Annotated in this window: 62 protein-coding genes, 2 tRNA genes and 1 pseudogene (1 of these 65 cut by a window edge); 35 read left to right on the forward strand and 30 right to left on the reverse strand. The window is 51.0% G+C overall.

Annotation, left to right across the window (positions count from 1 at the left end):
- Positions 1-39: 39 nt before the first annotated feature.
- From glmM to ABCO64_RS08045, 3 genes are all read right to left on the reverse strand, one after another.
- Positions 40-1,416 carry a phosphoglucosamine mutase gene (glmM, locus tag ABCO64_RS08035; RefSeq protein WP_253461065.1) on the reverse strand — a complete coding sequence of 459 codons (1,377 nt, stop codon included), beginning with the start codon at positions 1,414-1,416 and terminating at the stop codon, positions 40-42.
- Positions 1,397-2,029 (reverse strand): DUF5806 family protein, encoded by a 633-nt coding sequence (locus ABCO64_RS08040; protein ID WP_253461062.1) that lies wholly within the window; start codon positions 2,027-2,029, stop codon positions 1,397-1,399. The genes glmM and ABCO64_RS08040 overlap by 20 nt, the downstream gene beginning before the upstream one ends.
- Before the next feature lie 1,238 nt (positions 2,030-3,267).
- Entirely contained in the window at positions 3,268-3,399 is a 132-nt protein-coding gene (locus ABCO64_RS08045; protein WP_343089319.1) for a hypothetical protein, read from the reverse strand.
- Positions 3,400-3,840: 441 nt separating this feature from the next.
- Between ABCO64_RS08045 and ABCO64_RS08050 the strand changes: the two are divergent.
- Both ABCO64_RS08050 and xerA read left to right on the forward strand, forming a co-directional pair.
- Positions 3,841-4,002 (forward strand): annotated as a pseudogene (locus ABCO64_RS08050) (transposase); the annotation flags it as partial.
- A 629-nt stretch (positions 4,003-4,631) separates the two neighbouring features.
- Positions 4,632-5,519, forward strand: a complete 888-nt coding sequence (gene xerA / locus ABCO64_RS08055) for a site-specific tyrosine recombinase/integron integrase (protein ID WP_253459771.1) — start codon at positions 4,632-4,634, stop codon at positions 5,517-5,519.
- 414 nt (positions 5,520-5,933) lie between these two features.
- On the opposite strand, the gene ABCO64_RS08060 is transcribed toward xerA, so the two are convergent.
- From ABCO64_RS08060 to ABCO64_RS08085, 6 genes are all read right to left on the reverse strand, one after another.
- Positions 5,934-6,116, reverse strand: a complete 183-nt coding sequence (locus tag ABCO64_RS08060; RefSeq protein WP_253459769.1) for a tautomerase family protein — start codon at positions 6,114-6,116, stop codon at positions 5,934-5,936.
- A 133-nt stretch (positions 6,117-6,249) separates the two neighbouring features.
- Complete coding sequence (locus ABCO64_RS08065) at positions 6,250-7,368, reverse strand: DUF373 family protein (RefSeq protein WP_253459767.1); 1,119 nt, start codon at positions 7,366-7,368, stop codon at positions 6,250-6,252.
- 221 nt (positions 7,369-7,589) lie between these two features.
- Positions 7,590-8,450, reverse strand: coding sequence for a coiled-coil protein (locus ABCO64_RS08070; protein WP_253459765.1), 861 nt, complete (start codon positions 8,448-8,450; stop codon positions 7,590-7,592).
- Positions 8,451-8,452: 2 nt separating this feature from the next.
- A complete protein-coding gene (locus ABCO64_RS08075) occupies positions 8,453-8,599 on the reverse strand; it encodes a hypothetical protein (protein WP_253459763.1) in 147 nt (48 codons plus the stop codon).
- 193 nt (positions 8,600-8,792) lie between these two features.
- A complete protein-coding gene (gene ftsZ, locus ABCO64_RS08080; protein ID WP_253459760.1) occupies positions 8,793-9,941 on the reverse strand; it encodes a cell division protein FtsZ in 1,149 nt (382 codons plus the stop codon).
- Between the two features lie 14 nt (positions 9,942-9,955).
- Complete coding sequence (locus tag ABCO64_RS08085) at positions 9,956-10,135, reverse strand: ribbon-helix-helix domain-containing protein (RefSeq protein ID WP_253459758.1); 180 nt, start codon at positions 10,133-10,135, stop codon at positions 9,956-9,958.
- Between the two features lie 253 nt (positions 10,136-10,388).
- Between ABCO64_RS08085 and ABCO64_RS08090 the strand changes: the two genes are divergently transcribed.
- From ABCO64_RS08090 to ABCO64_RS08100, 3 genes are all read left to right on the forward strand, one after another.
- Positions 10,389-11,396 (forward strand): pyridoxal phosphate-dependent aminotransferase, encoded by a 1,008-nt coding sequence (locus tag ABCO64_RS08090; RefSeq protein ID WP_253459755.1) that lies wholly within the window; start codon positions 10,389-10,391, stop codon positions 11,394-11,396.
- Positions 11,384-12,010 carry an NTP transferase domain-containing protein gene (locus ABCO64_RS08095; RefSeq protein ID WP_253459751.1) on the forward strand — a complete coding sequence of 209 codons (627 nt, stop codon included), beginning with the start codon at positions 11,384-11,386 and terminating at the stop codon, positions 12,008-12,010. Before ABCO64_RS08090 ends, ABCO64_RS08095 begins: the two co-directional genes overlap by 13 nt.
- Positions 12,011-12,071: 61 nt before the next feature.
- Positions 12,072-13,298: an ornithine cyclodeaminase, nickel-pincer nucleotide-dependent gene (locus ABCO64_RS08100; protein ID WP_253459748.1), complete on the forward strand. Its 1,227-nt coding sequence runs from the start codon at positions 12,072-12,074 to the stop codon at positions 13,296-13,298.
- A gap of 10 nt (positions 13,299-13,308) precedes the next feature.
- On the opposite strand, the gene ABCO64_RS08105 is transcribed toward ABCO64_RS08100, so the two are convergent.
- Positions 13,309-14,304: an archaeosine biosynthesis radical SAM protein RaSEA gene (locus ABCO64_RS08105; RefSeq protein WP_343089320.1), complete on the reverse strand. Its 996-nt coding sequence runs from the start codon at positions 14,302-14,304 to the stop codon at positions 13,309-13,311.
- Between the two features lie 20 nt (positions 14,305-14,324).
- On the opposite strand from ABCO64_RS08105, the gene ABCO64_RS08110 reads away from it, so the two are divergent.
- Together ABCO64_RS08110 and ABCO64_RS08115 are read left to right on the forward strand one after the other, a co-directional pair.
- Positions 14,325-15,428, forward strand: a complete 1,104-nt coding sequence (locus tag ABCO64_RS08110; protein WP_253459745.1) for a hypothetical protein — start codon at positions 14,325-14,327, stop codon at positions 15,426-15,428.
- Positions 15,429-15,461: 33 nt separating this feature from the next.
- Positions 15,462-15,544 (forward strand) — tRNA-Ser (locus tag ABCO64_RS08115).
- Between the two features lie 78 nt (positions 15,545-15,622).
- Here the strand turns inward: ABCO64_RS08115 and ABCO64_RS08120 are convergent.
- The gene (locus ABCO64_RS08120; RefSeq protein WP_253459742.1) at positions 15,623-16,483 is read right to left on the reverse strand and encodes an ATP-binding response regulator; all 861 of its coding nucleotides are present in this window, start codon (positions 16,481-16,483) and stop codon (positions 15,623-15,625) included.
- Between the two features lie 255 nt (positions 16,484-16,738).
- Here ABCO64_RS08120 and ABCO64_RS08125 point away from each other — a divergent pair, with 255 nt between their 5' ends.
- The 8 genes from ABCO64_RS08125 (at position 16,739) to ABCO64_RS08160 (ending at position 21,808) form a co-directional block, all read left to right on the forward strand.
- Positions 16,739-16,963: a HypC/HybG/HupF family hydrogenase formation chaperone gene (locus ABCO64_RS08125; protein WP_253459739.1), complete on the forward strand. Its 225-nt coding sequence runs from the start codon at positions 16,739-16,741 to the stop codon at positions 16,961-16,963.
- The gene (locus tag ABCO64_RS08130; RefSeq protein WP_253459735.1) at positions 16,963-17,301 is read left to right on the forward strand and encodes a hydrogenase maturation nickel metallochaperone HypA/HybF; all 339 of its coding nucleotides are present in this window, start codon (positions 16,963-16,965) and stop codon (positions 17,299-17,301) included. Before ABCO64_RS08125 ends, ABCO64_RS08130 begins: the two co-directional genes overlap by 1 nt.
- Positions 17,301-18,296, forward strand: a complete 996-nt coding sequence (hypE, locus tag ABCO64_RS08135; protein ID WP_292617034.1) for a hydrogenase expression/formation protein HypE — start codon at positions 17,301-17,303, stop codon at positions 18,294-18,296. Before ABCO64_RS08130 ends, hypE begins: the two co-directional genes overlap by 1 nt.
- On the forward strand, positions 18,290-19,552 hold the full coding sequence (locus ABCO64_RS08140; RefSeq protein WP_253459729.1) for an amidohydrolase family protein: 1,263 nt from the start codon (positions 18,290-18,292) through the stop codon (positions 19,550-19,552). Before hypE ends, ABCO64_RS08140 begins: the two co-directional genes overlap by 7 nt.
- Positions 19,553-19,594: 42 nt before the next feature.
- Complete coding sequence (locus tag ABCO64_RS08145) at positions 19,595-19,753, forward strand: hypothetical protein (protein WP_253459726.1); 159 nt, start codon at positions 19,595-19,597, stop codon at positions 19,751-19,753.
- The gene (locus ABCO64_RS08150) at positions 19,740-20,072 is read left to right on the forward strand and encodes a DUF167 domain-containing protein (RefSeq protein ID WP_253459724.1); all 333 of its coding nucleotides are present in this window, start codon (positions 19,740-19,742) and stop codon (positions 20,070-20,072) included. Before ABCO64_RS08145 ends, ABCO64_RS08150 begins: the two co-directional genes overlap by 14 nt.
- Positions 20,073-20,192: 120 nt before the next feature.
- Entirely contained in the window at positions 20,193-21,446 is a 1,254-nt protein-coding gene (gene dnaG / locus ABCO64_RS08155; RefSeq protein ID WP_253459721.1) for a DNA primase DnaG, read from the forward strand.
- Between the two features lie 77 nt (positions 21,447-21,523).
- A complete protein-coding gene (locus ABCO64_RS08160; protein ID WP_253459718.1) occupies positions 21,524-21,808 on the forward strand; it encodes a UPF0058 family protein in 285 nt (94 codons plus the stop codon).
- An 87-nt stretch (positions 21,809-21,895) separates the two neighbouring features.
- Here ABCO64_RS08160 and ABCO64_RS08165 read toward each other — a convergent pair whose 3' ends face one another.
- Both ABCO64_RS08165 and tes read right to left on the reverse strand, forming a co-directional pair.
- The gene (locus tag ABCO64_RS08165; protein ID WP_253459715.1) at positions 21,896-22,678 is read right to left on the reverse strand and encodes an ATP-grasp domain-containing protein; all 783 of its coding nucleotides are present in this window, start codon (positions 22,676-22,678) and stop codon (positions 21,896-21,898) included.
- Between the two features lie 18 nt (positions 22,679-22,696).
- The gene (gene tes / locus ABCO64_RS08170; protein WP_253459712.1) at positions 22,697-24,175 is read right to left on the reverse strand and encodes a tetraether lipid synthase Tes; all 1,479 of its coding nucleotides are present in this window, start codon (positions 24,173-24,175) and stop codon (positions 22,697-22,699) included.
- 136 nt (positions 24,176-24,311) lie between these two features.
- Here tes and ABCO64_RS08175 point away from each other — a divergent pair, with 136 nt between their 5' ends.
- The 4 genes from ABCO64_RS08175 to argF are packed head-to-tail and all read left to right on the forward strand — an operon-like array spanning position 24,312 to position 27,555.
- Positions 24,312-24,812: a CDP-2,3-bis-(O-geranylgeranyl)-sn-glycerol synthase gene (locus ABCO64_RS08175; protein WP_253459777.1), complete on the forward strand. Its 501-nt coding sequence runs from the start codon at positions 24,312-24,314 to the stop codon at positions 24,810-24,812.
- Positions 24,806-25,318, forward strand: coding sequence for an orotate phosphoribosyltransferase (gene pyrE / locus ABCO64_RS08180; RefSeq protein ID WP_253459709.1), 513 nt, complete (start codon positions 24,806-24,808; stop codon positions 25,316-25,318). Before ABCO64_RS08175 ends, pyrE begins: the two co-directional genes overlap by 7 nt.
- 27 nt (positions 25,319-25,345) lie before the next feature.
- On the forward strand, positions 25,346-26,638 hold the full coding sequence (purD, locus tag ABCO64_RS08185; protein WP_253459706.1) for a phosphoribosylamine--glycine ligase: 1,293 nt from the start codon (positions 25,346-25,348) through the stop codon (positions 26,636-26,638).
- Positions 26,635-27,555, forward strand: coding sequence for an ornithine carbamoyltransferase (argF, locus tag ABCO64_RS08190; RefSeq protein WP_253459703.1), 921 nt, complete (start codon positions 26,635-26,637; stop codon positions 27,553-27,555). Before purD ends, argF begins: the two co-directional genes overlap by 4 nt.
- A gap of 362 nt (positions 27,556-27,917) precedes the next feature.
- Here the strand turns inward: argF and ABCO64_RS08195 are convergent, their stop codons facing one another.
- The 3 genes from ABCO64_RS08195 to ABCO64_RS08205 all read right to left on the reverse strand — a co-directional run bounded on the left by ABCO64_RS08195 (position 27,918) and on the right by ABCO64_RS08205 (position 30,501).
- On the reverse strand, positions 27,918-28,151 hold the full coding sequence (locus ABCO64_RS08195; protein ID WP_253459700.1) for a hypothetical protein: 234 nt from the start codon (positions 28,149-28,151) through the stop codon (positions 27,918-27,920).
- A gap of 3 nt (positions 28,152-28,154) precedes the next feature.
- Positions 28,155-29,654 carry a methanogenesis marker 14 protein gene (locus ABCO64_RS08200; protein ID WP_253459698.1) on the reverse strand — a complete coding sequence of 500 codons (1,500 nt, stop codon included), beginning with the start codon at positions 29,652-29,654 and terminating at the stop codon, positions 28,155-28,157.
- A gap of 100 nt (positions 29,655-29,754) precedes the next feature.
- Positions 29,755-30,501: a heparan-alpha-glucosaminide N-acetyltransferase gene (locus ABCO64_RS08205; RefSeq protein WP_253459694.1), complete on the reverse strand. Its 747-nt coding sequence runs from the start codon at positions 30,499-30,501 to the stop codon at positions 29,755-29,757.
- Positions 30,502-30,610: 109 nt separating this feature from the next.
- Between ABCO64_RS08205 and ABCO64_RS08210 the strand changes: the two genes are divergently transcribed.
- The 7 genes from ABCO64_RS08210 to ABCO64_RS08240 all read left to right on the forward strand — a co-directional run bounded on the left by ABCO64_RS08210 (position 30,611) and on the right by ABCO64_RS08240 (position 35,753).
- Positions 30,611-31,828 (forward strand): YcaO-related McrA-glycine thioamidation protein, encoded by a 1,218-nt coding sequence (locus ABCO64_RS08210; protein WP_253459662.1) that lies wholly within the window; start codon positions 30,611-30,613, stop codon positions 31,826-31,828.
- Entirely contained in the window at positions 31,785-32,444 is a 660-nt protein-coding gene (locus tag ABCO64_RS08215) for a TfuA-related McrA-glycine thioamidation protein (RefSeq protein WP_253459659.1), read from the forward strand. Before ABCO64_RS08210 ends, ABCO64_RS08215 begins: the two co-directional genes overlap by 44 nt.
- Positions 32,445-32,526: 82 nt before the next feature.
- Positions 32,527-33,417 (forward strand): class 1 fructose-bisphosphatase, encoded by an 891-nt coding sequence (locus tag ABCO64_RS08220; protein ID WP_292617061.1) that lies wholly within the window; start codon positions 32,527-32,529, stop codon positions 33,415-33,417.
- A 12-nt stretch (positions 33,418-33,429) separates the two neighbouring features.
- Complete coding sequence (locus ABCO64_RS08225; RefSeq protein WP_253459655.1) at positions 33,430-34,377, forward strand: fructose 1,6-bisphosphatase; 948 nt, start codon at positions 33,430-33,432, stop codon at positions 34,375-34,377.
- A 65-nt stretch (positions 34,378-34,442) separates the two neighbouring features.
- Entirely contained in the window at positions 34,443-34,679 is a 237-nt protein-coding gene (locus tag ABCO64_RS08230) for an LSM domain-containing protein (RefSeq protein ID WP_253459653.1), read from the forward strand.
- A 6-nt stretch (positions 34,680-34,685) separates the two neighbouring features.
- Positions 34,686-35,033, forward strand: a complete 348-nt coding sequence (locus ABCO64_RS08235) for a winged helix DNA-binding protein (protein WP_253459651.1) — start codon at positions 34,686-34,688, stop codon at positions 35,031-35,033.
- A 204-nt stretch (positions 35,034-35,237) separates the two neighbouring features.
- Positions 35,238-35,753 (forward strand): archaellin/type IV pilin N-terminal domain-containing protein, encoded by a 516-nt coding sequence (locus ABCO64_RS08240; RefSeq protein WP_253459649.1) that lies wholly within the window; start codon positions 35,238-35,240, stop codon positions 35,751-35,753.
- Here the strand turns inward: ABCO64_RS08240 and ABCO64_RS08245 are convergent.
- Positions 35,725-36,294, reverse strand: a complete 570-nt coding sequence (locus ABCO64_RS08245) for an endonuclease dU (protein WP_253459648.1) — start codon at positions 36,292-36,294, stop codon at positions 35,725-35,727. The two genes, ABCO64_RS08240 and ABCO64_RS08245, sit on opposite strands and share 29 nt — an antisense overlap.
- 39 nt (positions 36,295-36,333) lie before the next feature.
- Between ABCO64_RS08245 and aglJ the strand changes: the two genes are divergently transcribed.
- Positions 36,334-37,272 (forward strand): S-layer glycoprotein N-glycosyltransferase AglJ, encoded by a 939-nt coding sequence (gene aglJ / locus ABCO64_RS08250; protein WP_253459646.1) that lies wholly within the window; start codon positions 36,334-36,336, stop codon positions 37,270-37,272.
- Positions 37,273-37,275: 3 nt separating this feature from the next.
- Here the strand turns inward: aglJ and ABCO64_RS08255 are convergent, their stop codons facing one another.
- The 3 genes from ABCO64_RS08255 to trxA are packed head-to-tail and all read right to left on the reverse strand — an operon-like array spanning position 37,276 to position 38,743.
- On the reverse strand, positions 37,276-37,818 hold the full coding sequence (locus ABCO64_RS08255) for an aldolase (protein ID WP_253459643.1): 543 nt from the start codon (positions 37,816-37,818) through the stop codon (positions 37,276-37,278).
- On the reverse strand, positions 37,791-38,474 hold the full coding sequence (locus tag ABCO64_RS08260) for an endonuclease III domain-containing protein (protein ID WP_253459640.1): 684 nt from the start codon (positions 38,472-38,474) through the stop codon (positions 37,791-37,793). The genes ABCO64_RS08255 and ABCO64_RS08260 overlap by 28 nt, the downstream gene beginning before the upstream one ends.
- Entirely contained in the window at positions 38,474-38,743 is a 270-nt protein-coding gene (gene trxA, locus ABCO64_RS08265; RefSeq protein ID WP_253459636.1) for a thioredoxin, read from the reverse strand. The genes ABCO64_RS08260 and trxA overlap by 1 nt, the downstream gene beginning before the upstream one ends.
- Positions 38,744-38,858: 115 nt before the next feature.
- On the opposite strand from trxA, the gene ABCO64_RS08270 reads away from it, so the two are divergent.
- From ABCO64_RS08270 to ABCO64_RS08280, 3 genes are all read left to right on the forward strand, one after another.
- Positions 38,859-39,353 carry a ferritin-like domain-containing protein gene (locus ABCO64_RS08270; protein WP_253459633.1) on the forward strand — a complete coding sequence of 165 codons (495 nt, stop codon included), beginning with the start codon at positions 38,859-38,861 and terminating at the stop codon, positions 39,351-39,353.
- A gap of 69 nt (positions 39,354-39,422) precedes the next feature.
- Complete coding sequence (locus ABCO64_RS08275; RefSeq protein ID WP_253459630.1) at positions 39,423-39,776, forward strand: hypothetical protein; 354 nt, start codon at positions 39,423-39,425, stop codon at positions 39,774-39,776.
- Positions 39,777-39,932: 156 nt separating this feature from the next.
- Positions 39,933-41,093 (forward strand): tubulin/FtsZ family protein, encoded by a 1,161-nt coding sequence (locus ABCO64_RS08280; RefSeq protein WP_253459627.1) that lies wholly within the window; start codon positions 39,933-39,935, stop codon positions 41,091-41,093.
- A gap of 49 nt (positions 41,094-41,142) precedes the next feature.
- Here ABCO64_RS08280 and ilvD read toward each other — a convergent pair whose 3' ends face one another.
- Positions 41,143-42,786, reverse strand: coding sequence for a dihydroxy-acid dehydratase (gene ilvD / locus ABCO64_RS08285; protein WP_253459624.1), 1,644 nt, complete (start codon positions 42,784-42,786; stop codon positions 41,143-41,145).
- Positions 42,787-42,863: 77 nt separating this feature from the next.
- Here ilvD and ABCO64_RS08290 point away from each other — a divergent pair, with 77 nt between their 5' ends.
- Positions 42,864-44,474 (forward strand): CHASE4 domain-containing protein, encoded by a 1,611-nt coding sequence (locus ABCO64_RS08290; protein ID WP_253459620.1) that lies wholly within the window; start codon positions 42,864-42,866, stop codon positions 44,472-44,474.
- Between the two features lie 134 nt (positions 44,475-44,608).
- On the opposite strand, the gene ABCO64_RS08295 is transcribed toward ABCO64_RS08290, so the two are convergent.
- The 8 genes from ABCO64_RS08295 to ABCO64_RS08330 form a co-directional block, all read right to left on the reverse strand.
- Positions 44,609-45,340 (reverse strand): hypothetical protein, encoded by a 732-nt coding sequence (locus tag ABCO64_RS08295; protein ID WP_253459617.1) that lies wholly within the window; start codon positions 45,338-45,340, stop codon positions 44,609-44,611.
- A complete protein-coding gene (locus ABCO64_RS08300) occupies positions 45,337-45,753 on the reverse strand; it encodes a hypothetical protein (RefSeq protein WP_253459614.1) in 417 nt (138 codons plus the stop codon). The genes ABCO64_RS08295 and ABCO64_RS08300 overlap by 4 nt, the downstream gene beginning before the upstream one ends.
- Before the next feature lie 367 nt (positions 45,754-46,120).
- A complete protein-coding gene (gene cobA, locus ABCO64_RS08305; RefSeq protein WP_253459611.1) occupies positions 46,121-46,876 on the reverse strand; it encodes a uroporphyrinogen-III C-methyltransferase in 756 nt (251 codons plus the stop codon).
- The gene (hemC, locus tag ABCO64_RS08310; RefSeq protein WP_256472516.1) at positions 46,873-47,766 is read right to left on the reverse strand and encodes a hydroxymethylbilane synthase; all 894 of its coding nucleotides are present in this window, start codon (positions 47,764-47,766) and stop codon (positions 46,873-46,875) included. Before hemC ends, cobA begins: the two co-directional genes overlap by 4 nt.
- Positions 47,754-48,998, reverse strand: a complete 1,245-nt coding sequence (hemL, locus tag ABCO64_RS08315) for a glutamate-1-semialdehyde 2,1-aminomutase (RefSeq protein WP_253459606.1) — start codon at positions 48,996-48,998, stop codon at positions 47,754-47,756. The genes hemC and hemL overlap by 13 nt, the downstream gene beginning before the upstream one ends.
- The gene (gene hemB / locus ABCO64_RS08320; RefSeq protein ID WP_253459603.1) at positions 48,988-49,968 is read right to left on the reverse strand and encodes a porphobilinogen synthase; all 981 of its coding nucleotides are present in this window, start codon (positions 49,966-49,968) and stop codon (positions 48,988-48,990) included. The genes hemL and hemB overlap by 11 nt, the downstream gene beginning before the upstream one ends.
- A complete protein-coding gene (gene hemA, locus ABCO64_RS08325) occupies positions 49,947-51,221 on the reverse strand; it encodes a glutamyl-tRNA reductase (RefSeq protein WP_253459600.1) in 1,275 nt (424 codons plus the stop codon). The genes hemB and hemA overlap by 22 nt, the downstream gene beginning before the upstream one ends.
- Positions 51,214-51,840 carry a precorrin-2 dehydrogenase/sirohydrochlorin ferrochelatase family protein gene (locus ABCO64_RS08330; RefSeq protein WP_253459598.1) on the reverse strand — a complete coding sequence of 209 codons (627 nt, stop codon included), beginning with the start codon at positions 51,838-51,840 and terminating at the stop codon, positions 51,214-51,216. Before ABCO64_RS08330 ends, hemA begins: the two co-directional genes overlap by 8 nt.
- A gap of 305 nt (positions 51,841-52,145) precedes the next feature.
- On the opposite strand from ABCO64_RS08330, the gene ABCO64_RS08335 reads away from it, so the two are divergent.
- The 4 genes from ABCO64_RS08335 (at position 52,146) to ABCO64_RS08350 (ending at position 54,754) form a co-directional block, all read left to right on the forward strand.
- A tRNA-Gly gene (locus tag ABCO64_RS08335) sits at positions 52,146-52,217 on the forward strand.
- 226 nt (positions 52,218-52,443) lie between these two features.
- The gene (locus tag ABCO64_RS08340; RefSeq protein ID WP_253459595.1) at positions 52,444-53,490 is read left to right on the forward strand and encodes a DUF21 domain-containing protein; all 1,047 of its coding nucleotides are present in this window, start codon (positions 52,444-52,446) and stop codon (positions 53,488-53,490) included.
- A 420-nt stretch (positions 53,491-53,910) separates the two neighbouring features.
- Entirely contained in the window at positions 53,911-54,066 is a 156-nt protein-coding gene (locus ABCO64_RS08345) for a hypothetical protein (protein ID WP_253459592.1), read from the forward strand.
- A gap of 202 nt (positions 54,067-54,268) precedes the next feature.
- Entirely contained in the window at positions 54,269-54,754 is a 486-nt protein-coding gene (locus ABCO64_RS08350; RefSeq protein WP_253459589.1) for a hydrogenase 3 maturation endopeptidase HyCI, read from the forward strand.
- A gap of 33 nt (positions 54,755-54,787) precedes the next feature.
- Here the strand turns inward: ABCO64_RS08350 and ABCO64_RS08355 are convergent, their stop codons facing one another.
- On the reverse strand, positions 54,788-54,979 hold the 3' portion of the coding sequence (locus ABCO64_RS08355) for a 4Fe-4S dicluster domain-containing protein (RefSeq protein WP_253459585.1). It continues 219 nt past the right edge of the window; only the last 192 of its 411 coding nucleotides appear in the window; the start codon falls outside the window, past its right edge; it ends in the stop codon at positions 54,788-54,790.

Genomic DNA, 54,979 nt, shown 5'->3' on the forward strand with positions numbered 1-54,979 from the left:
ATTGGGTTTTCAACTCTCAAGTGATCGTTGTTGGTTGGGTTAATCGAAAAGCTCTTGTAATTGTTGGAGCAGCAGCTGTCGTATCTCCTCTGCACGGGATGAATCCTTCGACTCGCAATACATCCTGATAAACGGCTCAGTCCCCGATGGGCGGATGAGCGCCCATGCATCATTCCACCGGATATGTATTCCATCAATCTCGTTTATTGTCTGGTGGGAGCAGATCGATCTCGCTTTTTCCAGCAGGGCATCTGCGTTTTCTGAATGGATCTTGTCTTTCAGCATGGTGTATGAGGGGATGAGTGTAGCAAGACTGGAGAGTTTCTGTCCCGATTCTGCCATATACGCTGCCATTGCAGCTGCTGTCATCCCCCCGTCACGGCAGAACTGGTGTTTTGGAAAGATAAGGCCGCCGTTTCCTTCCCCTCCAAATGCAACATCATGGCCCTCCTCAAGAAGTTTCAGCATGGTTCTTGCGACATAGATGCTCCCAACCCGGGTATACATCGTTCTGCATCCATGCTTTTCTCCCACCTCCCGGATCAGATCAGACGTGCTGATGGGAGTGACAATTATTCCGGGGTTTCTGCTGCATACGGACTCTGCGAGAAGTGCAAAGGCTGTATTTTCATTCAAAAACAAACCGTTTTCATCGACAAAGACCGCACGGTCGGCGTCGCCGTCATGAGCAACCCCAACATCAGCACCTGTTGCCAGCACTGTTTCGGAGAGGAGAGCGAGGCCTTCAGGGTCCGGCTCAGGCAGCCTTCCCGGGAAATTACCGTCGAACCGGCCGTTGATGGTATGCACAGTGCACCCCATCCGCCTGAGGATTGCGGGTGTCGTCGCAGCAGCAGGTCCTGATCCAGGATCGACAACGACTGTTAATCCCCGACAGCAGTTCTCAGGGAAACGGGAGATGATTGCATGTATGTACTCTTCAAGCCGATGGCTCTCGTTACTCAGTGAACCGACGTTTCTCCAGTCTTGTATGGGTACCTCGCCTGAGAAGAGAGATGCTTCCAGCTGGATGGTCCGGTCATCATCCATCTCGGTACCATCTGCCTCAATGACTTTGACCCCGTTGTACTCGGGCGGGTTATGCGAGGCGGTGATCATCGCCCCTCCATCATAATACTCCCTGACAAGGTACTGGAGCGCAGGTGTTGGAAGAATGCCGAGATCGACAACATCACATCCAGTTGCCAGAAGGCCGGCCTTCATGGCTGAGGCAAGGGCTTCCCCTGAGGTTCTGGTATCTCTCCCAAGGGCTATCTTCCCCTTTAGCATTGTTCCAAGTGAGAGGCCGATCTTCATCACCAGTTCCGGGTTCATATCCTCTCCTATAATGCCACGGACGCCGTTTGTCCCGAAGAGTACCTTTTCTGCCTTTCTCTCATTCGTCAGTTGTGTCATCTTCTCTCTCCTCTTCTGTGTTGTCTGTGTCAGTTGGTTCAGCCTGTATGCCGGCCTGGTTGTCTGGCTCCCGGGCAGACTGGCCGGAGCGTTCCCTGAGCAGGACATTGGCCGAGTCGCCGAGTTTCTTCATGATCTCTGTGATGCGGTCTTCGATCTCGATCTCCTCATCTATCTCGATGGAGGTTGCCTCCACCTCAAGGAGAAACCTTGCAATCTCACTTGATTCAAACAGGATGTCGTCAAGTTCATCGAGGGTAAAAAACCCGCACATTGCACCATAAAAGAATGTTGCCCCGGATTTCCTGACTTTTCGCTTAAATGAGGTGCGGGCCTGGTTGACTGCCTGTGGTGAATAGGGCTCCTGCATGAAAGGAACGAGTTTTGGGAGGTTCTCCCCGATGAATGTCATCTCCGCACCGGCTGTTGTTTTAAAGTCCGAGCAGAGGCGGGCTATTGCCCATTCACGTGCAGTCACATAGGTGTGCTTCCTGAGAAACTGGTTTACTTTCCGGTACGTTGCGCCGTCAACTTTCCTGAATTTCCGGTATTTGGAGATCTCTTCACTCCTGTCATCCTGGTTATCGGCCCATGCATCACTCGGATCATTCATTTCAGGTACCTCGTATTCTCTTCAACGGGCTTGAAGGTTATGAGTCGTTATTGGAAGGGTTCTTGTTTGGGTGCGTTTGGGTGATTTTTGGGTGTTTGAGGATTCAGTACCCGGGGTCAGGATCCGGGGTACTGAGGACCTGGTTTTCACCACTTTAACATATAGCATCATATGGTTTATAGATGCCGATCTTTCATGACTTCTGAAAACGATTAAATGAATTTTATGATTTTTCTATACCTGAAACTCTCTTTTCCGGGATCTTTGGAGGTGCTATGTGGGGTGAGTGAGTGAGTGAGTGAGTGAGTATGCTGCTCCGGAGGGGGCCGGCCGCTCTTTTTCCATGAAGGGGAAAGGGAAGAAGAGGAAGAGAAAGGGGAAGATGAGAAGGATGAAGAGGAGGGAGAGGGGATGAAAGAGGGAGAGGGCCCAATGGTACATCGGAGCGGGGCTACTCCGTATTTGCGTGCCAGAAAACCCTCCTACCGGCCCTACCTCGCCCGCAGGTGCTTCGCAAGGGGGGTTCGAGCTTGGATGATGGCGTGCAGATAATCACGATCACCTCCTTTTGAAGCATCTATGCCATGCGGGAACGGGGCTGGTGGGGCAATGACTGATCATCATTGCCGTTAGTGGCCTGGTCATCTGCTGAGCTTCTGCTGAGGTATTGCTGTTGAATGGGGGTTGTGCCGGGTGTGGCAGCAGGTAGGGGGACCTGGTGCAGAGTGGCTGGTTGCCAGTACTCTCATTTTGATCCCTGGGTCGGCAACCCGGGTAGGGGGGTGGCTGGTTTGTCCAGTTTGCGAGCATGAAGATAAGGAACTATGGAAGGGGAAGAGAGAGTGAGGAAGGGAGTTAGGGCGTGATGGAGTAAGAGAGTGAGAGAGTGAGAGAGAATGAAAGGTAGCGAACCTTCCCGCCTCCTCTCCTCCGTCTTTACCTCGGCCGGGATTATTTGGCAGGGTCTTGAATCAATCGTGGATGATCAACCCGATGACTGTGGATGAGCAATCTGATCACAAGCCTGGGTGGCGGGCCTGGAAATTTCCCATCAATTTATTGGCGATTTAAAGGATTTTTTTCAAGCTTTATGATGTATTGCATGAGAATGTCAAAAAAGATCGATTATATGGCGAATATGAAGTTTCTTTATATAGGAGTTGCAACCGGAGTCTGCAAACCCGTCAGGTGATGGTTGGCTGAGCCGGTTACTTGGAGTTCAGGAGGTTGCTGGTGGTTCAGGGGAATTGCTGGTGAGCTTTTGTGATATGTGGGGGCAGGGGGGTAGCGGTTGCCTGCCTGGGTGAGGGGGCAGCAGGTATTCCTGTTGGCAGATCGTGATCGCTCGTATCCATGATCTCTTGTTTCATGATCTCTAGCATGCCTCGGTCGCAGAATGTGACTGTCTATTGGATGCTGAGATGGGATCCATGTATGATCTATTCATGATCTACTCATGATCCACGTATGATCCGACAATTCTCAAAAAAAGCACATTTGACCTTATTTCATCTATTGGGTGTCAATATGTGCTTAAAATGAGTCCGCTGAAAACTGCTATTTTTTGCGCAGAATGGTTATTCTGCGAAATTGCCCGCAACAGATCCCATTCGCTACCTCATCAGCCAAATCAGTTGCCTGGTGAACCGGGGGCGACTCATGCACAACCCGTCCTTGACTCCTCCATCTCCTCCATCTCCATCTCCATTCCTCTTCCTCTACCTGCCATGTATGATCAAACCAGGCCTTATGGTGTATCATTGATGTATTATTGATTTCTGATTGATATCCATTGATGTAGGTCAGAGAAAGGTCTTATGAATTATTTTGACTTTGGCTATACAAATGCGGCAAGTGAAGGATTCAATAACAAGATTGTCAATGTGATCAAACGGGCTGCATTTGGCTTCAGGGACCTGGATTACTTCATTTTGAAAATACGACGGAGCTGTAAGTTCAAAAAGTTTGTTTAAGAACAGAACAGAGCAAGGCATCTCCTGGCCATAGAGAGATGGTAAGATATGCCTTGATAGAGCAGAGCCGGTCACCGAACATCCTCCGGGGGGGCACTGCCATCCCCCCTTCGGAGTTCGGCGAAGGCGACCTATCGGTCACCAAGCGGGGCTGACCGCCCCGCTAGTAAGGATAGATGGCGCTTCGCGCCCCAACTCCTGTTACTGGGTCTCTCTCCCCTCTCAACTACAGTTTCTCATTCACTGTCGCTAGCGTAGAAAGGGATCTACAGTGAGGATGACACCAGAATATCCAGTTGATATTTGCTCAGGGATCAGGGAAGTTGGCGATCAGAAATTTGGAGAAGAGTCAAAAAATATTTCTTACTGGTCGCATATATTCGGATTATTCTGTTCGGAATTATACGAAATATGTGCTCTATAAACCATATGATGCTATATGTAAACTGGCTGAAGAATCATGACTTATTGACCTTATCTGGTCAACCTAATCGGGAGCGCCTGCTGGTACTCTTCCTCCTCCTCCTCCTCCGCTTCCTCTTCCTCCTGCCCCCCTGCTCCCTGCCTGATGTGTGTGGGGCACATTCTGCGCAATCTTCTTAAACCTGCATTCCTATCATACTACTATAATGCCCGCCCGCAAACGATCCTTCTCCCTCTGGATTCCGAGATACCTGAATCATCTGAAGATGAGGAACTACTCGGTGAAGACAATCGATACCTATGGCCGGGTACTCCTCGATTTCTCAACCTATTGTGCAGAGGTGCAGGGACTGGGCGATCCTGCTGTTGATACGGATGGGTATGATATCACTCAGTTCCTGGCAGAATCATCTGGTACACGAAGTCTCTCGGCAACCACCATGAACCGGTATATCTCAACACTCAACTCGTTCTACCGGTTTCTGGTTGGCCAGCAGGTTCTTCCAGCAAATCCGGTCCTCGGGGTGGACAGGCCAAAGATAAAGGGCCGGGAGCTATTGTACCTGAAACATGCCGATGTCGTCTCTCTCCTGGATGCAATCGAAAATACACGGGATCGTCTGATCATCCGGACAATCTATGCAACCGGTGTCCGTGTCTCGGAACTCTGCGGGATTTCGGTGAAAGATATAGATTTCCAGGAACAGACAATTCGGATTCAGGGCAAAGGTGACAAGATACGCACGGTCTTCATTGATGAGGAGACGCTTTCTGAGATCAGATCCTATCTTGGATCCAGAAAAAACGGCCCTCTTTTTACCGGCCATAATGGATCTCCACTCTCGCCACGCACCATTCAGCATATATTCAGGAAATACGCACCCTCAGGGATAACGCCACATAAAATCAGGCATAGTTATGCGAGCGAACTCTACAGGCGTTCACGAAACCTCAGGGTGGTGCAGGAGAATCTCGGCCACTCCTCGATAAAGACAACCGAGGTCTATCTGCATACAGATCTTGAGGAGCGCCGCCGTGTGTACCAGGATCACTTCCCGCTTTCAGGGAATCACGAGTCTGGGAATGCCAGGTGAGTCTTAAAAAAAAGGGCTCTGGTATTTGCGTGTCAGAAGCCCCCACCGCCCGCTTTCCCGTCCGCAAATGCTTCGCAAGGGAGTTTGAGCCGGATTGCCGCAGATGCTGGCGCGGGAGGGGCGGGAATGCTTCCGTCTGGCTTTCAGAGGAGATACGCCCCGATTCCTTTGGAATCGCCTTTCAGGTTGCTCTGATGAGCACGGATAGATCTGCTCTGCCAGCCTGCCTCTTTCGCCGGACCCCGCCCCCCTATACCCGCGCCGCACCTGCTTCACTCATTCCTGATTATTTTGGTTGCTACATCGGGATCTCTACTCGGGATCTTCTCCCAGGTTCCGAAAAATTCAGGAAAAACACGGGTGATCAGAATTCTGGAGAAGAGTAAAAAAAAAGATCCTCGTATCAAGCGTTTTTTATCGTGATCTGAGCTGGCCGCCTTTTGCGATACTCTCAAGCGGAAGCTCCTGGAAGAGCACGATGACTGCTGCCGGATCAACACCAAAGCTCTCGGCAATGGATTGTGTACATTCTGATGCAACTCTCTGTTTCTGTTCAACCGTCTTTCCTTCTGCCATTTGTATGGTTATAACAGGCATATCTATACAAGAGGCGTTCGTTCATAAAACCGTTTTCTGCCCGGGGCTGAAAACCCGGGTTTTCCTGGATAATCCAATATCCGGATAGAAAAGGGCTGCCACCAGGCCGGAACAGGAAGGGTTTTGTGGTAATTTACCATTTTTTGCTTGATTTTCCTTCTGAAACCCACTTGAATGTGGCTGATTGAATAAAGATGCCAAATAAGGCGAGGAGTAGGCCGATAATTGTAAAGATAATAATCGTGTGCACTCCTCCATCTGCTGCGATTGGAAAATCAGGGATGTTACTGATGGAGAGCAGGTAGCTGCTGGCTCCATACACAATTGTTCCAATCGCGCCAATAAAGAATGGCACTATCACGATTTTACCCAGGTGCTCGGGCTCATGCAGGATGCTGTCGATGATCTTGCCAGCCATGGCAACCAGTCCACCCCCGACGAACCACCAGACGGATCCGTAGATAAAGGCTGCGACAAAAAGGAGGATGCCAGCATCTTCTGGGTAATAGACGAGCAGGCTTGTCAGCCCCAGGATCACGCCAACAATTGTGATCAGCGCTGCTGAGATATAAGCGACAAAACTGAAACTTCCTTTCTCAAAAGAATGTTGCAGGCCCGAGAAGAGATAGCCGAAAAACTCGTCTATGCCAAAGCCCTTGAAGAGGAGATAAATGCCGACTGCGCCAACGACGATGAATGTTGCAAGATCCGGCCTGCCCCAGAGATATGCCGCAGAATAGAGGAGCATGGCAAGGCCAACAGGAACCAGCACCACACGGGCGATCTTGGGATCATCAAGGAGTTTTTTGATGATGTAGTATGTCCCTTCAAGATTTGGCATCTGGGCGACGATCACACGCCTGACACTCTCGACTGGGATTTTGGACTGGATAATCGGGAGGATATAATCATCCTCTGCACCATCTGAAACGAGAATGCATGAAGCTGCATCTGTCTGACCAATAATCTGCGAGAGGGCTTCCGCAATCCGGCGGTCGCCTTCTAGCATATTCATGTGATTGCCGCCAATAACTGCAACCACCACATCCTCGCCTTTTGCTGCAAGCTCGTCATATGTTTTGACAGCCTGGAATATGGCATTCACATCGGAATCTTCAGGATCAGCAAGGCCCAGTTTTGTTGCAGCCTGCAGGACTGCCTCTCTTCCGATAACCGGGCTCTCGACTCCCGCTTTATATCCAATATCGTCATCGCGATCGACACTGAGGATGAGTGTTCTCCTCTTCTGCATCACAGATCACATGTACGTATTAGGATAATAATGTTGTTTTGTCAAACCGGGTTTGATTCACGAAAAAAACCTCTGTTTCATAATCACTCTGCAGCAATGGAGTGAGAATAAAAAACGGGTGGCCTGATAATCCAGATGAATCACGGTGCAGCCTGCAGCTGCTTCACGTCAAATATATACGTCCAATTGGCGTAATTGTGGCAAAAAGGCCTTAAAAAAAATTAAATGAGTTTGGATCTCTGAAGAAGGAGGAGGTCGTCAGTTGTGAGTTTCTCGCCGCTCTTGAAGGAGTTAAAGATCTTCTCAGCTTCCATTCTGACCGTCTTATTCTCTTTGACCGCTTTGACCTTCTTGGTCTTCGTCCTCATGCCGCTGATGACCTTATCGTAGTCACGGAGCTCTTTCTGGCATTCGATGAAGGCCTTGTGCTCTGCATCCGCTGCTTCCTGGGCCTCAACAAATGCACGGTGTTTTGCATCTGCCTCTTCCCGTGACTTATCGGCTTTGCGGTAGCAGTCCACCATCAGGTCATGGTGGGTCTGGGCAAGCTCTGCACTCTCTGTCACTTTCAGATGAAGATCGGATGCCTCTTTCCGGAGATCGCGGGCATCCTGGAGTTTGGCGCGGATCTCTTTGTTCTGTTCGAGCTCGGCTTCCTGCTCCCGGACCTGGCCCTTCATCTGTTTGATCTTCTCAACGAGTTCCCGCTCCTTATCGGAACTCATCGCCTCGGTCTGCTGTTTGAACTCAAGAAATTCAATCTGACGCTGGATATCCTTGACCTGGCCCTTTTTGATGTTGCCATGCTCTTTTTTATACTCTTCGAGCTCCTCAAAGAGCTGGTTGGCCTTCTCATTCAGGACGTTCCTTTTATCCTTCAGATCAGAGACATCCTTGTTGTTTGAATCCCGAAGCTCTTTGTGGTTCTGAGCTTCTTCGACAAACTGGCGCGTCTGATTGTTCAACTCATTCCGCTCGCGTGCGCATTTGCTTGCAAGTGCATTGAGTTCATTTCTGCGGTTCTTGTGCTGTTCAGATTCAGCAAGTATGGTCTTCCTCTTGTCAACGAGATCGTTCAACATGCTCAACAATCCTCAAATATCGATACAATTGCCTCTGGACGGAGGAATGGATCACGAACACCCATTATTGCCGGATCGCCTGCTAGAGCAGATCTCAGCAGGGAAAAAACAGGCAGCAACTCACCTGAGTGCTGATACGCGTAAACCATTCTGTTCAACCTCCGATGCGAAAAGCCGTGAAACACGTCTATCTGGTAGCGGATGGTGATGCCGGAACCAGAGGCAATGATACGACTTTCTATAAGTAAAGGTTAAGACTGCTATTAAAACTATCGTATCTCAGGAAATGGATGCGATTTACGTGGCAAAGAACCTGAAAAGGAAAGAAAAAATGGTTTTGTATTACATCACCCAGTCAAGGAGGCTTCCTGACCGCGAGTCAGCGACACCACGTCCGGCACTCCGGGCAGGAGTGGCTGCTTCCGGCTGCCTGAGGCTGGTTGACTGAACCGAGAAGCTTGGATGTCCTCCTAATATCTGCGGGCTCTGGACGCCTGTCATGATCGCCATCACACGCACTTTCCCTTCATAGTCGTTCCTGACGCGCGCGCCCCAGATGACGTCTGCATGTGGATCGAGTTCATAGGTAAGCTGGCTGGCAATTTCTTCTGCATCATGCAGCGTCAGATCGTTTCCTCCGGTGATGTGGATGAGACATCCGGTTGCTCCGCGGTAGTCGATATCAAGAAGCGGGTGGTCGAGACATTCGCGGACGACACTCTCTGCCTTGTTCTGCTGCTTACTCTCTCCAACGAGCATCACGGCAAGTCCTCCCTTGCTCATTGTTGCCCGGACATCGGCATAGTCGATATTGATGAGGGAGGGTTCTGTGATCGTCTCGCTGATTCCTTTCACGGTTTCAGAGATAAGCTGGTCCATGACAGAGAATGCCTGGCCAAGCGGCAGGTTCGGGACAAAGTTTTTCAGCCTGTTGTTGTCGAGAACGATGACCGAATCTGCAGCATTCCGGATGGATTCAAGGCCTTCCTCTGCCTTGAGCATACGCGCCTTTTCAACCTGGAACGGATAGCTTACCATTGCAACAACGATAGCTCCCTGCTCTTTTGCAATCTGTGATACAACAGGTGCAGATCCGGTTCCGGTTCCGCCGCCCATGCCTGCGGTCACGAAGACAAGATCTGCAGATTCAAGCAGGCCTTCAAGTGTTGGCCTGGCCATCTCGGCAGCACGTCTGCCCACATCCGGGAAACCGCCTGCGCCAAGGCCTTTTGTCAATGACTTTCCAATCAGGACGCGTTTGTCAGACTGGACCATGTCAAGGTGCTGCTTGTCAGTGTTGATTGCAATCGTTTCAGCACCTGCAACCTGCATGTGGTGAAGGCGGTTTACCGTGTTGTTCCCCGCGCCACCACACCCGATGATGACAATACGTGGATTGCCCAGCACTTCGTCGTCATCAATAATCGATGACTTCATCCGTTCTTTATCAAGTTCTGCATGTTTTAGAGCTTCATTAATAATTGTCTGCATTGTACAACCCCTCTTTACAATTGTAATGACGTGACCTGATCGCTCTCCCGCATTACCCGATCTCCATGCTTTGAGAGGAGTTCCCGTACTGCATAGCGTACTGCTTCGGAAACTGTTGGGAACTCTCCTGCCGCAACCAGTTTATCCAGCATCTCGATCTGTTGTCTGGGCAATCGAATAGTGATCCTGTCCATTTTTCACTCCTGTCAGACACTTGTCACATTTTTATATGCCATCTGTCTGACACCAAGCGCACAATCGTCTGATCTTAGTAATCAGATGTTTGTAGATGCACTCCTATACTATATATAGGTTTCGAAATACTCTGTCTGACCTCAAAAGAGACGTATTCAGAACGCTTTTATCCCAAACAATACAAAATAAATTGAGTATGCGCTATCCAGTTTTCTCTGTCAGCCACACCTCTTCTGCCGGGTGGTATCCCGCATGACACTTCGTCACCCCCCAGGGAGACAGACTCATGGCGGATTTATCAGAAGGCTCCGTTCCAGGGGAGAACATACAGAAATAACCGACTTCAGCGCAAGCTTAAATCCCTTCCCCCCACAATGTGACTGGAATCCTCTGTCATGTGATATCAGTGATTATCCGGATGATACCTACACACTACTCAAAGAGACGATCGGCAGGGCGTATTCCCGGGATCCATCCGAGATCGCAGTCGGCAATGGGTCAGTTGAGCTGATCAGGGTGTATGCCCAGGTCATGCTTGGCCCGGGAAAAACGGCATTCATAGAGCAGCCGACATTTGGTGAGTATATCCAGTCAGTCATCCTCGCGGGAGGATCTGTTACTGACAACCCCTCTGGTGAGGCATCTGTCAGATACCTCTGCAATCCAAACAACCCAACAGGACTTTTGAAGAAGAAAGAAGAGATCATGGCAGTCCTCTCTGAATGCAACAGTACAGGCTCTGCTCTCTTCCTGGATGAAGCATTCATCGATCTCTCTGATCCTGACCAGAGCCTGGCAAAAACCCGGGACCCGGATCTCTTTGTCCTCCAGTCGCTGACAAAATCATTTGCTGTACCCGGAATCCGGTTTGGCTTTGGTTTTGGGGATCCGCTTTTAATTGATGCCATCGAGAAGACCCGCCCACCATGGACTGTCAACCGGTATGCCGAGACGTTTGCCATTGAAGCTCTCTCTCACCTTCCGGAACTTGGGGAATCAAGAAGAAAAATTGCAGCTGAGCGGGAGTACCTTGCCGACTCTCTCCAATCACTTGGGTATTCCCCCCATCCCTCCCACACAAACTATATTCTTGTTGATACCGGAAAAGACGCAGGCGATCTCACAGAGAGGCTGTTGTCAATGGGTGTTCTTGTGCGCGACTGTACATCATTTGGACTTGTGGAGACCATCCGTGTTGCTGTCAGAACGCGGGAGGAGAACCGGATTCTTATTGAGGCACTGGCTGCATGCGCGTATTGATTATGGCAGGCGGGGAAGGATCCCGCCTGAATATGGGAGAGAAGCCGCTCGTCCGAATCGCGGATAAACCAATGATAAGCTGGGTTATCGATGCCTATATCGGGGCTGGGTGTGACCCGGTCGTTATAACCTCACGGAAGACCCCGTATACACAAAACTGGTGCAGGGCAAACAGTATCCCGTTTGTCTCCACCCATGGCAGGGGCTATCTTGAGGATCTCTCTCTGGCTGTTCTGACCCTGGAAGAGACAGGCCCGTTCTTCACTTCCGTTTCTGACATACCATGCCTTCGTGCCGATACGATATGCGCGATCCGGGATGCCTATCAACAATCAGGGAAGGAAGCCTGCTCTACGTGGATTCCAGTAGTGCTCTGTCAGAGATTTGGGACAGAACCGCGCTACCAGGATGATATTGATGGTATACCAGCCAGCCCTGCCGGGATCAATATACTGCATGGCTCCTGTATGGGCAGTGAACAGGATGAATTGAAGCTTCTCCTCCAGGAACAGGGGCTTGTCTTTAATGTGAATACCCAGTCCGAACTGGCACTCATCGAAGAACACTTCCATTCGGTTATGAACGAGCATCCATCTGCATCACCGTTTTCATAAAAAACTATAATCGGATTGGATAGTCAGAATACATATATCGAACTCTGCTGAATAGTTAGGTATGGACCATTTGCGGGAGATGGAGCTCGAGGGCCATATCATTGACTCCGGCATCATGACACGGGTATTTGACCGTGTTATGGATATGGGCGGGGATTTTGAGATTATTACCTTTGAAGTTGGGAAAAGAAAAGCTGATACCAGTTATGCCCGTCTGGAGATCTCAGCAGCAACCGAGGAGAAACTTGACCAGATCGCCAGTGAACTGCACCGCTATGGTGCACGGCTGATTGAGGCAGACACCATACGGCTTGTGGCAGCAGAAGCCGATCGTGTGGTTCCAAAGGGGTTTTACTCAACGACCAATCATCCGACCTCTCTCTGGTATAATGATGAATGGATCCCTGTTGAGAATATCGAGATGGACTGCATTCTTGTTGTAGATCCAGCAACACAGCGGGCATTCTGCACGCCCCTCTCAAAACTGCGGAGAGGCGACTGTGTTGTTATCGGGGAGAAAGGTGTCAGGGTCGTCTACCCGGAGCGCCCGCGCGAAACCGGTATGTTTGAGTTCATGCATGGCCAGGTTTCATCAGAGCGCCCCAGTGAAACCATTGTCAAAAAGATCGCAGATGAGCTTCTCAAGGTGAAGGAGAAGGGCCTGAAGGTTGCACTTGTCGGAGGCCCTGCCATTGTTCATACGGGAGCAGGCGAGGCTCTTGCAGCCCTGATCCGTGAAGGATATATTGACGTACTCTTCAGTGGCAACGCCCTTGCCACCCATGATATCGAATATAACCTCTTTGGCACGTCACTTGGCATGGATCTCAAGACAGGGGATCTCATCACGGGAGGCCATAAACACCATATTTATGCGATAAGTGAAGTGATGCGTGCCGGATCGATACCAGAAGCGGTTGAGCATGGCATCATCACTGGCGGCATCATGTATGAATGTGTCCGGTCAGGGATTCCGTATGTGCTTGCCGGCTCAATCCGGGACGACGGGCCCCTGCCTGATGTGATCACCGATGTGGTACAGGCGCAGGACGCGATGAGGGAGCATATCGGTGAATGCGGAATGGTGCTCATGATCGGCACCCTTCTCCATTCCGTTGCTGTCGGCAACAGCCTCCCGTCCTATGTGAAGACGATCTGTGTCGATATCAATCCCGCATCAGTGACAAAACTGATGGATCGGGGTACAACCCAGGCGATTGGTGTGGTTTCAGATGCTGGATCCTTTATTCCTGCCCTCCACAGGGCACTGAACCAGAGTCGGGAATAGGCGGGACGGGCTACCGGGTGAGTGGCATACACCAGGGCTTTTCATGCAGAAGGACATATTCCCACTCCTCCCTGCACCTGCATTCTTTTTCAAAGACCTGCTGCAGAAGACGCCGGTCAAAGCTAAGGGAATAGTCGTCAAGTGCTTTTTTGATATCATAATCACAGGTTCCGCAATTATGCGGCCCGCGTATAAAACCGCCACCGACGGGATCGCAGCTGACCCGTTCATCAGACTGGAGGAGAACCATAAGTGCGCTCCAGAGGTACGGGGGGCGGTATGCCCCTCTCTTCCAGTAATACTCAAGTTCAGTTCTCTTCTGAACAGTACAGAGATTCATTGAAATGAGGTCGCTATAGGGCGCGCAATCTGCAATAGATCTCTTCATGTCGTTGACTGCCTCCTGTTCGGTGAGGAAGAGCGGTTTCATCATCAGGTAGGACTTGACGCCAACACCATGGTCATGTGCAACAGTGGATGCCCTGATAAAGTCTGCAAAAGAGAAGCCTTTCTCAATAGACTTCTCACGTATCCGGTCATCTGACGTCTCCAGCCCCATTGCGACATAGAGCGGCATCTGGTGATCTCCTGTATCAATGAGATCAGAGAACCTGCTGATCTCATCGCTGGTGACATACTCCGGACGGGTTTCGGCGATAACAATCTTTCCTTTCATCAGGCTTCCAAGACGGTCCCGAACTGCTGAGGGCACCTCAACGCTGTCAAAGAAACTGCCGGATGTGAAGATTTTTACAATATCGTACTCTTCAGATCGATACTCCTCCTCAACCCATTGTACCTGGGCAAGCATCTTCCGTGTGAGCTCATCCTTGTCTATGGCATGGTATCGTTCAAACCGGTACCCGCACATCCTGCACCGGTTATAGCGGCAACCGCCTGATTTCAGGATGATAGTCAGGCTTTTTCCAATGTCGCTTCCAATTCTGTCCTTCCCCATCCATGCGGCGAGGGGTTTTTCAACTGCCCGGGATACCATTAAAACCATATACTGATGATATCTCGATCATGAAAAAGGTCGCACTGATAGTACTACTGCTCTTCTTCTTCTCTGTGGCCACAGCAGAAGCGTACTCGTTCCAGTTCCTGGGAGCACCACGGGATACGGGGAGCCTGACAGGGAATGTTGGTGATCCGCTTCTGATCGAGGCGAGATCGCCAAACATCCCTTCTGGTATCACCATGACTCTGCGGGTCACCGGTCCTTCACGCTATCATTATACCGCACAGATGGTTGTTCAGGATGAAGGGTATTTCAGTCACCAGTTTGAGACGCTCGGCCTGCAAGAGGGAAGATACCGGTTTGAGGTACATAGTTCGCCGGATTATCCACTCGGTGGTATGAGAAACTGGTTTGAGCTCAGCCTCGTGGACAGATCCCTCTTTCTCAGGATGCTCTCTCCTCTGCAGCAGGAGTATGATGGCTGGCTCTCGGTTAACGGGATGATTGATGAACACGGGGCTGCCGGTGTTGAACTGACAGTTACTGGCCCGTCAGGCAACTACTTCGGCCCGCGCTATATCGCAACCGATCCCATGGGCCGCTTCTACCAGTCGGTGCAGATTGACCGGGCCGGCACATATACTGCCACCATCGCTGATAGAAGAGGGACTATAGGGATCGTCACATTTAACGTATTCCATGAAGAGAAAACACCAGTCCCAACTCCCATATCGCCGCCATCAGAGGCGGTCAAGTCCGCATCCGCGTATGCGTCGCGTGATAGCCCTGCGCATTTTGTTGTCCAGACGGGAACGGGTCCTGTTACCCTCAGCACCTCGGTGGGTATAGACTGGGTGCTTGAGTATATCGATGAATCAGGTACATTGCATGTTGTTCATGAGGCTGGATCAGACAAAGCCGAGCGGGTGACATTCACCGGGAGTGGTGGACGGGTCTATGTGCGGGCATATCCGGATGGTACAGACGAGGGAAGATTCCATCTCTATGGGCAGAACGTCGTCTCATTAACCTCCAGCACCGCCCCGGCAGATCGGTTCCCGGAACTCCGGCCGCCTGAACATACTCCTGCTGAAGAATCTCCCGCGCCCGTGCTCCTCCCTCTTCTTGCACTGGCTGTATTGATCGGATTTCGGGCATCCCGCCCATAATCTCTTATTTGTCCAGAACCAATACATAGAAGGGCCGGGGTAGTCTAGTCCGGAAAGGCGGTGGCCTTGAAAGCCACTGGTGTCTCACCTCGGGAGTTCAAATCTCCCCCCCGGCGCTCTGAATTCTTTTCAAAACAGATATTCTGGATCCTTTTGGTCATGGAATAAAAAAGTGAAGTAGTTCTGTTGTTTGCTTACCGGTTCGCCTTCGTCTCTTCTTCTGCCTTGAGCAGGTCAATTAAGGGCGTCTCCCGTCTCCCCGGGACAACCCGGCGGATAAACTCCTCGATCCTCACCCGTTCGCTGATATCGCGGATGGCAAGCACCGCCCCATAGATTGTATCCTCATCGTCATGGATTCGGGCGGCAGTGTACTCCACATATCGTCTTGTTCCATCTTTTGCCACAAGAACAAGCTTATCTTCAGATGTTATCGTATCCTCGGTCAAAAGTGCATTCTCTATAGGATCGGCAGCTTCAGTGCTGGTATCCTCTGACTCTATTGCAAGAATCCGTGAAGCCGGCTGCATGATCGCCTCTTCTGCGGCAACCCCGGTCAGCTCTTCTGCAACCGGGTTCATGAATTTCACCCGCCCCGCAGTGTCGGTTGCGATGATTCCCTCTCCAATGCTATTGATCATCGTCTGGATCCAGCGATCACTTTCACGGATTTTCTTCTCCATTGCGGCTTTATGAAGCGCGATCTCAATGACACTGATCACATTCGGCTCTTCAAACGGCTTCAGGATATATCCATATGGCTCGGTCAGTTTTGCCCGATCAATGGTGCTCCTGTCAGCATATGCGGTCAGATAGACGATCGGAATCCCCATCTCTTCCTTAATGATGCCTGAAGCGGTGATGCCGTCCATCTCACCTTTCAGCACGATATCCATAATAATGATATCGGGTTTGTGCTGCCGTATCTTTTCAATTGCCTCTTCAGCGTAGCTCGAGATGCCCAGGACGCTATAGCCTCGTGACTGCAGGCGTCTCTGTAAGTCCATGGCAACGATCGATTCATCCTCTACAATCCATACCCGGGGTTCTGCCATCTGCCTGTTCCTCCACGTAAATGATAGTAGTGATCTGCAGGTTATATATAATATACCGGGTTCTTGCGGAAGCGTAGCCGGGAAACTCCGGATATGGTCTCTCTCAAAAACCAGAGAGCAGCTTCTGCATCTTCTCTCAGAAATTGGGCTATCGTCTCCCACTTTGGAGGGGTGTCCGGATGAAGCCAGGCACCCAGGCACCATTCGTACTCTTTATCAGATCAGGATGCCTAAAAAGATCCTGAGGAATGATTCATGTGTATCGCAGTACCTGCAGAGGTAATTGAGATCAGAGACGGCAACATCGGTCTTGTCGACTTTGGTGATCTCCAGCATGAAGTCAGGCTCGATCTCGTTGATGTAAAAGTCGGGGAATTCGTCCTTGTCCATGTTGGATTTGCCATACAGCGACTTTCCCGTGAAGAAGGGCTTGAGACCCGCGAGCTGTTCCGGCAGGTCTATGAGGCCATGGGATCCTGATGCATGAATATAGCATAGCATACGATATTTACGCAACAGCCCGAAGAACTGCCCTTGATCATAATGCAACAGCAGTACATACAATCAATGTGACATTTGGGGAACTGGCCATGGTCAATCCCGAGCAGGTCTCATTTCTCTTTTCTGCCATAGCAGAAGATGATGAGATCATGAGCGGTGCGACGCTTGTCTGTGAGACAGAGCCCCCCAGCACAACCTGTTCATGCGGGTATGCCGGAACTGAGATTTATGTCTGCCCGGATTGTGGAAAGCTCCCGTCGCTTGTCTCTGGAAAAGAGATAGTCGTAAAGAACATAGAGATAGATTCTGGTGAATAATGAACGTTAATCTGATGCATGGTGCCGGTGGAGAGGTGATGGGCGAACTCCTCCGCACCCTCACTGCTTTTTCCCATACCAATGCTGGCGGAATCGGGCTAGAGAGCCTGGATGACGGGGCGGCTATCCCGTTTGATGATCGGTATATTGTGTTTACGACTGATTCTCATGTTGTACGGCCGCTCTTTTTTCCTGGAGGGGATATCGGGAGGATATCTGTTTGCGGAACAGTCAATGATCTCTCGGTGATGGGTGCACGCACCATTGCCCTTTCATCTGCCATGGTGATTGAAGAGGGTTTCCCAATTGCGGATCTCGAGAGGATCGTCTGTTCAATGGATGAGGCACTTGGCGAGGCGAAGACAAGCATCGTGACTGGAGATACCAAGGTTGTTGAACGGGGTTCACTTGACGGGATCATCATCAATACTTCAGGCATCGGGATCTGTGACCGGCCCATCCGCGATTCCGGACTGCAGGAAGGGGATGCAATCATCGTCTCGGGAACACTTGGTGATCATGGGATCTCACTCCTCTCATTCCGGGAGGGCTTCGATCTCGGGGAGACACTGAGATCTGATTGTGCACCAATCTGGCCAATTGTCGATCTCGCACTGAATGCAGGCGATGTCCATGCGATGAAAGATCCGACACGTGGCGGATTTGCCGCTGCAATCAATGAGATGGCAAAAAAAAGTGGGCTTGGTATCATTCTTGAAGAAGAGCAGGTGCCGGTTGCAACAAGTATCAGATCCGCAGGCGAGATCCTTGGGATCGATCCCCTGATGGTTGCAAACGAGGGGAAAGTCGTGATGGGAGTTTCAGCAGATGATGCAGATGCCATCCTCTCAGCCATCCGGACTCATCCTCTTGGTCGAAACGCAGCCATCATCGGGGAGGTTGTCTCAGGTTCCCGTGTGGTGATGCAGACCTCAATCGGCGGCGAGCGGTTTATCGAACCGCCGCTTGGAGATCCGGTGCCAAGGGTATGTTAGATCTCGTCCTCAAAAACACCACGCTCCCGGATGGAAGGGTGGCAGATCTTTCGTTTTCTGAGGGGAAGCTCACGCATATCGGATCTGCTGGAGCAGCTTCAGAGGAGATTGACTGCCGCGGTCTCCTCTGTATCCCTGCAGCCTGTGACATGCATGTTCATATGCGCGGAGGCAGCCAGTCTGCCAAGGAGACCTGGCGAACAGGTACCATGGCAGCACTGGCAGGCGGTGTCACGATGGTTGTGGATCAACCAAATACGATCCCGCCGCTTCTGACAGAGACTCTCTATCACGACCGGATTCTTGAGGCAAAAGCCGGGTCACTCTGCTCGTTTGGTATAAATGGCGGGGTCTCGCCGGGTGCTGATCTGCATGCTCTCTTCAGGGCAGGCGCACTCGCATTTGGGGAGATTTTTGCCGCACCATCAAGTTATGGAGAGGCACTGACCGATCACCAGCTGCGCGATGCCCTCTTTGCGATCAATTCACTTGGCGGGCTCGCAACCATTCACGCAGAAGAGGTTTTGGAAGGGATTCCAGAGACACTTGGCGCCCATCACCGGATCCGATCCCCGGATGGCGAGGTGCGATCACTGGACGCTATTTCGGACTGCCTTCCCCCGGGTATGAAACCGCATATCTGCCATCTCAGCTCTCCTGACTCGCTTGCATCTGCTCCGGGCTCAAAAGAAGTTACCCCGCACCATCTCTTCCTCTCAATTGAGCGTTTTTCACCTGATGATACACATGCCCGTGTCAACCCGCCGCTCCGTCCCGAATCAATCAGGCGCAGGCTCTATGCCGCATGGGATCAGATCGATGTCATCGCATCAGATCATGCCCCCCATACCATCTCTGATAAGGCAGTTCCTTTTGCCGATGCCCCATCCGGCCTCCCCGGTGTTGAGACGATGCTCCCGCTCCTGATGAATGAGGTGGCAGAAAAAAGGCTTTCGCTTGCATCTGTTATTGAGAAGACTGCGATCAGTCCCTGCAGGATACTTGGGATACAACCTGCCGGGTTTACTAGGGATACTCGTGCTGACTTTGCTCTCTATGCAATGAAACCAGAAACAATTGAGGGTGAGCTGCTCCACTCACGCTGCGGATGGACACCATATGAGGGGATGCCTGGTGTTTTTCCAACCCTTGTCATCCAGGAAGGAGCGGTATCGTATTCCGGCGGTGAATTTACCGGCACATCCGGCAGATGGGTTCCGGGAAGGGGTTATCATGGTCTACAACATATAGACTAACGTGCCAATACATGCGCTTTCATAGGTCCCCGGGTGATCCATATGACGTATGTCATTGAGATGAGCCACGGGACAACCCGTCAGCGCGACAGGCACCGCCCGGTGAAGGGTTTGATATGGGAGGGACGGCAAAAGCCACCTGTGACCGGTATCAGTTATCACCGGGCGACATTCTGTTTCCCAATACATGCCTTCCTTTAAAGATGCAATCAGCCAAACCGCAGATGGGATTGAGATCGCAGTTGAGGTGATCCCCGGATCCCGGATGCAGAAATTCCCAACAGGCTATAATGCATGGCGGAACACGATAGGCATCTCTGTTACCGCACCCCCTGCCGGTGGGCGTGCCAATGCCATGGTCATATCCCTTGTAGCCGATGTGCTGGGCATCCCCCGATCAATGGTCAGAATTGTATCCGGCCATCAGGCACGGCGAAAAACAATTGGGATCACCGGAACCGATCTGGATGATGTTTTACCACTCCTCGGGTTTGCACCTGATAATTCCGATATAACCTGATAATCTGCTTTTTTCAGGCAATTGTATTCATGGGTTTATTTAAATAATCGAAACTCTCTATATAGGTTTACCTATGATCAGGCGTAGTATGCATTGCATGATCGATGGGGGTGCGTTTCCATGTATTCACCAGATACAACGAAGTATCTTATTCATATTCATCTCGAGACCGAGGGGGTGGTCGAAAAACCCGATGTAGTCGGTGCCATTTTTGGCCAGACAGAAGGGTTGCTCGGCGAAGATCTTGATCTCCGTGATCTCCAGAGGACTGGAAGGGTTGGACGAATTGATGTCCAGATCATAAGCAGGCGCGGCGAAACAACCGGTGAGATCTTCATATCATCTTCACTGGACCGTGCAGAGACTGCTATTCTGGCAGCTTCTCTTGAGACGATCGACCGGGTTGGTCCCTGTGTTGCCCATGTCAATGTGGAGTGTATAGAGGATATCCGGGTTGCCAAACGGAAGAAGATCATTGAGCGGGCAAAGGAACTCCTTCTTGATGTCTTTGAGGAGGATAGTATCGATTCATCCAATCTTCTTGATGAAGTGCGTGAATCGATCCGGATAGAGAAGGTCAGGACAATTGGGGAAGAGCGGATACCGGCAGGTCCAAATGTCGAAGAATCAGATGCGATCATCATCGTTGAAGGGAGGGCTGATGTGCTCAACCTGCTTCGGTATGGGATCAAAAACAGCGTTGCTGTTGAGGGGACCAATGTCCCCGGAATCATCATCGGCCTCTGTGAAAAGAAGACTACCACGGTCTTTCTTGACGGTGATCGCGGGGGGGAGCTTATCCTGCGTGAAATCCTTCAGATAGCTGATGTGGATTTTGTTGCGTATCCTCCACGGGGAAAGAGTGTGGAGGATCTCAGCAGAAAAGAGATCGTCAAAGCGCTCAGGAACAAAGTTCCGGTCGAGTATGTGCGCGATCAATTTGAGAAAGAGCTCCAGAAAACCGGTCAGTCGCCTGTTCCTGAACCAGCTCCCGCTTCAATTCTTCCTGAACCATATGAGAACGGGGAGGGTGATGATGGAATGAAAGCAGACTCTTTTGATATCCCTCCTGTTGAGTCAATTGGCGACAATGGTGCTGATACCGCGCTTGGAAAGCACCTGAAGGCTCTCCGTGGTAGCGGGCAGGGACGGTTTCTTTCACCTGATCTCCAGACAATACGCGACTTTCCTCCCGAGGAGTTTATAAGCCTCCTTGATGAGCTTGGATCTGAGAGTGCCGGTGTCATCATCGATATGGGTGTGGATCAGAAGATTCTTGATCACTGCTCAGATAAGGGGCTTGAATTTATTGCTGCACGTGATTTTTCAAAGATCGTAAAACGGCCAACAGATCTGCGCATGGTGAATATGTAGTCGTTAATAAACCTTTCTTTTTTAATCCATATCCTTTTATTCCCTGAACTCACCATCGTACTTGCCGGTGATGGTATATGCATAAAGATGAGTTGATCGCACTTCATCAGAGGTTGGCAGACATTAAGGATTATTTTGAGGATCGGGGATCAGAGATCACATTTCCCCAGTATCATGCGTTGAAGATCAACCCCTCTCAGGTCCATAAAAGCAAACTTGAACATAAATATGCGATTTTTATTCTTGCAACCGAACTTGCAAACGCGATGAAGGATGTAGAGTTTGCTTCTTCAGGGAGAATATCGTCAAGAATGAAGGAGCTTGCTGAGAAGACCCTGAAAGAGATTGAATGCACACAATGAGCTTTTTTTAAACAACAGAACGTTTTCCCCCGTTTCTTGCAGGCAGGGTTTCCCGGGCAGTCAATTGCCTCTTCACCTGCTCATTTTCTACGAAGATTCACTGATGAGATAGTCTGCAAGCAGATCAGGGATTGGTGCTGACATGCAGTGCCAGTTTGGTGTGCCGTTTACTTCAAGCACCGTGTATCCGTCATCTGTTTTGAGCAGATCAACACCACAATAGTCTATTCCAATCGCCCGTGCTGCATCCTCTGCTATCCGTCGCATGGCAGGATCGATCTCAACAGGCGTGCCGATCCCACCCTGGTGAATGTTATGGGTCAGGTGGGGAGACTGGCGATAGATCGCTCCGACTGCCTTGTTCCCGATGACAAAGATACGGAAATCACGGTCGTTTCTGATATATTCCTGGACATAGTATGGCGGCCCGGCCAGATCCTGTACATCTGAAAAGAGAAAGATTCCTTCGCCGTCAAATCCATAGACTGGTTTATACACAGCTTTCTGGTGTTTTTTGAGGAAGAGATCGACCTCACTCCGGGAGCCGGTAAACAGGGTCTCTGGTGTTGGTACGCCATGATGCACAAGGAGTGCAGAGGTCAGTGTCTTGCTGGCACAGGTTACTATCGCCTCGGGTGTATTAACCAGCCTGTTTTTGAGGGACAATGCCTTGAGCAGCTCAAACTCAATTCCATCCTGACGTATCCCGCAGACCCAGATCAGATCATTTTCAAGTTTCATATCAAAGGGATTCAGCGTGGAGAGCTCCAGGACTGAATATTCTGCACCCTTCTGCTCAAGCGCTCTCATCACCATCAGCGTGGAATTGTCATCAGGCGTATCAGTGGGTTTTGGAATGATCCGGATCATACTGTATTGACCTCTTTTTCAGTCTGCTGCCTGCTCACTATCTGTTGTGAGCGCATGCTTCTTCCAGACCTCTTCACGCCAGATGTTTCCACTGTTGTATGCGCAGAAGGGTATAATGCGCCCATCCGGAGTGGCATAGTGGATGCAGCATCTCCGCACCCGGTCAAGATCATAGTTATAATTATCCATGAAGTGCATTGTTCCAACAAACAGTGCATTCCAGTGGAATTCGCGGAGCGCATCAAAATTCTGGTGGATGAGTGCGTTTGCGATCAGTCCGTGGAAATCGATTTTATATGCATTATTCTGTTTCAGGGTATTCCTGAGATTGTTGACTCCTTCAAGCAGAGTCCTGTATTTATTGAGTGTTCCACCCTTCCTGAGCCCGGTTGCAACAGAATCTATCGATCTGAAGAACTGTTCCACATCAACGAGTCGGTTTACCGGGACAAGTCCTTTCTCTGTGACAAAAATGTAGGTTGCAGCGCCGCAGTGCGGGTGGGCGGTAAACTGTATCTGGGGTTTCCCGGTATATGACTCAACAAGATCAATGATTGGTCCGACACAGGGGATCGGGTAGAAATCATCTGATTTCAGGATGCCTGCAGTCTGATCCTCGATACCATGCAGGAGATCGGGTATGGTGATTCGTTCTGCATCGATTTCATCATGGCTGGCTGCTCCCGTAAAAGCTACCGGCTGGAAGTTCACTCCCCTGATAACATCGATATTGTCAGCTGCAAACCTGATGATTGCACCTGCTTCATGATCGTTTTTCCCGCGGATTATGGTTGGTACAAGTACCATTCCGACACGGTCCCTGCGGCAGTTCTCTATGGCTTTTTTGTTTATTTCAAGGAGTGGATTTGTCTCTTTTGTCACTCCGTCAAAATGCAGGTAGATTGTCGATACCCCGGCAATTTTGAGTTTTCCTGCGAGCGTTTCATCCTGAGCAAGCCTGATGCCGTTTGTTGCAACCTGCACCAGTTTGAAACCCACTTCCTTTGCCCGCCTGACAATTGCTGGCAGATCCTCTCTCATTGTTGGTTCGCCGCCTGAGAGCTGGATTGCCGGTGGGGGGATGGGCTTTTCTGAGCGGAGGGTTGTAAACATCTCTTCAATCTGTGCAAAGGTTGGTTCGTATACAAACCCGCAGGCTCTGGCATTTGCAAAACAGAACTCACAGTTGAGGTTGCACCTGTTTGTCACATCCAGGTTTGCAAGGAGGGTTCCGGATGTATGCTGATCGCAGAGTCCGCAGTCTGACGGGCACCCCCTCCTCTCTTCCGGTGTCATTGAGTTGTCAACGCCTTTTCCGATGGCATTATAAGCATCGAACCGTCTGAACATCGCTGCATCTGACCAGTAGAGGGCTTTAAACTGACCATGATCCGGACATGTACGACTGATATAGATCCGGTTCTCTTCCTCGGTGAGATCGGCATCAGTTACGGAATTGCAGATGGGGCAGATGCTCTTTGTTTTACGCAGTATCATCTCAGGTTCACCGATCAATAACTTTCATTGTTGTATGTGATACACTATTTTTAAACCTTACACCATACCTATTGGAGAGATGGATGGTATAGGTTTCGACTTTTTATTCATAACGCTCCTCTCGGCCCTCTGGATTATGCTTCCTGCATATCTCCCAAACCCGGTCGCAGCAGCAACCGGTGGAGGCAGGCCGATAGACGGCGGCAGGGTCTTAAAAGATGGGGAAAGGATATTTGGAGATGGAAAAACCATCCGGGGGCTTGTCATTGGGATTGGCTCTGGTCTTCTGATAGGCCTTCTCCAGATCCTGGCATATTCGTGGCTGAACCTGACAATCCTGCCGGAACATACCCTGCTCTCAGTCACACTTCTGGCATCCGGCGCGCTACTGGGCGATCTCGGGAAGAGCTTTATAAAACGGCGCCGTGGCATCGGGAGGGGCGAGGCATGGCCGCTTGCCGACCAGTACGATCTCGTTCTGGGTGCATTCATCGCGCTTCTGCTTGTATACCCGGTCTGGTTCATAAGCACGATGACATTTCCGATCATCCTGGCAATTCTTGTGATCACCCCGCTTCTGCACCGCGGAGTAAACATTATTGGGTATATACTTGGCATTAAGGAGGTACCATGGTAGATGATATAGCGCAGATGCTGATCCGGCATCGTGCAATTGAATTTGGTGACTTTACCCTGGCATCAGGCCAGAAAAGCACCTATTATGTGGATATTAAGCATTCAGTGACAGAGCCTGCGCTTCTCTCTGCACTTGGCAGGGCTGTTGCGGAGAGGTTCGAATTCGATGTTATTGCCGGTGTTGCAGTCGGTGGCGTTCCCCTGGCAGTTTCAGTATCGCTTGCTTCCAATAAACCCTATGCAATCATCCGGGCCACCGACCGGGATCATGGAAAGGCTGCGCGGGTCATAGGCGATGTCAAAGGCAAACGGGTTCTTCTCATCGAGGATGTGACCACGTCGGGGGGGTCTGCAATCTATGGTGTGGAAGAGCTGAGAAAGGCTGGAGCTGTCATTGATCGTGTTGTTACAATCGTTGATCGGGAGCAGGGTGCCGAATCGCTTCTTGCCCGGCATGGGGTTGCCCTTCTTCCACTCACGCGGGTCAGCGAACTCATGAATACGTGAGAGTATATACGAGAGGGTGGTACATACATGACCATGCATTGTCTGGTTGTAGGTGGGGGCGGACGGGAACATGCACTGGCGAGGGCATTATCCTGTAATCCGGAAACCGTCCTCTTTGCTGCGATGTCCGGTAAGAATCCCGGAATCACAGCGCTTTGCCAGGATTATATCCTTACAGACGAGACTGACTGCGAACAAATCGTCTCATTTGCAAAGAAGCACGAAATCGACTATGCCGTGATCGGCCCTGAAGCTCCGCTGCAGGCAGGCGTTGTTGACGCCCTTCTGGAGCAGGATATCGGCTGTCTCGGCCCGACGGTGGCAGCCGCACGGATAGAGACTGACAAAGCCTTCTGCAGGAGGCTGATGAAGGAGTACCAGGTGGATGGCCTCCCCGATTATCGGATATTTGATGATCCTGCCGATGCGGCCGGGTTCATCTCATCGCATGAGGAGGATCTCGTCATCAAGCCGGCTGGACTGACCGGCGGCAAAGGTGTCAGGGTGATGGGCGAGCATCTGGATCAGGAAGCCGCAATAGCATATGTACATGAACTACAGGGTGGAATCGTCATCGAAGAGCGTCTAATCGGTGAAGAGTTCACGCTTATGTGTTTTGTTGATGGGCGATCACTCATCCCGATGCCTGTTGTCCAGGACCATAAACGGGCCTATGTGGGTGATTTGGGTCCAAACACCGGTGGCATGGGATCATATAGTCTTGAGAATCACACTCTTCCATTTGTTAGAGAGACTGATTATGCAGATGCGCTCAGGATTATGCATGATGTTGTTTCAGCACTCGATTCAGGTGGTGCGGTCTTCAAAGGAGTGCTGTATGGGCAGTTCATGAATACCGTCCGCGGCCCGAAAGTGATCGAGTTCAATGCCCGCTTCGGCGATCCTGAAGCAATGAATGTCCTCTCCATTCTCAGCTCAGACTTCTCAGAGATTGCAATTCGTATTGCAGAAGGTACACTGAGGCGGCAGGATGTTGTGTTTGAAAAGAAGGCAACGGTCTGCAAGTATATCGTGCCAGCCGGCTATCCGGATTCACCGCAGGCAGGGGATCGAATTACACTGCCGGATACGCATGATGCGCTCCTCTACTATGCCAATGTCGAGGAGAGGGATGGAGCTTTGTATACGCGCTCATCCCGGGCCCTTGCCTTTGTTGGTATTGGTGACAGCCTTGCTGATGCTGAACAATCCGCTGAAACCGCTGCATCGACTGTCCGGGGAAATGTCAGGTACAGGCAGGATATCGGGACTGAGTCACTTCTCAGTCGCCGGATAGCTCATATGAAGGAACTACGATGAACGTCCTCTCCATCCTTGATCTCACTGCCGGTGAGATCGATATGATCCTGCAAACAGCAATCCAGGTAAAAGAAGAGCGCAGGCAGGGTGTAGCACACCGGCACCTGGCGGGTAAAACCCTTGGCATGATCTTTGAGAAATCCTCGACACGGACGCGTATCTCATTTGATGTCGGGATGTATGAACTCGGAGGATATGCTCTCTATCTCAATCCCCGGGATATGCAGCTTGACAGGGGTGAGGCGATAGCAGATACTGCGCGCGTTCTCTCCCGGTACCTTTCAGCGGTGATGATACGGGCACACAACCATTCGTCAATAGAAGCTTTTTCCCGCGCCTCAACGATTCCGGTGATTAACGGACTATCAGATACCGAGCATCCATGCCAGATCCTGGCTGACCTGATGACCCTGAAGGAACGGTTTGGATCCCTCTCCGGACGTCGCATCGCCTGGATAGGGGATGGTAATAATGTCTGCAACTCCTTAATCCTCTCCACAATCCCAACAGGTATGCACGTCTCTCTGGCAGTTCCTCCCGGATATGAACCTGATGCAGCCTGTGTTGCCCGGGCACAAGAGTCCGGATCTGTCAGCTTCCATGATACGCCTGAAGCAGCAGCAGCCGGTGCGGATGCTCTCTATACTGATACATGGATCTCGATGGGGCAGGAAGATGAGGAGGATACAAGGCTTGCGGCATTTGAGCCGTACCGGATTGATCTGGATCTCCTGAAGCATGCCAGCCCGGGTGCAATCGTTCTCCATTGCCTCCCTGCCCACAGGGGATGTGAGATTACCGATGAGGTGATTGACGGGCCAAAGAGTGCTGTCTGGGATCAGGCAGAGAACAGGCTCCATGCACAGAAGGCGCTGCTCCTCTCTCTGCTTGAAAAAAAGAGGCTCGAAATACGCTGATTTGTATGGGTTTTAAATAGGGACGAGTCATCATCCGGTTATCTGGTGTTTGCCTCATCAGTAGGATCTGTGCGCTGAGGCGTTTTTCCCCAACCGCCCCGTCCCCGTCCACAAATGCTTCGCAAGGGAGGTTGTACCGGGTTGCCGCAGATGCTAGCGCGGGAGGGGCGGGAATGCTTCGGGGGCTGCCAGAGCAGATAAACGCCCGATTCCTTTGGAATCGCCTTTCAGGTTGCTCTGATGAGCAAGGGTTTATCATCTCTGTCATCCAGCTCCCTTCGCCTGACCCCGCCCCCCGATACCCGCGCCGCACCTGCTTCAAACTACCCACATAAAATCGCGAGGAGGCAAAAAAGAGTTAATCAGTTGATGAACTTCTTCATCTCTTCAAACATGAAGGCTTCAACACGCTGTACCTCTTCCATCTTTCCCCGGAATGCCAGCAGATCCCGTTCATCACCTTCCATATTCGCAAAATAGAGTCGGCTGCGGTGGGGAACAAGCTCCACATCAAAGGTTTCCAGAATGTCGCGGATGATTGTACGCGGTACTCCCGGTGGAATGACCAGATCAAATAATTCTTCTTCTTCTTCCATTGTTTATCTCCCGATTTTTATCCTTTTCGCCATGATGCATGGGCCTCCCCTGACACCTCCGAGAGGATTTTTTGGTTTTCCAAGGGAGTTCATACATCTCCCCATCAACGCAGCTCCGCGTGCGAGACCGTCATCGACGAAGACGAGGTGATCGACCGGGTTGGTGTAGATCCGGCGTTCTTCGATCCCTTCCAGGATGTACCCGGGTTTTCTCCCGGATATGACAGCACGACCGGTAAATCCAATCGACGAGTTTTCAGGTACCAGATCGTTCTCGATGCAGACGTCGATCATCCGCAGAGCCATACCTGCGCAGACCCGGTCAACTACCTCGGTTACAAAGGATAACCTGTATTTCCTATACATCTCCGCACCAAGGCTTTTGAGGTTGTCGATTCCATCCCCGTCCACACCACAGTCACATCCAACCAGTGCAACACCTGACTCCTCTGCAACATCGGCATATACCGGAACCCGTCCAAACCGCCTCCGATCCCGGGGCACTATCCTGATATCAATCTCTTCATGGCAGCGGTCGACATATTCCTGCACGGCTTTTTTGTTTATTCCAAGCGATAATCCTCCGCCGGAGTTGTCTTCCCCAAAGACGTCAAGTGCGGTTCCCGTTCTCCCCTCAACAAGTCCGGTTCCCCTGATGATCGCATCGGGTATCGCACCGGCAAGGCCGCAGAAATTTCCAATGGTTTTTGCAAACGGGTTTTCTGCATCTCTGGATACATCGCTTGTGATCCGGCCGTCAAGGGTGGTTCCAAAGTCAAGCGAGATGCAGGGGTTTCGAAAATCAACCGGTGTCCACTTTGCCCCTTCCTTGATACCGGCCATCGCAAGCTCCCCTTCCATCTCATTTGCAACCATCTCAATACCGGTACTGCCAACTGGTGGGACAACGCCCGCGACAGCGCCGGTGAAGACCAGGCGATCTGCAAAACTGTGCTCTCTCAGCTTGGGAGGTAGATTGTCAACTGACATCGGCGGGGTCATTTTCCTGGGAGGGACACCCGCCTCAAGGCAGCCGTTTGCAAGTGCGATGATGAAATCGCCGATCTGATCCGGAGACTCCATCGCGGCGACAACACCTGTGCTCCGAACCACAAAATCAAGGTCATCCTTCACGCTCAGTTTGACGTCACGATGGCACTGGAGGAGCGTGTCCCTGACCAGCTCTGTGACAGATTCGCGGGTAAGCTTTGTGCCGTCCAGTGTGGCGCCAAAGATCTCCTCGCCCGGTTTGGGCTGACGGACATCCCGGCTCATGCTCACTGTTTTGTTAATGACATAACATGTCCCGGTCTCAAGACTTGTTCCGGTGAGGATACATTTTGTGGTGGTATTGCCCATCTCAACAGATGCCACAATGAAATAGGGTTTGTTCTTATACTCAGGCATCTGCATGCCGGCAACGTGTGTTATTGACGGAGGGGGTGGGCTGTAGACGATATGAGGTTTCACTGGAAAGAACCGCTTCAAAAAACCGGCGCACATACTGATCGATACTCAAGGGATGACAATATACCTTTCTGTTTTACCCTGTGGCATGCCTCTCTTCACCTCTCCTGCGGCATTCTCCCCTTCCTTTGTCAGCCTATAGCGTTATGCTGCCCAGGAGAAGTAAAAGCCCGATGATGACCGGCTGGTGGATGAGATAGATGGCAAGGGAGTGGCGGCCAGGGACAGCGAGGAGCGTCAGGAGCATATGGTGATCACCTGTTTGCATCTGGCGCTCTTTTTCTGTCTTCTTCTGGAAAAAATAGCTTCCTGCAGCTATTCCGAGGAGAAAGACCGGGAACCAGGGGATCAGCGGGATGTAGTCAAGGGACAGAAAGCCTGGTTCATGGATCCCAAGCGGCAGCAGGTAGTCCGGGCCGTAGAGCGGGAAGAAGAGAAGCCAGGTTGCAATGATCAGGATCGCAACAGGCATAATCAGCTTCTGATATCGGAGGAAGGGGATCCCGAGGATTGTTGCTGCCCCTAATGCATGGAGAATACCCCAGATGATGAATCCTTCATGCGGGTAGATCCAGGTGACACATGTGATCCCAAACCCGATTGCAAGGAGCTGGAATCCCCTTCTGAGAAACGGCTGTATAAACTGCCATCCCGTTCTCTCCTGTCTCCTGAGCGATTCTGATTTCAGGTGAAGCGATATCCCTGCAATTGCGATGAATGAGCCAGCTATCGGGTATGCGATATATCTGAAGGAGGGATCGGCTTCGATGATTCCAAAGTAGACAAGATCAAAGATGAAGTGGTAGGCAACCATCGCACAGATTGCTGCTCCGCGGCAGGCATCAAGAGTAATGGAGCGCTCCGCTCCAGGTGTCATCTCCATCCTGCTGAGATCTCTGATCCGGTATCGTATAATGGTCTGCCCGGGTGTATGCAGTACCTGAAGGGAAAAATAGTAATGATCTGGAAAGAGATGTTGTATAGCGAGTTCCATGCAGTTGAAATCCTGCCCAAAAGGGTACATGATAGAGACGCACCGGGCAGTAGCGCCTGAGTCAACGCTTGACCGGATCGAGCCCCTGCTTCCTCAGACCGGGATAACACGGGTTGCGGATATCACCGGGCTTGATCGCCTGGGCATCCCGGTCTACTCCTGTATCCGCCCGACAGCAGCAGGAGGGGCAATCTCTGTATATAATGGGAAGGGCGCGACACCGGTTGCTGCCAGGGTTTCAGCTATCATGGAGGGGATTGAGCGGTGTTCTGCTGAGATGCACCAGGATCCGGAGATTGTCTCACGCTATTCCATGCTTCCAGGTGACCTCCCGGCAATTGATCCAGCTGATCTCATCCTGCCTGCGGGTGCTGATCCTGATGCCCAAATCCCATGGGTAGAGGGCTATGACATCGCAGGGAATGAGCCTGTTCTTCTCCCAGCCCATGCGGTCTGTCATCCCCTGCCACCAGGATATGAGCCGCTCTTCCGGACCAATACAAACGGCATCGCCTCGGGCAATACGCTTGAGGAGGCGATCTTCCATGGGCTGATGGAGGTGATTGAGCGCGATGCATGGTCTATTGTCGAGGCGACGCGGTATACCGGGAAGCGTATCACTGATATAACAGATCCGATCAGCTCAGATCTCGTGGATCGCTTCTCACAGACCGGGATAGATCTCATTCTGCGGGATATCACAAGCGATCTTGGGATTCCGACATGCGCGGCAGTGGCAGATGATACCGTTCTCTGTGATCCATCCCTGCTTGTCACCGGCATGGGGACCCATACCACCCCGGAGATTGCAATACTCCGTTCCATCACCGAGGTTGCGCAGAGCCGCCTGACACAGATACATGGTGCACGTGAGGATACGGTTGTTGCAGACATGCGGCGGCAGATTGGGTACGAACGGACCAAACGGTTCAATGGCTACTGGTTCCGGGAGAATGGCACTATCCCGTTTGCCGAACTGCCGACAGAACCAAGTGATGATCTCCTCACTGATATCAGGCATGTCTGTGACACCCTCGTCTCTGCAGGGTATGAGCGGGTGATAGTCACTGATCTGACCAGGCCCGATATCGGTGTCCCGGTTGTCAGGGTGGTGGTTCCGGGCCTTGAAGTCTTTGCAATGGATCAGGAACGCTCAGGAGAACGGTGCAGGAATGCGCGGCGCAATCGTCTATCTCGGTCCAAGCCTGCCGCATAGCGAGGCAGAAGCCATCTGCCCGGATGCGGTGTTTCTTCCTCCCATCCGGAGGGGGGATCTTCAACGGATCCCAAAATCCGGCGTCTCTGTTATCTGTATTATTGACGGGTATTTCCACCAGGATGCAGCAGTCGGCCACCGGGAGATCCTCTCAATATTGAACTCAGGGGTACGGGTGGTCGGAGCCTCAAGCATGGGTGCGCTCCGGGCAGCGGAACTGGACACCCTCGGGATGGAAGGTGTCGGTCTGATCTACTCCCTCTACAGGCAGGGAAGACTCATCTCAGATGACGAAGTTGCTCTGATATTTGATCCGGAAACATTTGCCCCGTTATCTGATCCGCTTATCAATATCAGGTGCACGCTGAGGAATGCGCGGAGATCGAAGGTGATCACGGAAGAGGAGGAGCGCCAGTGTATCGGCATTGCATCCTCGCTTTTTTATCCAGAGAGGACATTCAGCAGGATCATCGGGGAGGTTTCAGGCGATCTTGGCGATCGTCTTGCATCACTTCAGGGTGAGTCCCTGATTGATCAGAAACAACGTGATGCAATTGCTGCCCTCCGGTATATCTCCGATTCTGCAGCTGTGGCTGCAGGTGAAGATGAATCCTGATTGCAGAGAAAGAGGAGTGGTGTATTTCAGGGAAAGCATGAATACCCCCTCAGGGGAATAACTACCATTGTGGGTGATTATTGTGATTACTATCAGGGATTATTTACAGACAAAAGGGTGCAGTGATGATCTGGCCCATCTCATCTGCCTGATTTCTGAACAGGCTGTACCGATTCGTGAGGCTTTCCTCTCGAACCAGCGGTATGCGGCATCCCTGAATACCTCAGGAGAACTCCAGACAGAACTTGATACCTGGTCTGACAACCATCTGACCGATGTATTTATCAAATCCGGGCTGGTCTCCAGCATTGCGTCTGAAGAACAGGATGACGTGGTGTGCTGTCCGGATAGTCCTGATGGGTATGTGGTTGTCATGGACCCACTCGATGGCTCATCCCTGATTGCCGTGAATCTGGCGGTTGGAACGATTGTCGGGATCTATGAGAGCGGCCCTGTCCTCAGGAAAGGCAGGGATATGAAAGCAGCGCTCTATCTCCTCTATGGGCCGATGACAACCCTCACCCTCTCGATTGGATCAGGTGTAGCAACATTTGCACGTGCTCCGGATGGGAGATACCTCCTGATGGAGGATGGCATCCGGATGCCTGAGGGGAACCTCTATGGTTCAGGTGGCGAGAGGCCGCAATGGACGAAAAAGCATGCTGCATTCATCTCTGGTATCGAAGATGAGGGCGGAAAATGCAGGTATTCGGGATCATTTGTCGCGGACTTCCACCAGGTCCTGAAATACGGAGGCCTGTATGCATATCCTGGCATTGTAGAGAAGCCAAAAGGAAAACTCCGACTCCTCTTTGAGGCCCAGCCGATTGGCTTTCTCGCTTCCCAGGCAGGTGGCAGGATCAGTGACGGCTCAACAGATATTTTAGACATTCAGCCAACAGAGGTTCACCAGAAGACTCCTATCTATGTAGGAAGCAGGGGGCTTATCGAGCGGCTGGAAGCAATGAAGTGAGCAGGTTGGATTATGGCTGGATCAGACTTCCTATGCTGCACGCTGGTGACCTTCCGATCAGGAGGCTATCCGGGAGGCCACCGTGCCCACGCCGGTATGCTTGAACTTGGCTCGCGCATCCTCAAAAAGCAGGAGGGTGGGGGAATTATTGACTCCTACCTCTTCCGGTGCGGGGAAGCAGTGGCTTTTTTGATCACACATCGCGAGGAAGCTGAGACTGCTCTGATAGCTGATGGCGTCATTGGGCCCTGCAGGGAGTATCTTCTGAAAAAAAAGCTTGTTGTTGCAGCAGAACCCATTTCGTATTCGCAATGCAGCCTCTCTTTCAATGAGCGGGATCGGGAAGATATCCTCATTCTTCTTGCTGATCTGCCGTCACCGGATCTCTATAACCTCCACCTCTTCAGGATGTTTGGGGATCCCTTCTCAACCCCGAGACTGGTCCTTGATGAAACGCTGAGGGAAGGGTTTTGCTTTGAAACTGATGAGAACGGTGGAGCGGGTGCGTACGCTCTTCCGGAGGATACCTATCGCCTGCTCGCCTCGATTCGAAATCCCGCTGGCTGCCGTGTCACTGGTGTCACAACCAGAAACGGGGAGGCTGCCGCTTCGGTTACCCTGCCTGCAGATGCTGGTTCAGCCGGGCTTCTTCTCCGTGCCGGCGGGATCTTCCCAACCATTGGAGAGTGTATTGAGCCGTTTACCATCCCATATATGGTTCGATCCACAAACGGCGAACGTGGTATGATGCCTCTCATCCCCACCCCGCTCTGTGATGCGCAGGGAACGCGATCGGGTGGGCCTCCCCGCATCGTCTGCATTGGGTTCTCTCTTGCAGAAGGCCGCCTGACTGGCCCGGCTGATCTCTTTGATGATCCTGCACTTGATACCATACGGAAGACCGGATCAGAGCTTGCCGGGTATGCAGCAGCCCATGGACCGTTTGCTCCTTTTCTGTAGTGGTGTTCTGCCATCTGGTACCAATACACAAAGGTTAATGTGGCAATCATGCGATAGTATTCATAATGGTGTCAAGTATCGTATTGCCGATAAAAAAGGTAAATTCTCTTGTTGAATCAAAAATTATTGTAGAAATCAAGGATGACGGGAGGAGATTTCAGGGAAGGCTGATCGCGGTAGATGAATATCTGAACCTCCACATGGAAGAGGCTACCGAGATTGCTCCGGAAGCAAATGAGAGGAATCTCGGTTCTGTTGTCATTCGCGGGAACAATATTCTGAGCATCGCGCCAGTACTCTGAGAAGCTATGACTGGTGACCTGTTCGATGAAGCACTCCGGATGATACAGTCAAAGAGCGAAGGTGTTCTACAGAGTGAACTATGGAAGCTCCTTGATGTTGATTCCAGGAAATGCTCGAGGATTGTAAAGAAGCTTGTGGATTCCGGCCTGGTTGACCGGCAGGAATACCGCAAAAACGGTATTAAGACCTTTATCCTCAAATCCACAAAAAAGAGGGTGATCGATCCTGATCTTCTCATGGCCGGCGATCACCTGGTGCCGTGTGTGGGTTGCGAGCGTGAGTGTGTGGTCTGGACCTGTGATCTCCTTCTTGACTGGATGTATGAGCTCGCCGTCTCTGACTTTGAAGAGTGACGTTTGAAGAGCGACGTTTGGAGAGCTGGGTTTTAAGAGCCCCCATCCTGTCTTTTTCTCTTAAAAAAGATGGGAATACACGTCAACTTTCCCTTTCTGCCTGCCTGGTCGGCCTGCAGGCATCATGACTTTTTTTCTGGCATATCCTGGAAGAGACTGATCCATTTGAAATGCCATAAATACGCAGAATGAACATCATTAGAGGTGGAACCAGTCAAATCCGATGATGGCGTCTCCCAGGTTCAGGCAGTTGTGATCCTGGTTGCCCTGACCTTCATTCTCGCTGCTCTCCTCTTACTCATGCTGCATATTCCTCTCTGGTGGGGAGAAAGCAACAGTATGCAGCCTGAGGTGTTTGCCATCACTGAGCTGATTCACCATTGTGAAACAGGCAGGCTCAATTATGACAGCAGGATTACCATACGCCATACCGGTACGGCGGTTTTTCGAAATGATGATCTCAGGGCCGAGATCTTTGTCAATGACAGGAACACCGGAGCCCTGATATTTACCATGAATGCACACCGTTTCATATCGACTTACCATATCGGTGTCCAGCGGCTCTGGGGGATCGGATCCACCGGGTTTTACTGGTATCCTGGTGAGCTTGTCTACATTGATATGACAGACGGCACCTTCCGGCCGGGTGATTCAGTCAGGCTGGATGTCTATGATAGGGAGAGCGGCTCACTCATTTCCCGGTCTGAGAGGACTGCATAACAGATCGGGCAACGAGCCTGGCTACCCTGACTGGTTCTGGTATTCTTCCATCCAGCGTAAACCTGCAAAGAGCCCGCCTGGCGGTCTCAAGCGGGATGCCGGATCGCCTCAGAAAGACGGAATAGCCGGTCTGCAAAGGTACGCAATCCCTCTCTCCAAGCGCCAGGTACGCCTGCATCCTCTTCTCGTCTCCCGGGAAGAGGCGTTGGATCGCATCTTCCAGTCCTCCGGACTCTTCGTACGTGAGAAGAATGACCGGTATGCCTGTTGCAGCGTGGATGGTATCCGGATCGATGATATTGTACCATGCAATGGCAGCTCCTGAGATCACAATCAGGTTGATATCAGACCGCGACAGTGAGGATACAAGTCTGATCACCGCATCTGTTGCATCCATTCCGCCGACGGTGACAGTTGAGAGGGCACACCCGTCAATTCTCCGATCACCCCGCATCACGATGCCCGCAAGAACTGACCGCTCTCTCCCTGTCCAGCTCTCAGCAATGCCAAGAATACGTATCCCCGGCTTCTCGAGGTGCATACAAGCACTTATCAGATTGGACTTATTAATTATTGTGTGATGTCTGTAGAGAGGGATGATGTCTGCATTCTCATTCCGACGTTAAATGAAGTCCTCACCATAGAGTCCCTGATTGGGGAGTTTACCGATATGGGATTTTCCCATATTCTCGTGATCGACGGCAACAGCAGAGACGGAACAGCTGAAGCGGCAAAGCGGGCCGGAGCAACAGTTGTTGTCCAGTCAGGGAGAGGGAAAGGCTCTGCGATCATCGAAGCCTTCTCTATGATTAAAGAGCCCTACATCCTGATGCTTGATGGTGATGGTACCTATTCCCCATCAGATGCCGATCTGATGCTCGCCCCGCTTGCAACCGGTGCCGATCACGTCATCGGCGAGCGATTGTCAGGCTACCAGAAAGGTGCACTGACCCGGTTAAACCATTTTGGCAATTATATCATTAATGTCCTCTTCAAATGGGCCCATGGCACATACTTAGAGGATATCCTCTCAGGATACCGGGCTTTTACCAGGGAGTCGCTCTCCCGTCTCAACCTGAAGGAGTCAGGCTTTGAGATCGAGACAGAAATTGCTGCTGAGGCTGTCCGGAATGAACTAAACGTTGCCGTCGTCCCGATAAGCTATTGCGAACGGCCTGGTACGCCAACAAAACTCAATCCACTGCGTGACGGCTATAAGATCATCAGGACAATCTACAAGCTTGCAAAGGTTGGAAATCCCCTCTTCTACTTCGGGCTGATCGGGTTTTTACTCACCGTAGGCGGCATTCTTGTCGGCACCTACGTCGTCTATTACTGGATGATGAATATCGAGCGTATACCCATGACGATATTAACCGGCCTTCTGATCATGTCAGGGCTGATCATATTCATGTTTGGAGTCCTCGGTGATATGCTGCTTGCCTACCATCGTGAGACCGGCAGGGAACTCCGGAAGCTCCAGAAAAAGATAGATCGCCTTGAAAAGGAGAGGGAATGAGACCTATCTCATCTTTGTAAACTGCCCGGTATAAAAGAGGACCAGTGCGGCATGCTCCGCAAGCGAGGTGTAGAGATATGCCTCGTCCAGTGTTTTTCCAGCGGCAAATGTCCCATGGCCCCGTGCGATCACAAGATTACGCTTGTTCAGTGCTGATGCGATATTCTCTGCAAGCTCCATCGTCCCTGGTGCTCCGTCAATGATCTCTATCTCGGGAGCGAGCATTCTCCCTTCACTATCGATTGGGACAACCAGATCCATCAGGAGGGAAGCAGCGACTGCACACGGCGGATGGGCATGGAGAACTGCCATATGGGCTGTTCTCTCGTATACTGCCTGGTGGACCCGGTATTCGCTTGATGCCTCTTCCGGGACTGCCTCCCCTGAATAGACAGGTATGAGATCCTTTGGCTCATCAAGATATGATCCGCTTCGTGTGATCAGAAACCCATTCTCCAGCCGTCTGCTCATATTGCCGAAGTTTCCACCGACAAGGTTTTCAGCGATGAGGCGCCGGCCTATTCTGCCAAAGTCATGATCCTGCATTCCGAACATCTCTTTGTATTACAGTACTCTTTTGCATATTCAACAATCTGGCCATGGCAGGATCTGAGCAGGTCATTGTCATGGGCAAGTTCCTCTGAAAATAGCTCCCGCAACCGGTTCTTCTGCACTGTAATGCCTGCACAGGCCGAGATCCGGTGTGTATAGGCATCGAGAACAAAGACATTCCGTTTCAGGCCGTAGCAGAGGATACTGTCTGCGGTCTCCTCACCGACCCCTTTTACTGATAGAAGGGCCTCTCTCAATGCCTCTGTTGGCATGCCAGGCAGCAGCTCAGGCACCGTGCTCTCCCTGCCTCCGGGTCGCACCTCTCCTTCGTCATCAGGGGTGCTCTCCTCACATACCGTACATATAAAAGCTGCAAGGCCCGTCAATCTCTCTGCTTTCACGCGGTAAAAGCCAGTACATCTGATACATTCCTCAAGCAGATCGCGGTCTGCTGCCACGATTTTAGAGAGGGTGCAGATACCTGCCTCCCGCAGGCGGCTGATCGCCTTCTCAACATTCTCAAAACGGGTCTGCTGGGTGAGGATTGCTCCGATTACAATCTCGTCAAATGGAGCATCCCACCAGGAGAGGCGGCCATATGTTTCATCTAAAAGTGCTATAAGTGCCTGTACCCGTTGTCTGTCGTCCATCAGATGAGCGGTCGCAGGAGATCTTCAAGGCGTTTTCCATCAGTTACGCCTTCGAGTTTGTGGATTACTTGTCCATCCTTTTCTATGATAAGCGTTGGAACAACCTGGATCTGGTATTTACCAGCAAGATCCATGTGATTGTCGACATCGATCTTTCTGATATCGACCGTCTCACCGAGTTTTTTCTTCAGCTCATCAATGATCGGGGTCTGCATCTTGCATGGTCCACACCAATCTGCATGAAAGTCAATAAGAACTGGTTTGCTCATGGGAATACCTGCTCTTACAGTCGATGATAGGAGCAATAAAGATTGTGATTTCCCACCGAATCCTCGAAAAGTATATCTGCTATCCTGACCACCTACGACTAAAAAGAGGTGTATTATGGGAACAAAAGGTAGAACAATTGTTGGAATGGATGTTGATTCGCTCATTGATCTTCTCAACCGTGCACTTGCTGATGAATGGCTTGCATACTACCAGTACTGGGTTGGATCCAAAGTCACAAGCGGCCCTACAAAGGATGCGGTTGTTTCTGAACTGACCATCCATGCAACCGAGGAACTGGGACATGCCGATCTCCTCGCAGGCCGGATTATCCAGCTTGGAGGGATCCCTGTCCTTAAGCCGGAAGATTGGTATACGCTGACAAACTGCGGGTACGAGGCTCCTGACAACCCGTTTGTCAAAGAGGTTCTGAAACAGAATATCAAGGGTGAGCAGTGTGCTATTGAGACCTATAACAATCTCCTTGCCATTGTCAGGGATAAAGATCCGATCACCTACAACATGGTTCTCACAATCCTTGCTGACGAGATTGAGCATGAAGAGGATCTCCAGTCTCTTCTTGAGGATCTTGATGCCATTCTGAAGGACTAAGGCCTCCTCCTCATTTTTTTTTTCTGCACCAAACGATGGTGCTAAGTCGTCTCCATCCAGATATATTCTATGACACACATGATTGAGCTTGAGATCGTTGGTTTAAAAGAACTCCCATGCGGCCCGTTCCCCTGTAATGATGAGCGGAGCTGCGAACTTGAGGAGTGTGCACCCACAGAAAAACTGCTTCCTGCTGTATCTGCGCTAGAGAAGGCGCTTCAGAAGGAGTTTACAGAATATCCCGTCTCTGTTACCCTCACCCTTCTGGATGATGGTATCCCATCAGATATCCGTGAGATCATCGACAGGCTTCAGCCGCCTCTCCCGATTGTTCTTTTAAACGGAAAAGTGACACCGGTTGGAAGAATCTCACTTCAGCTCATCAGAAAAGAGATCGAAAAAGAGATCCGTGAGAAGGCATAATCAGGCTTTCTTTTCGTTTTTCCCTCTCTTTTTGTATCTCAGTTCCGAATTTTTTTATTTTTTTTCGTATATTCAGCTATTTTGAGTTTTTTCGATACTCTCTTATGATTTGAAATCACACCTTAACAATCATTATCCAGATAGGTGTCGATATAAATGCGAGTATTTTTCATCGGATTTGGGCAGGCTGGAGGAAAGATCGTCGATATGTTCCTCGCCCATGATAAAAAACTCCAGAGCAACAGCTTCCGGGGTATTGCTGTTAATTCAGCACGAACCGATCTTCTGGGGTTACAGCATATTGAGATGAAGGATCGTCTCCTGATCGGACAGACTGTTGTCAAGGGCCATGGTGTCGGAACTGACAATGTGACAGGAGCAAAGATCACTGCTGACGAGATAGATACCATCATCAATGCTATCGATGTCAGGGGTACACACGATGTCGATGCATTCGTTGTGGTAGCCGGACTCGGCGGCGGGACGGGTTCAGGAGGCACTCCGGTTCTCTGCAGGCACCTGAAGCGTATCTACCGTGAACCTGTCTATGCACTTGCCATGATACCGGCACCTGAAGAGGGCCGTCTTTACTCCTACAATGCTGCCCGCAGCCTGGCTACACTTGCCAATGAAGCGGACAATACCCTGGTATTTGACAATAGTGCATGGAAGAACGAGGGTGAGAGTGTCAAGAGCGCCTATGATCGGCTGAATGAAGAGCTGGTCCGGAGATTCGGTGTCCTCTTCAGGGCAGGAGAGGTCGGAAAATTCGGGGTTGGTGAGATGGTTGTTGACTCTTCAGAGATCATCAACACCCTGCGGGGCGGAGGCATCTCAACAATCGGCTATGCGATCTCGGATGTTATCTCAAAGACAAAGCCAAAGAAAGGGCTTTTCTCTGGCTTTATGAAGAAACCACAGGAAGAGGATTCACTGACAGGCGAGGATAAGTCTGCCAAGATCATCGCGCTTGTGAGACGGGCAATGCTCGGACGGCTGACGCTTCCCTGTGATTATACAACTGCAGAGCGTGCGCTTGTACTGGTTGCCGGTCCGCCAAACGAATTGGATAGAAAGGGTGTTGAGAAGTCAAAATCCTGGGTTGAGGAGAATATTGCTGGTATTGAGGTTCGTGGTGGTGACTATCCGCTTGATTCGAATTATATCGCTTCAGTTGTTCTGCTTGCATCCATCACGAATGCACCCCGGATCAGTGAGCTCCTTGAGGTGGCAAAAGACACCAAAGAAGATGTAATTAAGTCAAAAGACCGCCAATCCACAATGTTTGAAGATGCGATTGATCCGCTCTTTGAATAATCTTTTTTTTTAAAAAAAAATGAGTCACCGTCAAAGACGGTGCATAGTATTATTTCTGGATTGCTCCCTCGTCAGCCTGCCCGACGATCCGGGAATACCTGGCAAGTACACCTGAGAGCTTCCGGGACTTTGGTCTCCACATACTCCGTCGTCGTTCAAGTTCTCCATTGCCTACTTTCAGATCAAGACGTTTTGTGGTGAGATCAACGATGATCTCATCCCCATCCCGCACAAGCGCAATCGATCCGCCCACTTCTGCTTCCGGAGCAACATGGCCGATACAGGGCCCGCGGGTGCCGCCAGAGAACCTGCCGTCGGTGATAAGCACCACCCGTTCATATCCAAGCCCCATCAGCGCAGAGGTGGGTGAGAGCATCTCAGGCATTCCTGGCCCCCCCACCGGCCCTTCGTACCTGATAACAACAACATCCCCCTCACGGATCTCTTTTGCGAGAATCGCCTTCATCGCCTCCTCTTCTCCATCAAAAACCCTTGCAGGACCTGTATGCTGCCACATGGATTGTGATACCGCTCCATATTTGACAACCGCTCCCTGTGGTGCGAGTGTTCCAAAGAGAATACGGAGACCTCCGCTTGCATGGATTGGGTTTTCAAGTGTCCGGACTATTTCATCATCGCTCTTGAGCGTTTCTGCTGCGATCTCATGGATAGATCTCCCTGAGACTGTCTCTGCCGGTTCAAGGAAATCGATTAAACGATTCAGGACTGCCGGGATGCCGCCTGCCCGGTGAAGAGCAACCATTGCGTGGGGCCCTGCCGGCTGCATATGGCAGAGGTGCGGCGTCTCGTCACTGATCGTGTTGAAGCTCTCCAGGTTGAGTGGAATCTCACCTTCACGGGCTAGTGCCATGAGATGGAGAACGGTATTTGTCGAACCGCCAAGCGCCATGTCTATGCGTATTGCGTTTCGTAAACTCTTCTCTGTGATGATATTGCGTGCAGTGATGCCGGACCTGACGAGTTCCATAATCCGGCACCCGGTTTCGCGTGCGACCCTGAGTTTTTCAGCATCAACTGCAGGAACAGCAGCGGATCCGGAGAGGGACATTCCCATTGCTTCTGCCATACAGGCCATTGTGTTTGCTGTGTAGAGGCCCTGGCAGCTTCCGCACCCAGGCATTGCGGCGCATTCGAGCCTGCAGAGTTCCTCTTCAGGAAATGATCCGGCCGCAACTTTTCCAACTGCCTCAAAGACATCGATGAGTGAGAGATCCCTGCCATTGAGTGATCCAGGCATCATCGGTCCTCCGGTAAGCATGATTGCCGGAATATTGAGGCGGGCTGCCACCATCAGCATACCGGGGACAATTTTGTCACAGGTACCAATACAGACAAGCCCGTCGAAGCGGTGCGCCTCTACCATCAGTTCAATCGAGTCGGCGATATTTTCCCGTGAGGGAAGTGAATACCGCATCCCCTTATGCCCCATTGCAATACCATCGCATATCCCGATGGTCCCAAATTCAAACGGGACGCCACCTGAAGCTGCAATCCCCTCCCGCACCTTTGCAGAGAGATTCCTGAGATGGGTATGGCCTGGAACAATATCGTTCCAGGCATTGGCAATCCCGATGAACGGGAGATCCATCTCCTTGTCACCGACGCCAAGGGATCGGAGGAGGGATCGGTTTGGGGCACGCGGATAGCCTTTTTTTATCTCGTCACTTCGCATATATGATCAGGATACGTCGTTCTTCATTACAGATAAATAGTTTCGGAGATCAGTTAGACATAGATTTTCGGATATCCATGAATGTACAATCCCAGACGATTCTCATCATAACTCTTGTAAGCATCTGCCTGATTGGAGGGCTGGGTTTCTTTAGCCAGGCCTTTATTCTTGAAGGTTTTATCTCGCTTGAAGAGGATATTCTTGAGGAAAAGATGGAGTATACCCTTCTCACCATCGATTCTGAACGACAAAACCTGGCAATAATTGTTGATAACTGGGCAACCTGGGAAGAAACTCACCAGTTTATAGATGGAAACAACCCCACATATCCTGAAACTAGTCTGAGTGATGCTGTTTTCTATTATTACCATCTTCATTTCATTGTCATTACCGGAAGGGATGGAGAGATTCTTTTTGCCCGGGGATTTAATCCGGATACCGGGGAAGAACTTGATCTGCCCCCGTCTCTCCTTACTATTCATGAGGATTACATTACACCAGGAGCAGATGGCGTCTCTGGTTTTACAGGGACTGAAGCAGGCCATGTGCGTATTGCTATCAGTCCGATTGTGCAGATGGCAAATGGAAACATTGGAGAAGGAGATTCTGTTGAAGGAACCGTGCTCTTTGCCAGGCTTATTGATGATGGATGGGTGATGCGCCTCTCTGACCATATCGGGGTTCCAGCACAGGTATCCGTTTATAGCGAGAATGATATGACGATCAGAGAAGACCAGCTTTCTATTGTGCGTAAAAATGATCTCATCCTCGGATCGCGTATACTCCATGATTTGGATGGGTATCCTCTCCTCTTCCTCTCAATAACGCAGGAACGTACTATTTATAACAAAGGTGTCTTCTCGTACCAGCTTGCATTAATTGCTATTACCGGGCTTGGAATATTGTCAGGCACTCTCCTTTATTTCCTTATCAACCGGTCATATCTCAGGCGAATCTCATCCTTAAGTACGAAAGTCAGGAATATCGATGTTCATTCATCACGTGGTGAACCGATAGATGTTGAGGGTGATGATGAGGTGGCAGAACTCGGTCAATCCATCAATGACATGCTTGGAGCAATTGAAGCAGATCAGCAGGTAATACGGGAGAGTGAAGAACACTACCGCCTTCTCTTCAATGCAGTCGATGATCCGATGCTTCTTGTTGCCCTTGACGATGATGAGAAGCCAGGGGTAATACTTGATTCAAATAAAGCTGTAAGTGGAATTCTTGGTATCTCACGTGAAGAACTCATCGGCATGCGTCTCTCCAGGTTTTTCTCTATTGATGATGGATCCCAAAAAGCCTTTGTTATTGGTAATTTTTACCCATTGAATGGTGATCCGGTTCCTGTTGAGGTAAGTATGCATACATTTATGTATAAAAACAGGAAGGCTGCAATATGGGTTGCCAGGGATATTTCTGAACGGGTAAAGATTGAGAAGGAGAGGGCAGCATCTATCGAACAGCTCAGCCAGAATATTGAACAGTTTGCCATTCTTGGCGATAATATACGAAATCCTCTTCAGGTTATACGGGGAGGAGTAGCTCTTCTGGAGGGCCAGGAAGAGTATATATCATTGATTGAAGAGCAGGTTGACCAGATAGATGAACGGATTAAACAGCTTGATGAGGGATGGCTTGATTCTGAGAATGTGATCAACTTTATGAGGCGGAACTATAAGTGAGCCGGGGGTTTTTGACGGGATGTCTGTTATATGCAAACCAAAACCCAAAACAAAAGCAACCAGATGATTTATATGGAGGGGCAATTATCTCCCTGGTTTATAAAATCTAAAATTAATTAAAGAATATATTTAAATTATTTGGAATTGTTAATTCCAATGGCTTTTTGAATATTTCTGAGTATTTCTATCAGTATGTTGTTATTATCAGCATTATCCTCATTATTATTTGTCGTCACACTCTGATCCGACTTTTCATTCCCAGTTGTGATATTCGTTGGATTGGAATTTTCCTCATTATTTTCTTCTTCGACTTCAGGTTCTTCCGGGTATAAAATTTGCCCGTTACTCTCTATTGGAGTAACAACTTCAGTGACAATCGGGGTTTGTGCACCTGGAGATATAAACATCGCAAACACAGTGAAGTGATCAGTAAATGCTGTTACGCTTCTTGTTTGAGGATTTACTACAGCATCAAGACGTTCCCAGCCGTCTACCTTCTCATTGTACCATTCGACCACCAGTTGTTGGGGATCCTGTTCTGTCTCTTCCATGAGGGCATCCCAGCGTTCCTGGCTGAAAGGTCCAAAGGTTACGCCGACTGTCTCTGAGAAAGTGACACCTGCAGGACCACACTGTATTGCTTCACCAGTGTACCGGTAGGTTGGATCTGCAGCCACGGATGGTACGCTTTCTGGCACAACCTCAGTAATGGTAACCTGGCTGATATGCTCACCAGCAAGTTCAGCAACAGTTCCCTGTGAGATAAAGAGCTGGGCTTTTTCTTCTGGTGAGCGTACTATAGTTGATTGTATACTCCTGCCAGTTTCAGGGTCGCTTTTGACTTCTCCAACCCCACCACGATTCACAACAGGTACATCACCTGATCGTCCCGGCGCATCCCCTGACTGCCCTGGTGCGTCACCCGACTGTCCCGGTGCATCCCCTGACTGTCCTGGTGCGTCTCCCGACTGTCCCGGCGCATCCCCTGACTGCCCCGGTGCATCTCCCGACTGCCCTGGTGCGTCACCCGATCGTCCCGGTGCATCTCCCGACTGTCCTGGTGCATCTCCTGATCTTCCCGGTGCATCTCCCGAACTTCCCGAATCTCCTGTGTCTCCGGAATCTCCTGCGCTTCCTGAATCATCCGACTGTCCCGGTGCGTCCCCCGATCGTCCCGGTGCATCTCCTGAACTTCCTGAATCTCCTGTGTCCCCGGAATCTCCTGCGCTTCCTGAATCACCCGACTGCCCCGGTGCGTCCCCCGATCGTCCCGGTGCATCTCCAGAATTCCCTGGATTAGATGGAGGGCCTGCTGTGAGAGGTGCGGTCATGGGCAGAAAGGTTTGAGTGAGACTGTTCTGCGTAAGGTCAGTATGGATCCCGCTATCCAGATACATCGGGGAACTACTGGAATATGTCATCAAGGGCTTGGAAACCTGAAATGCATGCGCTCCTGCAGTTGATATGCAGAGGAACAGTATCATCATGAAAAGCAGGATCTTTCTCATTATGCTTACAATTGGCTGCTAATAAATTAAAGCTTTTGAATAGTATAATAAATTGTATATTTTATCATACCTTTTCAATATGTCGGATTTGATTATATTATCAATGATATTAATTATTGTATGCCAGTAATAAAAGTTTCAGGATCTGCTCCATGCCCCTTCGCTGCCGTCGCGGTAGAGTGTGACGACGTCACCGATCACGATGATCGCAGGCGGCTTCACGCCGGCATCCTCTGCTGTCTTCACAATATCTTCAAGGCATCCGATGGTGACCCGCTGATCAGGCCTGAACCCGCGCTCGATGATGGCAACCGGCTTCTTCCCGACCATTCCATGAGCAATGAGAGAGCCGGTGATCTCTTTGAGATTCTTTACACCCATCAGAATAACAATAGTTCCAGGTGACTTTGCGAGCCAGTCCCAGTCTATTGCCGACTCTTCCTTGGTCGGGTCTTCATGGCCGGTAAGGAACGTCACCTGGCTTGCGTGGCTCCGGTGGGTGACGGGGATGCCGCACGCAGCAGGTACTGCAACAGCACTCGTGATACCGGGAACAACCTCCACCGCAATACCATGCTCCCTCATGACCTCCATCTCTTCGCCTCCCCTCCCAAAGACAAAAGGATCGCCTCCTTTCAGCCGGACGACATGCTTTCCCTGTTTTGCCCGGTCCACCATCAGGTTCTCGATCTCTTCCTGCGTCAGCGTGTGGGATCCACCGAACTTGCCGCAGTTGATCGTCTCAGCAGTCCCTGGAAGTGTTGCCAGGATTGCTTCTCCAGGCAGCTGATCATAGAGGATCACATCAGCTGAATCGATCACTTCACGTGCACGAAACGTCAGTAATCCAAGGCCGCCTGGGCCTGAACCGACAAGATATACTCTTCCGTTCATGGTTTTTCCAGTCCAAGTTTTTCTTTTGCGTCATTGATGAGGTCAAGGGATCGGCTTCTGAGCTCCCTGCCGATCTCCCTGGCATCTTCGATGGTTTTCACATGTTCTTCCATACGCTCGGTCCGCAGACCTTCCAGTGAGAGGACTTCTGCGATCAGATGCCCGTTGAAACAGTATATCCCCTGTGGCGTGAAGCACCCTCCTCCAAGCTCCTCCATAACCGCACGCTCAATCATGGTATCCATCCTTGAATCCTGGTGATCGAGATCCAGGATTGCGTCTGTTAATTCGGGAGTGTCCCTGCAGACAACAGCAATTGTTCCCTGGTTCGGTGCCGGGACAAAGTGGGCTGCCGGAAGCCTGATGCCATTCAGATGAAGCGACATCCTGACAAGGCCAGCCTCTGCAAGCATGATCGCATCATATTCTCCTGATTTCAGCTTTCTGATCCTCGTATCGATATTCCCCCGCAGTTCCCGTATATCAAGTGAGGGATCAGACCTGAGGAGCTGTGCCCGTCGTCTGGTACTGGATGTCCCGACACTGGTGATCTCGTCCAGAGGCCTGTCAAATGCCATATAGTCTGTCGGAGGGTCGCGTGGGAGGATTGCAGCTGTCCTGATACCATCAGGGCGGGCGGCGGGGATGTCCTTCATGCTATGGACGGCACAGTCAATCTCACCGCGGAGTATCGCCTCGTCAAGCGCCCGGACAAAGATCCCCTGGCCACCCACCTGGTGGAGCGGAACGCCGGTTGTTGTATCCCCTTCGGTTTTGATGATGACTGTTTCTGTCTCTATACCGCCTTTTTTGAGATGATCTGCAACGATTTCGGTCTGCCTCATGGCGAGCCTGCTGCCACGGGTGCCGATGCGGATCACGGGAGGCATGAACGGTATACCCCGGCTATAGCCTCTATATCGTCGTTTGTATGGGCAAATGAGAGGAAATTGGATTCAAACTGTGCAGGTGGGAGGAAAACTCCTCTGCTGAGTGCTTTGTTCCAGAACGCCTGGAAGGCTGTTGTGTCGCTCTCTTTTGCCTCGCTGTAGTTTCCAGGGGCCTCCTGCCTGAAGAAATATTTGAATATGGACTCCGTCCTGACAAACGAACCGTCAGCAGATGGGGGCAGGCTCTCCTCAATTGCCCGTGTACGCTCTTCTGCCTTCTGGTATTCCCCCTTGTGAGCATGGATTTGATCGATTGTGGCAACCCCGGCTGCAAGCGAGAGCGGGTTTCCACTGAAGGTCCCTGCCTGGTAGACCGGGCCTGCCGGGGCGATCATCTCCATGATCTCGCGCCTGCCGCCGAATGCACCAATTGGCAGTCCTCCGCCGATGATCTTGCCAAGTGTCGTGAGATCCGGTGTTACCCCGTATTTCTTCTGTGCTCCGCCGATTCCGAGGCGGTACCCGGTGATCACCTCGTCAAAGATCAAAAGGACATCGTGCTCTGCTGTGATCTTTCTAATTTCGCTGAGATAGTTCTCTTCAGGGAGGATCAACCCGACATTGCCCATCACCGGCTCAATAATGAACGCGGCAATATCCGGGTCGGTTGCGAGGATCGAATCGAGGGCTTCGGCATCATTGTATGGCACCTGCCGTGTGAACTCTGCCACCTCCCCCGGAATGCCTGCTGAATCAGGAATACCAAGTGTTGTTGCACCGGATCCTGCCTTGATCAGGACACTGTCATGCGCACCGTGGAATCCTCCTTCAATTTTGAGGATCTTCTTCTTCTGCGTGTATCCGCGGGCAAGCCGGATGGCAGACATGGTCGCCTCTCCCCCGCTTGAGACGCACCGGACCATCTCAATTCCCGGATGGTCACGGATGAGCCGCAGAGCCATCTCTATCTCCAGTTCTACAGGTGTACCATAGAGCCAGCCAGCTTCAAGCTGTTCTGCAATTGCAGTCCTGACAGCATCATCTGCATGCCCGAGTATCATCGGCCCGTATCCAAGGCAGCAGTCGATGAAATCTTCTCCATCTGCAGTTCTGATGTGTCCTCCTTTTCCAGAGACTGTATAAAAGGGGTAGGGCCTGATTGCCCTCACCGGGCTGCTTACCCCTCCCGGAATGAGTTTCTGCGCTTTTGTGAATAAATCATTACTCTTCATGCAACCACCTGCAGACATCTTCTGCAAAATAGGTAATAATCAGGTCTGCCCCCGCCCGCTTTATACAGGTCAGTGATTCGAGGGCAGCCTCTCTTTCATCAAGCCATCCTTTCTCTGCTGCAGCCTTGATCATCGCATATTCGCCACTTACCTGGTATGCAGCAACCGGCACGCCAAGCGTGCGGATCTCTTTTAGGATATCCAGGTAGAACCCGGCGGGCTTGACCATCAGGATATCTGCTCCCTCTTCGAGATCGAGTGCAGACTCACGAAACGCCTCTCTCCTGTTTGCCGGGCTCATCTGGTATGTTGTCCGGTCTCCATACGAATACCCGGAGTCTGCGGCATCACGGAAGGGCCCATAGAGGGCGCTTGCAAATTTGGTTGAGTACGAGAGGATTGGGATCTCAGGATACCCTTCTGAATCGAGCGCCTCCCTGATCGCCTGCACCTGCCCGTCGAGCATGCAGGATGGGGCAACGATATCGGCTCCGGCTTCTGCATGGCTGACTGCGATCCTTTTCATCAGGTCAAGCGAGGTATCGTTGTCGAGATCCGGGTATTCTCCCGTGTCGGTGATGATGCCGCAGTGGCCGTGATCGGTGTATTCGCATGCACAGACGTCGGTGATGATGACCATCCCCGGCAGAGCGGATCTGATTGCTGCTGCCGCCTGCTGGATGATCCCATCCGCAGCATATGCGGATGTGGCAGCTGGATCTTTCTTCCCGGGTATGCCAAAGAGGATTACTGCCCTGATACCTGCCTCATAGAGCCGCTCTGCGGTTCCTTTGAGATCCTGAAGAGGTATCCGGGACTGCCCTGGCATTGAGGGGATTTGCGTCTCTGATACGGCATTTTCATCAATGAAGAGGGGTGCAACCAGATCGGTTCTCCGGAGTTCTGTCTCGCGGACCAACGGCTGGAGCCTTCTTCTCCTGAGTCGTCTCAATCGTGTCTTGGGAAACATAGCTTCTCTCCTTTTGTAATTGCATCAACCAGCATGGCAGCAGTCTCAAGATCGCAATCCTCGGCACTCATCCGGATAGCCATTGTTACATCTGCCAGGATCTTTTTTGTCAGGACGCGGGTGAGATCATCTATGATCCCGTTTGTCTTTGGATCACTGTGTCCCAGCCTGTTGATAGCTTTGTCACGTTCGCGTATCCTGATTGCTTCTGCCCATGTATGGAGGGTTGCGATGGTATCGTTTGCTGCTGCCCGGTTTATTCTCTGGATGAAGGTGCCAAGTTCGTCTTCGATGAGTGAACGGATGGTTTCTGCCTCGTTCTGCCGGGCAAGCATGTTCTCTTCAGATATGGATCTGAGATCATCTATTGTATAGAGATGGACTCCTGCAATCTCTTTGATCGTCTCTTCGGTATCTCTTGGCTGTGCAATGTCGATTATCAGGAGGGGTTTTGGCCCGGTATCAAGTGGCCAGGTTCTCCCCTCCATCGCCTTTGATAGATCGGTATGCCTGATGATCGCATGGGGAGCTGCTGTGCAGGAGATGACAACATCAGAGAGCATGACAAACGGGTAGAGATCCCTGAATGTGACGGCTTTCCCACCGATCTCCTCGGCAAGCTCCACTGCACGCTGGTGCGTCCGGTTTGTCACATAAATGGCGGTTAAGTCTTTCTCCCGGAGTGCCTTGGTGACGAGCTTCCCCATCTCTCCTGTCCCAACGACAAGGATATGCTTCTTCTTCAGTGTCCCGAGGAGATCCTCTGCGAGCCGGACGGCAGCTGATCCGATCGAGACAGATCCACGGTTGATCATCGTCTTCTGCCGGACCATCTGCCCGAAATGGATTGCTGTATTGATGCAGATATCGATGATCTGGCTGTTCCCCCCGCATGCTGTTGATGTGAGGAGTGCCTGCCGCATCTGGCCCATGATCTGATCTTCGCCGACGATCATCGAGTTGATGCCTGCAGCAAGCCCGAGGAGATGCACAAGGGCGCCATGGCCATAATGGATGTGAAACCTGGTTCTCCCAAGGCTCTGCATGTAGCGGGTGAGATCGTCTGCAGTGCCTTCAACGAGAACCTCAACCCGGTTGCATGTCTGGATAAGCTGGACACCCCGGAACCTGGATCGTGCCTGCCGGATGAACTCTTCTTCGTCCTCGAAACGGAACGCTTCGAGTTCATTCTGGGTTGCTGTATGGTGGTCGAGCCCGGCGATGGCTATCGGTACGAGAAGCCCCTCATTCATGGCAATACCTCTCTTTTGCCTTACGTATCGTCTCTTCTTTGTTATTAACCAGCCCTATCTGGATCTCGCTGTCTGCAAGTGCTGCATGCAGTCTCTGCGCCCGCTCCTCCTGCGGAAGTGACGTCTTCTTTAAAGCTTCGCGTAGAACCTGCTGGAGATCGACCAGATTGTCTATCTCTGGTATTATATCAACGAAGCGCTCCCGCAGATGCCTGCTGACCGCAGGGCTTCCCCCACCGGTTGAGAAACCGGCGATGAGGTGGCGGCCCCGGACAACTGATGGTATGATCACGTCCCCCGCTTCTCCATCTGCATTATTAAAGAGGGTATTCTCTTCTGCGGCAAGCTTCCCGATCCGGTTGTTCTGGCTCCGTTCACTTGTCGCGGCGATCACAAGGAATGCCCCGATAATATGGGATCTGATCTCCTCGTCACTCAGGTCTCCAGTATCTGCAACAAGCCTTGTAATCGGCATGCTGCGGATCTCTTCAGAGAAGCTCCTGCTGATGATGGTCACCTCTGCCTCACCAAGGAAATAGCGTGCTTTTCTGGCAGAGACCGACCCCCCGCCGAAGATGATAACCTTTTTGTGTTTGAAACTGATGATCAGGGGGATCATTTCTTCAGAATTGGTGATGCTCTCCTATTAAGATGACGATTTTTCTGAGGCGATGCTATTTTCCATGTACAATCGTCTGATAGCTATGCTCTCCCTGCATCGCCATTCTGGATGCCGCCGGATAGCTCCGGTCTGTTTGGATATCTTCAATTACATTTGGACTGCATCTTCACCGGGTTCTCCACCCGTCTACCATCATATGAGATACTCCGTGATATGCCTGGTGATGCATCCAGCGAAGAGGTGGATCGATATCCATAAATACGGACAATTCCTATTAAGTAAGGTCGCAGACAGGAGCTGTTGCGTCGATAGTGTAGTGGTTATCACTAGGCGTTGCCAACGCCTAAACCCGGGTTCGAGTCCCGGTCGACGCATAGGGAAATATGTCTGATTCCCTTTTTTTTTGGACAGTTTTGTTCACAAGACCAGCCAGGCCTTAACCGGGTGTTGCCGGATTCTCGTTTTCCTTCCGACACCGTTATGAACAAGCAGAAATGAACAACCAGTTGGGAAAACCTGCTGCACGTAGAAACGCTGCTGCAGACTAAGGTATACCTGCTCGTCAGGAGCACAGCATACTCCCAAAGTGAGGTTCTCTCTGTGACACAGCTTGTATGGATTGGAATACTCATCTGCATCTCCCAGTCAGCGATCTTTTCCGGCCTGAACCTGGCCTGTTTTACGATCAGCAGACTGGAGCTGACAATTGAAGCCCGACGCGGCAACAGGGACGCAAAACGCGTTCTTGCGCTCAGGGAGAATGCAAACTTCCTGCTGGTGACGATCCTCTGGGGAAATGTTGCAATTAATGTCCTTCTTGCACTGCTCGCAAACTCGGTGCTGGCCGGGGTTGCCGCGTTTCTCTTCTCAACTGTTGTGATCACGATTGTTGGTGAGATTGCCCCGCAGGCATATTTCTCGCGCCATGCCCTGAGGGTGGCCTCGTTTCTTTCACCCATTCTCAGGTTTTACCAGATTATTCTGTATCCGGTTGCCTGGCCGACTGCAGTCATCCTTAACAGGCTGCTTGGCCCGGAAGGCATCCGGTTCTTCCGTGAAAAAGATCTCCGTGAATTAATCTGGCTGCACATGGAGAGTTCAGAAACTGAGATCGAACGGATGGAAGGCCAGGGTGCGCTGAACTTCCTTGCACTGGATGATGTCGGGCTTGCAGAGGAAGGCGAGCGGATTGACCCGGACAGCGTCGTCATAATCGACTTTGAGAATACGCTTCCAGTATTTCCACATATCAGGAGAGATGTGACAGATCCCTTCCTCCAGGAGATACAGCGTTCCGGGAAGAAATGGATTGTATTAACGGATCCAGAAGGTATGCCAAGGCTTGTGCTGGATTCTGATGAGTTCATCCGTGATGCCCTCTTCAATTCCGGCAGGTTTGTTCCACTCCGCCACTGCCATCGTCCAATCATCACGAAAAACAAGTCCGCAAAGCTTGGTGACGTTATCCCTCTCCTGAAGGTAAAACCGATACGGAGAGGTGATGATGTGATCGATGATGATGTTATTCTTCTCTGGTCTGAAGATGAAAAACGCGTCATCACCGGCGGTGATGTGCTCGGGAGGCTCTTCAGGGGCATTGTTCAGAATCCGGTCATTCCCGATCCTGCGTCTTTTGAAAAATCATGAGTGTGGTGCTGGTGGCAGGACTTGTCCAGGGGGTTGGCATACTGATCAGATCCTTTCGGCAAAGCGCTTTCAGATGCTTATCAGAGAAACCAGCTCATACTTTTTGAAATTTTTTGAACTTTTTTGATAACTATCCCCTGGGTACCAGGTTCGCGTTCCCGATCCGAAAGAATCCCGGTTCTGTCCAGGAAACCTCTGTTTGTTTGGGAATACCTCAATACTGCCCAAAGAGCAACAGATAGAGTGGAACAAGGGTAATCAGACCTCCTGGCCAGCCGACAACAAAGCCGTCGCTCTTTGAGAGATACGAACAGACAGCAGGAGGCTGAATTACTGAAGAGGAGTTGTGGGATTCATAGGATTAGTAGTATTAGTAGGATTAGGAGTATTAGTGGGATTAGAAAGATTTGGAGGATTACAATGAGTATACATTCATCAATACAGGGCCTGCACCTGCAGGATGAGCAGGAGAAGCGATCAGCTGTCCGCTCATTTCTCAGGCGGGCATACATGGCGGAACATGATGATGCAACTGATGACATGCACGTATCATCATTATCAGCTACCCGGTCATAAACCGGGAGTCACACCGGCTATTTTGTCTCGAAAAGCGGGACGAGAGCGAGATGTCTACTCTCTTCAACCAGGCACACGCATCCCTCTCTCTCTCTCAGAATGCCAGGGGTAATGGATACCTTCTCTCTTTCATGAAAAGCATAAATACGTCACCTCTGCTTTGTCAAAAGGGGTCTGTTTCTTGTAGAATTACACTGAATGTATGTACACCATGATACTCATTCTCGGGGTTGGCAATACCCTCCTCTCAGATGATGGAGCCGGGTGTTCTGTTGCAGATGCAATCGCAGTTTCTGCCTCTTCTGCCTCTTCTGCCTCTTCCACCTCTTCGCCCGGCCTGATAGCCTGGAATGGCGGCACAGCCCCGGAGAATTTTACCGCACCCATCCGGCGCGCGTCCCCGGCCCTCCTGATAATCGTTGATGCTGCGAGGATGGGGCTGCCTCCGGGAAGCATCCGCAGTATCCCGCCTGAGAAGATCGATGATACCAGCATCGGCACACACATGCTCCCGCTCTCGCACCTGATCAATTACCTCTCACCCGACATCCCCGACATCCTCTTCATCGGGATAGAACCAAAGACTATTGAGCCGGGAGAGGGGCTGTCGGAGGTCGTGCAAAAAGCAGCAGAACAGCTCATCTGGATGATAAAAAAGAAGGATTTAGCCTCAATTCAGAGACTCTGATCACGCAGATTATTCCTCTTATTCGAATTCCTCTTATTCGACAATCTGGCTCTCGGCGAACCGGTCTTCTGTTGCAAGCAGAAACTCATCGCTCATCGAGAGTACGCCTTTTGGACAGATGTCAGTACACTGTGAACAGAAGACACATTGTGCAACAAATATCCTGACCCGTTTTGTCTCCGGAATGATCTCAATTGCATGTGCCGGGCAGACCTTGAGGCAGAG

The organism is Methanocalculus natronophilus, assembly GCF_038751955.1.
In the GTDB taxonomy this organism is placed as follows: Archaea; Halobacteriota; Methanomicrobia; order Methanomicrobiales; family Methanocorpusculaceae; genus Methanocalculus; species Methanocalculus natronophilus.

Coding starts and splice junctions, on each gene's coding strand:
- glmM (WP_253461065.1), bottom strand. CDS start 1,416: ATGACACAACTGACGAATGAGAGAAAGGCAGAAAAGGTACTCTTCGGG.
- ABCO64_RS08040 (WP_253461062.1), bottom strand. CDS start 2,029: ATGAATGATCCGAGTGATGCATGGGCCGATAACCAGGATGACAGGAGT.
- ABCO64_RS08045 (WP_343089319.1), bottom strand. CDS start 3,399: ATGAAACAAGAGATCATGGATACGAGCGATCACGATCTGCCAACAGGA.
- xerA (WP_253459771.1), top strand. CDS start 4,632: ATGCCCGCCCGCAAACGATCCTTCTCCCTCTGGATTCCGAGATACCTG.
- ABCO64_RS08060 (WP_253459769.1), bottom strand. CDS start 6,116: ATGCCTGTTATAACCATACAAATGGCAGAAGGAAAGACGGTTGAACAG.
- ABCO64_RS08065 (WP_253459767.1), bottom strand. CDS start 7,368: ATGCAGAAGAGGAGAACACTCATCCTCAGTGTCGATCGCGATGACGAT.
- ABCO64_RS08070 (WP_253459765.1), bottom strand. CDS start 8,450: ATGTTGAACGATCTCGTTGACAAGAGGAAGACCATACTTGCTGAATCT.
- ABCO64_RS08075 (WP_253459763.1), bottom strand. CDS start 8,599: ATGGTTTACGCGTATCAGCACTCAGGTGAGTTGCTGCCTGTTTTTTCC.
- ftsZ (WP_253459760.1), bottom strand. CDS start 9,941: ATGCAGACAATTATTAATGAAGCTCTAAAACATGCAGAACTTGATAAA.
- ABCO64_RS08085 (WP_253459758.1), bottom strand. CDS start 10,135: ATGGACAGGATCACTATTCGATTGCCCAGACAACAGATCGAGATGCTG.
- ABCO64_RS08090 (WP_253459755.1), top strand. CDS start 10,389: ATGACACTTCGTCACCCCCCAGGGAGACAGACTCATGGCGGATTTATC.
- ABCO64_RS08095 (WP_253459751.1), top strand. CDS start 11,384: ATGCGCGTATTGATTATGGCAGGCGGGGAAGGATCCCGCCTGAATATG.
- ABCO64_RS08100 (WP_253459748.1), top strand. CDS start 12,072: ATGGACCATTTGCGGGAGATGGAGCTCGAGGGCCATATCATTGACTCC.
- ABCO64_RS08105 (WP_343089320.1), bottom strand. CDS start 14,304: ATGGTTTTAATGGTATCCCGGGCAGTTGAAAAACCCCTCGCCGCATGG.
- ABCO64_RS08110 (WP_253459745.1), top strand. CDS start 14,325: ATGAAAAAGGTCGCACTGATAGTACTACTGCTCTTCTTCTTCTCTGTG.
- ABCO64_RS08120 (WP_253459742.1), bottom strand. CDS start 16,483: ATGGCAGAACCCCGGGTATGGATTGTAGAGGATGAATCGATCGTTGCC.
- ABCO64_RS08125 (WP_253459739.1), top strand. CDS start 16,739: ATGTGTATCGCAGTACCTGCAGAGGTAATTGAGATCAGAGACGGCAAC.
- ABCO64_RS08130 (WP_253459735.1), top strand. CDS start 16,963: ATGCATGAATATAGCATAGCATACGATATTTACGCAACAGCCCGAAGA.
- hypE (WP_292617034.1), top strand. CDS start 17,301: ATGAACGTTAATCTGATGCATGGTGCCGGTGGAGAGGTGATGGGCGAA.
- ABCO64_RS08140 (WP_253459729.1), top strand. CDS start 18,290: ATGTTAGATCTCGTCCTCAAAAACACCACGCTCCCGGATGGAAGGGTG.
- ABCO64_RS08145 (WP_253459726.1), top strand. CDS start 19,595: ATGACGTATGTCATTGAGATGAGCCACGGGACAACCCGTCAGCGCGAC.
- ABCO64_RS08150 (WP_253459724.1), top strand. CDS start 19,740: ATGCCTTCCTTTAAAGATGCAATCAGCCAAACCGCAGATGGGATTGAG.
- dnaG (WP_253459721.1), top strand. CDS start 20,193: ATGTATTCACCAGATACAACGAAGTATCTTATTCATATTCATCTCGAG.
- ABCO64_RS08160 (WP_253459718.1), top strand. CDS start 21,524: ATGCATAAAGATGAGTTGATCGCACTTCATCAGAGGTTGGCAGACATT.
- ABCO64_RS08165 (WP_253459715.1), bottom strand. CDS start 22,678: ATGATCCGGATCATTCCAAAACCCACTGATACGCCTGATGACAATTCC.
- tes (WP_253459712.1), bottom strand. CDS start 24,175: ATGATACTGCGTAAAACAAAGAGCATCTGCCCCATCTGCAATTCCGTA.
- ABCO64_RS08175 (WP_253459777.1), top strand. CDS start 24,312: ATGCTTCCTGCATATCTCCCAAACCCGGTCGCAGCAGCAACCGGTGGA.
- pyrE (WP_253459709.1), top strand. CDS start 24,806: ATGGTAGATGATATAGCGCAGATGCTGATCCGGCATCGTGCAATTGAA.
- purD (WP_253459706.1), top strand. CDS start 25,346: ATGACCATGCATTGTCTGGTTGTAGGTGGGGGCGGACGGGAACATGCA.
- argF (WP_253459703.1), top strand. CDS start 26,635: ATGAACGTCCTCTCCATCCTTGATCTCACTGCCGGTGAGATCGATATG.
- ABCO64_RS08195 (WP_253459700.1), bottom strand. CDS start 28,151: ATGGAAGAAGAAGAAGAATTATTTGATCTGGTCATTCCACCGGGAGTA.
- ABCO64_RS08200 (WP_253459698.1), bottom strand. CDS start 29,654: ATGTGCGCCGGTTTTTTGAAGCGGTTCTTTCCAGTGAAACCTCATATC.
- ABCO64_RS08205 (WP_253459694.1), bottom strand. CDS start 30,501: ATGGAGATGACACCTGGAGCGGAGCGCTCCATTACTCTTGATGCCTGC.
- ABCO64_RS08210 (WP_253459662.1), top strand. CDS start 30,611: ATGCAGTTGAAATCCTGCCCAAAAGGGTACATGATAGAGACGCACCGG.
- ABCO64_RS08215 (WP_253459659.1), top strand. CDS start 31,785: ATGCGCGGCGCAATCGTCTATCTCGGTCCAAGCCTGCCGCATAGCGAG.
- ABCO64_RS08225 (WP_253459655.1), top strand. CDS start 33,430: ATGGCTGGATCAGACTTCCTATGCTGCACGCTGGTGACCTTCCGATCA.
- ABCO64_RS08230 (WP_253459653.1), top strand. CDS start 34,443: ATGGTGTCAAGTATCGTATTGCCGATAAAAAAGGTAAATTCTCTTGTT.
- ABCO64_RS08235 (WP_253459651.1), top strand. CDS start 34,686: ATGACTGGTGACCTGTTCGATGAAGCACTCCGGATGATACAGTCAAAG.
- ABCO64_RS08245 (WP_253459648.1), bottom strand. CDS start 36,294: ATGCACCTCGAGAAGCCGGGGATACGTATTCTTGGCATTGCTGAGAGC.
- aglJ (WP_253459646.1), top strand. CDS start 36,334: ATGTCTGTAGAGAGGGATGATGTCTGCATTCTCATTCCGACGTTAAAT.
- ABCO64_RS08255 (WP_253459643.1), bottom strand. CDS start 37,818: ATGCAGGATCATGACTTTGGCAGAATAGGCCGGCGCCTCATCGCTGAA.
- ABCO64_RS08260 (WP_253459640.1), bottom strand. CDS start 38,474: ATGGACGACAGACAACGGGTACAGGCACTTATAGCACTTTTAGATGAA.
- trxA (WP_253459636.1), bottom strand. CDS start 38,743: ATGAGCAAACCAGTTCTTATTGACTTTCATGCAGATTGGTGTGGACCA.
- ABCO64_RS08270 (WP_253459633.1), top strand. CDS start 38,859: ATGGGAACAAAAGGTAGAACAATTGTTGGAATGGATGTTGATTCGCTC.
- ABCO64_RS08275 (WP_253459630.1), top strand. CDS start 39,423: ATGACACACATGATTGAGCTTGAGATCGTTGGTTTAAAAGAACTCCCA.
- ABCO64_RS08280 (WP_253459627.1), top strand. CDS start 39,933: ATGCGAGTATTTTTCATCGGATTTGGGCAGGCTGGAGGAAAGATCGTC.
- ilvD (WP_253459624.1), bottom strand. CDS start 42,786: ATGCGAAGTGACGAGATAAAAAAAGGCTATCCGCGTGCCCCAAACCGA.
- ABCO64_RS08290 (WP_253459620.1), top strand. CDS start 42,864: ATGAATGTACAATCCCAGACGATTCTCATCATAACTCTTGTAAGCATC.
- ABCO64_RS08300 (WP_253459614.1), bottom strand. CDS start 45,753: ATGCACCGGGACGATCGGGGGACGCACCGGGGCAGTCGGGTGATTCAG.
- cobA (WP_253459611.1), bottom strand. CDS start 46,876: ATGAACGGAAGAGTATATCTTGTCGGTTCAGGCCCAGGCGGCCTTGGA.
- hemC (WP_256472516.1), bottom strand. CDS start 47,766: ATGCCTCCCGTGATCCGCATCGGCACCCGTGGCAGCAGGCTCGCCATG.
- hemL (WP_253459606.1), bottom strand. CDS start 48,998: ATGAAGAGTAATGATTTATTCACAAAAGCGCAGAAACTCATTCCGGGA.
- hemB (WP_253459603.1), bottom strand. CDS start 49,968: ATGTTTCCCAAGACACGATTGAGACGACTCAGGAGAAGAAGGCTCCAG.
- hemA (WP_253459600.1), bottom strand. CDS start 51,221: ATGAATGAGGGGCTTCTCGTACCGATAGCCATCGCCGGGCTCGACCAC.
- ABCO64_RS08330 (WP_253459598.1), bottom strand. CDS start 51,840: ATGATCCCCCTGATCATCAGTTTCAAACACAAAAAGGTTATCATCTTC.
- ABCO64_RS08345 (WP_253459592.1), top strand. CDS start 53,911: ATGAGTATACATTCATCAATACAGGGCCTGCACCTGCAGGATGAGCAG.
- ABCO64_RS08350 (WP_253459589.1), top strand. CDS start 54,269: ATGTACACCATGATACTCATTCTCGGGGTTGGCAATACCCTCCTCTCA.